Annotated in this window: 51 protein-coding genes, 7 tRNA genes, 3 pseudogenes and 1 riboswitch (2 of these 62 running past the window's edge); of the genes and pseudogenes, 29 read left to right on the top strand and 32 right to left on the bottom strand. The window is 37.2% G+C overall.

The annotated features are described in order from the left end of the window. The 4 genes from ACFX5U_RS05085 to ACFX5U_RS05070 all read right to left on the bottom strand — a co-directional run. A protein-coding gene (locus ACFX5U_RS05085) for a DUF1801 domain-containing protein (protein ID WP_280569746.1) crosses the window boundary here: on the bottom strand, positions 1 to 124 show its 5' end (the start). It extends 239 nt beyond the left edge of the window; the window shows 124 of its 363 coding nt (coding positions 1-124); it begins with the start codon at positions 122 to 124; the stop codon falls past the left edge of the window. Between the two features lie 97 nt (positions 125 to 221). Continuing rightward, the gene (locus ACFX5U_RS05080) at positions 222 to 818 is read right to left on the bottom strand and encodes a DUF502 domain-containing protein (RefSeq protein WP_038696768.1); all 597 of its coding nucleotides are present in this window, start codon (positions 816 to 818) and stop codon (positions 222 to 224) included. A 47-nt stretch (positions 819 to 865) separates the two neighbouring features. Continuing rightward, the gene (gene alr, locus ACFX5U_RS05075; RefSeq protein WP_400262676.1) at positions 866 to 2,293 is read right to left on the bottom strand and encodes an alanine racemase; all 1,428 of its coding nucleotides are present in this window, start codon (positions 2,291 to 2,293) and stop codon (positions 866 to 868) included. Between the two features lie 19 nt (positions 2,294 to 2,312). Further along, positions 2,313 to 3,308 carry a Mur ligase family protein gene (locus ACFX5U_RS05070; RefSeq protein WP_400262675.1) on the bottom strand — a complete coding sequence of 332 codons (996 nt, stop codon included), beginning with the start codon at positions 3,306 to 3,308 and terminating at the stop codon, positions 2,313 to 2,315. Between the two features lie 72 nt (positions 3,309 to 3,380). Between ACFX5U_RS05070 and ACFX5U_RS05065 the strand changes: the two genes are divergently transcribed. From ACFX5U_RS05065 to ACFX5U_RS05045, 5 genes are all read left to right on the top strand, one after another. Then, positions 3,381 to 3,869, top strand: coding sequence for a regulatory protein RecX (locus tag ACFX5U_RS05065; RefSeq protein WP_038696765.1), 489 nt, complete (start codon positions 3,381 to 3,383; stop codon positions 3,867 to 3,869). A 98-nt stretch (positions 3,870 to 3,967) separates the two neighbouring features. Then, positions 3,968 to 4,043 (top strand) — tRNA-Gly (locus tag ACFX5U_RS05060). Positions 4,044 to 4,057: 14 nt separating this feature from the next. Then, a tRNA-Leu gene (locus tag ACFX5U_RS05055) sits at positions 4,058 to 4,142 on the top strand. Between the two features lie 460 nt (positions 4,143 to 4,602). Next, positions 4,603 to 5,034: an NUDIX domain-containing protein gene (locus ACFX5U_RS05050; RefSeq protein WP_400262674.1), complete on the top strand. Its 432-nt coding sequence runs from the start codon at positions 4,603 to 4,605 to the stop codon at positions 5,032 to 5,034. After that, positions 5,021 to 5,182 (top strand): hypothetical protein, encoded by a 162-nt coding sequence (locus ACFX5U_RS05045; protein WP_400262673.1) that lies wholly within the window; start codon positions 5,021 to 5,023, stop codon positions 5,180 to 5,182. The genes ACFX5U_RS05050 and ACFX5U_RS05045 overlap by 14 nt, the downstream gene beginning before the upstream one ends. Positions 5,183 to 5,345: 163 nt before the next feature. Here ACFX5U_RS05045 and ACFX5U_RS05040 read toward each other — a convergent pair whose 3' ends face one another. The 11 genes from ACFX5U_RS05040 to ACFX5U_RS04990 form a co-directional block, all read right to left on the bottom strand. Then, positions 5,346 to 6,227 (bottom strand): phosphodiester glycosidase family protein, encoded by an 882-nt coding sequence (locus tag ACFX5U_RS05040; RefSeq protein WP_400262672.1) that lies wholly within the window; start codon positions 6,225 to 6,227, stop codon positions 5,346 to 5,348. A gap of 4 nt (positions 6,228 to 6,231) precedes the next feature. Beyond that, positions 6,232 to 7,386 (bottom strand): YdcF family protein, encoded by a 1,155-nt coding sequence (locus ACFX5U_RS05035; protein ID WP_400262671.1) that lies wholly within the window; start codon positions 7,384 to 7,386, stop codon positions 6,232 to 6,234. A gap of 1 nt (position 7,387) precedes the next feature. Further along, positions 7,388 to 9,082, bottom strand: coding sequence for a right-handed parallel beta-helix repeat-containing protein (locus ACFX5U_RS05030; protein ID WP_400262670.1), 1,695 nt, complete (start codon positions 9,080 to 9,082; stop codon positions 7,388 to 7,390). Positions 9,083 to 9,092: 10 nt separating this feature from the next. Then, positions 9,093 to 10,022, bottom strand: coding sequence for a sugar phosphate isomerase/epimerase family protein (locus ACFX5U_RS05025; RefSeq protein WP_400262669.1), 930 nt, complete (start codon positions 10,020 to 10,022; stop codon positions 9,093 to 9,095). Continuing rightward, positions 10,019 to 11,794 carry a RagB/SusD family nutrient uptake outer membrane protein gene (locus tag ACFX5U_RS05020; RefSeq protein WP_400262668.1) on the bottom strand — a complete coding sequence of 592 codons (1,776 nt, stop codon included), beginning with the start codon at positions 11,792 to 11,794 and terminating at the stop codon, positions 10,019 to 10,021. Before ACFX5U_RS05020 ends, ACFX5U_RS05025 begins: the two co-directional genes overlap by 4 nt. A gap of 14 nt (positions 11,795 to 11,808) precedes the next feature. Then, the gene (locus ACFX5U_RS05015) at positions 11,809 to 15,327 is read right to left on the bottom strand and encodes a SusC/RagA family TonB-linked outer membrane protein (RefSeq protein WP_400262667.1); all 3,519 of its coding nucleotides are present in this window, start codon (positions 15,325 to 15,327) and stop codon (positions 11,809 to 11,811) included. Positions 15,328 to 15,498: 171 nt separating this feature from the next. Further along, positions 15,499 to 16,668, bottom strand: coding sequence for a FecR family protein (locus ACFX5U_RS05010; RefSeq protein ID WP_400262666.1), 1,170 nt, complete (start codon positions 16,666 to 16,668; stop codon positions 15,499 to 15,501). 53 nt (positions 16,669 to 16,721) lie between these two features. Then, a complete protein-coding gene (locus ACFX5U_RS05005) occupies positions 16,722 to 17,291 on the bottom strand; it encodes an RNA polymerase sigma-70 factor (protein ID WP_400262665.1) in 570 nt (189 codons plus the stop codon). A 421-nt stretch (positions 17,292 to 17,712) separates the two neighbouring features. After that, the gene (locus tag ACFX5U_RS05000; protein WP_400262664.1) at positions 17,713 to 19,461 is read right to left on the bottom strand and encodes a RagB/SusD family nutrient uptake outer membrane protein; all 1,749 of its coding nucleotides are present in this window, start codon (positions 19,459 to 19,461) and stop codon (positions 17,713 to 17,715) included. Between the two features lie 12 nt (positions 19,462 to 19,473). Continuing rightward, positions 19,474 to 22,713: a SusC/RagA family TonB-linked outer membrane protein gene (locus ACFX5U_RS04995; RefSeq protein ID WP_400262663.1), complete on the bottom strand. Its 3,240-nt coding sequence runs from the start codon at positions 22,711 to 22,713 to the stop codon at positions 19,474 to 19,476. A gap of 16 nt (positions 22,714 to 22,729) precedes the next feature. Then, on the bottom strand, positions 22,730 to 23,872 hold the full coding sequence (locus tag ACFX5U_RS04990) for an Sb-PDE family phosphodiesterase (RefSeq protein WP_400262662.1): 1,143 nt from the start codon (positions 23,870 to 23,872) through the stop codon (positions 22,730 to 22,732). Between the two features lie 223 nt (positions 23,873 to 24,095). Next, a riboswitch (TPP riboswitch) is annotated at positions 24,096 to 24,194 on the top strand. Between the two features lie 65 nt (positions 24,195 to 24,259). Between ACFX5U_RS04990 and thiS the strand changes: the two genes are divergently transcribed. From thiS to ACFX5U_RS04895, 19 genes and pseudogenes are all read left to right on the top strand, one after another. Beyond that, complete coding sequence (gene thiS / locus ACFX5U_RS04985) at positions 24,260 to 24,466, top strand: sulfur carrier protein ThiS (protein WP_038696757.1); 207 nt, start codon at positions 24,260 to 24,262, stop codon at positions 24,464 to 24,466. A gap of 27 nt (positions 24,467 to 24,493) precedes the next feature. Continuing rightward, positions 24,494 to 24,694, top strand: a pseudogene (locus tag ACFX5U_RS04980) (phosphomethylpyrimidine synthase ThiC); the annotation flags it as partial. 162 nt (positions 24,695 to 24,856) lie between these two features. After that, positions 24,857 to 26,309: pseudogene (thiC, locus tag ACFX5U_RS04975) on the top strand (phosphomethylpyrimidine synthase ThiC). After that, on the top strand, positions 26,306 to 26,902 hold the full coding sequence (locus tag ACFX5U_RS04970; protein WP_400262661.1) for a thiamine phosphate synthase: 597 nt from the start codon (positions 26,306 to 26,308) through the stop codon (positions 26,900 to 26,902). The pseudogene thiC and the gene ACFX5U_RS04970 overlap by 4 nt, the downstream one beginning before the upstream one ends. Continuing rightward, on the top strand, positions 26,869 to 27,615 hold the full coding sequence (locus tag ACFX5U_RS04965; protein ID WP_038696751.1) for a bifunctional hydroxymethylpyrimidine kinase/phosphomethylpyrimidine kinase: 747 nt from the start codon (positions 26,869 to 26,871) through the stop codon (positions 27,613 to 27,615). Before ACFX5U_RS04970 ends, ACFX5U_RS04965 begins: the two co-directional genes overlap by 34 nt. After that, on the top strand, positions 27,605 to 28,231 hold the full coding sequence (gene thiE, locus ACFX5U_RS04960; protein WP_400262660.1) for a thiamine phosphate synthase: 627 nt from the start codon (positions 27,605 to 27,607) through the stop codon (positions 28,229 to 28,231). The genes ACFX5U_RS04965 and thiE overlap by 11 nt, the downstream gene beginning before the upstream one ends. Beyond that, a complete protein-coding gene (locus ACFX5U_RS04955) occupies positions 28,219 to 28,989 on the top strand; it encodes a thiazole synthase (RefSeq protein WP_400262659.1) in 771 nt (256 codons plus the stop codon). The genes thiE and ACFX5U_RS04955 overlap by 13 nt, the downstream gene beginning before the upstream one ends. Positions 28,990 to 28,998: 9 nt before the next feature. After that, positions 28,999 to 30,117, top strand: a complete 1,119-nt coding sequence (thiH, locus tag ACFX5U_RS04950; RefSeq protein WP_038696745.1) for a 2-iminoacetate synthase ThiH — start codon at positions 28,999 to 29,001, stop codon at positions 30,115 to 30,117. 30 nt (positions 30,118 to 30,147) lie between these two features. Then, positions 30,148 to 30,333 carry a ThiF family adenylyltransferase gene (locus tag ACFX5U_RS04945; RefSeq protein WP_400262658.1) on the top strand — a complete coding sequence of 62 codons (186 nt, stop codon included), beginning with the start codon at positions 30,148 to 30,150 and terminating at the stop codon, positions 30,331 to 30,333. Continuing rightward, on the top strand, positions 30,251 to 30,859 hold the full coding sequence (locus ACFX5U_RS04940) for a HesA/MoeB/ThiF family protein (protein ID WP_400262657.1): 609 nt from the start codon (positions 30,251 to 30,253) through the stop codon (positions 30,857 to 30,859). Before ACFX5U_RS04945 ends, ACFX5U_RS04940 begins: the two co-directional genes overlap by 83 nt. Positions 30,860 to 31,056: 197 nt before the next feature. Then, a tRNA-Gly gene (locus tag ACFX5U_RS04935) sits at positions 31,057 to 31,132 on the top strand. Positions 31,133 to 31,145: 13 nt separating this feature from the next. After that, positions 31,146 to 31,230 (top strand) — tRNA-Leu (locus ACFX5U_RS04930). Positions 31,231 to 31,608: 378 nt separating this feature from the next. Then, positions 31,609 to 31,684 (top strand) — tRNA-Gly (locus tag ACFX5U_RS04925). A 14-nt stretch (positions 31,685 to 31,698) separates the two neighbouring features. After that, a tRNA-Leu gene (locus tag ACFX5U_RS04920) sits at positions 31,699 to 31,783 on the top strand. Positions 31,784 to 31,917: 134 nt separating this feature from the next. Then, entirely contained in the window at positions 31,918 to 32,634 is a 717-nt protein-coding gene (locus ACFX5U_RS04915) for a sensor histidine kinase (RefSeq protein ID WP_038696742.1), read from the top strand. After that, on the top strand, positions 32,627 to 33,337 hold the full coding sequence (locus ACFX5U_RS04910) for a LytR/AlgR family response regulator transcription factor (RefSeq protein ID WP_400262656.1): 711 nt from the start codon (positions 32,627 to 32,629) through the stop codon (positions 33,335 to 33,337). The genes ACFX5U_RS04915 and ACFX5U_RS04910 overlap by 8 nt, the downstream gene beginning before the upstream one ends. A gap of 94 nt (positions 33,338 to 33,431) precedes the next feature. Next, on the top strand, positions 33,432 to 35,711 hold the full coding sequence (locus ACFX5U_RS04905; protein WP_400262655.1) for a cation:proton antiporter: 2,280 nt from the start codon (positions 33,432 to 33,434) through the stop codon (positions 35,709 to 35,711). An 11-nt stretch (positions 35,712 to 35,722) separates the two neighbouring features. After that, positions 35,723 to 35,941: a hypothetical protein gene (locus ACFX5U_RS04900; protein WP_144243266.1), complete on the top strand. Its 219-nt coding sequence runs from the start codon at positions 35,723 to 35,725 to the stop codon at positions 35,939 to 35,941. Between the two features lie 167 nt (positions 35,942 to 36,108). Beyond that, entirely contained in the window at positions 36,109 to 37,158 is a 1,050-nt protein-coding gene (locus ACFX5U_RS04895; protein ID WP_400262654.1) for an endonuclease/exonuclease/phosphatase family protein, read from the top strand. A gap of 38 nt (positions 37,159 to 37,196) precedes the next feature. Here ACFX5U_RS04895 and ACFX5U_RS04890 read toward each other — a convergent pair whose 3' ends face one another. Further along, entirely contained in the window at positions 37,197 to 37,463 is a 267-nt protein-coding gene (locus tag ACFX5U_RS04890) for a hypothetical protein (protein ID WP_038696732.1), read from the bottom strand. 206 nt (positions 37,464 to 37,669) lie between these two features. Here ACFX5U_RS04890 and ACFX5U_RS04885 point away from each other — a divergent pair, with 206 nt between their 5' ends. Then, complete coding sequence (locus tag ACFX5U_RS04885) at positions 37,670 to 38,395, top strand: acyl-[acyl-carrier-protein] thioesterase (RefSeq protein WP_400262653.1); 726 nt, start codon at positions 37,670 to 37,672, stop codon at positions 38,393 to 38,395. 134 nt (positions 38,396 to 38,529) lie between these two features. Here the strand turns inward: ACFX5U_RS04885 and ACFX5U_RS04880 are convergent, their stop codons facing one another. The 13 genes and pseudogenes from ACFX5U_RS04880 to ACFX5U_RS04820 form a co-directional block, all read right to left on the bottom strand. Next, entirely contained in the window at positions 38,530 to 39,162 is a 633-nt protein-coding gene (locus ACFX5U_RS04880; protein ID WP_038696728.1) for a gluconate 2-dehydrogenase subunit 3 family protein, read from the bottom strand. A 19-nt stretch (positions 39,163 to 39,181) separates the two neighbouring features. After that, positions 39,182 to 40,612, bottom strand: a complete 1,431-nt coding sequence (locus ACFX5U_RS04875; protein ID WP_038696725.1) for a Gfo/Idh/MocA family protein — start codon at positions 40,610 to 40,612, stop codon at positions 39,182 to 39,184. A 19-nt stretch (positions 40,613 to 40,631) separates the two neighbouring features. Continuing rightward, on the bottom strand, positions 40,632 to 42,320 hold the full coding sequence (locus tag ACFX5U_RS04870; protein WP_038696724.1) for a GMC oxidoreductase: 1,689 nt from the start codon (positions 42,318 to 42,320) through the stop codon (positions 40,632 to 40,634). A gap of 35 nt (positions 42,321 to 42,355) precedes the next feature. Beyond that, positions 42,356 to 43,607, bottom strand: a pseudogene (locus ACFX5U_RS04865) (nucleoside permease). 95 nt (positions 43,608 to 43,702) lie between these two features. Then, positions 43,703 to 44,482 carry a hydroxypyruvate isomerase family protein gene (locus ACFX5U_RS04860; protein WP_400262652.1) on the bottom strand — a complete coding sequence of 260 codons (780 nt, stop codon included), beginning with the start codon at positions 44,480 to 44,482 and terminating at the stop codon, positions 43,703 to 43,705. Positions 44,483 to 44,635: 153 nt separating this feature from the next. Beyond that, positions 44,636 to 45,682 (bottom strand): FAD:protein FMN transferase, encoded by a 1,047-nt coding sequence (locus ACFX5U_RS04855; protein ID WP_400262651.1) that lies wholly within the window; start codon positions 45,680 to 45,682, stop codon positions 44,636 to 44,638. Between the two features lie 15 nt (positions 45,683 to 45,697). Then, the gene (locus ACFX5U_RS04850; RefSeq protein WP_038696716.1) at positions 45,698 to 47,011 is read right to left on the bottom strand and encodes a Gfo/Idh/MocA family oxidoreductase; all 1,314 of its coding nucleotides are present in this window, start codon (positions 47,009 to 47,011) and stop codon (positions 45,698 to 45,700) included. A gap of 22 nt (positions 47,012 to 47,033) precedes the next feature. Further along, positions 47,034 to 47,996 (bottom strand): SUMF1/EgtB/PvdO family nonheme iron enzyme, encoded by a 963-nt coding sequence (locus tag ACFX5U_RS04845; RefSeq protein ID WP_280569822.1) that lies wholly within the window; start codon positions 47,994 to 47,996, stop codon positions 47,034 to 47,036. A gap of 205 nt (positions 47,997 to 48,201) precedes the next feature. Then, the gene (locus ACFX5U_RS04840) at positions 48,202 to 48,798 is read right to left on the bottom strand and encodes a hypothetical protein (RefSeq protein ID WP_280569825.1); all 597 of its coding nucleotides are present in this window, start codon (positions 48,796 to 48,798) and stop codon (positions 48,202 to 48,204) included. 3 nt (positions 48,799 to 48,801) lie between these two features. Continuing rightward, positions 48,802 to 49,545 (bottom strand): hypothetical protein, encoded by a 744-nt coding sequence (locus ACFX5U_RS04835; protein ID WP_400262650.1) that lies wholly within the window; start codon positions 49,543 to 49,545, stop codon positions 48,802 to 48,804. 170 nt (positions 49,546 to 49,715) lie between these two features. After that, complete coding sequence (gene rpmA / locus ACFX5U_RS04830) at positions 49,716 to 49,979, bottom strand: 50S ribosomal protein L27 (protein ID WP_038696711.1); 264 nt, start codon at positions 49,977 to 49,979, stop codon at positions 49,716 to 49,718. Positions 49,980 to 50,022: 43 nt separating this feature from the next. Then, positions 50,023 to 50,334: a 50S ribosomal protein L21 gene (gene rplU, locus ACFX5U_RS04825; protein ID WP_021189835.1), complete on the bottom strand. Its 312-nt coding sequence runs from the start codon at positions 50,332 to 50,334 to the stop codon at positions 50,023 to 50,025. Between the two features lie 96 nt (positions 50,335 to 50,430). Continuing rightward, on the bottom strand, positions 50,431 to 52,473 hold the full coding sequence (locus ACFX5U_RS04820; protein WP_400262649.1) for a M13 family metallopeptidase: 2,043 nt from the start codon (positions 52,471 to 52,473) through the stop codon (positions 50,431 to 50,433). A 121-nt stretch (positions 52,474 to 52,594) separates the two neighbouring features. Between ACFX5U_RS04820 and ACFX5U_RS04815 the strand changes: the two genes are divergently transcribed. Beyond that, positions 52,595 to 52,679 (top strand) — tRNA-Ser (locus ACFX5U_RS04815). Positions 52,680 to 52,931: 252 nt separating this feature from the next. Next, a complete protein-coding gene (locus ACFX5U_RS04810) occupies positions 52,932 to 53,111 on the top strand; it encodes an Arm DNA-binding domain-containing protein (protein ID WP_400262648.1) in 180 nt (59 codons plus the stop codon). A 63-nt stretch (positions 53,112 to 53,174) separates the two neighbouring features. Here ACFX5U_RS04810 and ACFX5U_RS04805 read toward each other — a convergent pair whose 3' ends face one another. Next, positions 53,175 to 53,693, bottom strand: a complete 519-nt coding sequence (locus ACFX5U_RS04805) for an N-acetyltransferase (protein WP_400262647.1) — start codon at positions 53,691 to 53,693, stop codon at positions 53,175 to 53,177. A 91-nt stretch (positions 53,694 to 53,784) separates the two neighbouring features. Then, positions 53,785 to 55,188, bottom strand: a complete 1,404-nt coding sequence (locus ACFX5U_RS04800; RefSeq protein WP_400262646.1) for a PLP-dependent aminotransferase family protein — start codon at positions 55,186 to 55,188, stop codon at positions 53,785 to 53,787. A 77-nt stretch (positions 55,189 to 55,265) separates the two neighbouring features. Between ACFX5U_RS04800 and dxs the strand changes: the two genes are divergently transcribed. Beyond that, positions 55,266 to 56,855, top strand: a complete 1,590-nt coding sequence (gene dxs, locus ACFX5U_RS04795; protein WP_400262645.1) for a 1-deoxy-D-xylulose-5-phosphate synthase — start codon at positions 55,266 to 55,268, stop codon at positions 56,853 to 56,855. Further along, positions 56,779 to 57,159: a transketolase C-terminal domain-containing protein gene (locus ACFX5U_RS04790; RefSeq protein WP_400263565.1), complete on the top strand. Its 381-nt coding sequence runs from the start codon at positions 56,779 to 56,781 to the stop codon at positions 57,157 to 57,159. Before dxs ends, ACFX5U_RS04790 begins: the two co-directional genes overlap by 77 nt. Before the next feature lie 215 nt (positions 57,160 to 57,374). Here ACFX5U_RS04790 and ACFX5U_RS04785 read toward each other — a convergent pair whose 3' ends face one another. Next, positions 57,375 to 57,671, bottom strand: the end of a protein-coding gene (locus ACFX5U_RS04785; RefSeq protein ID WP_400262644.1) for a porin family protein. The gene runs 474 nt beyond the window's last position; the window shows 297 of its 771 coding nt (coding positions 475-771); its start codon lies off the right edge, out of view — the gene reads right to left on this strand; the stop codon is at positions 57,375 to 57,377.

Here is a 57,671-nt window from a genome sequence, read left to right as displayed (position 1 = left end):
CAATTCCCTCTGTAGCCTCATGGGCGTGCTGTAAAATGGTTTTGCGCACCTGCAACAAGATAGGCTGCACTTCTATTGGGAAAGAAGCGATATACGCTTCCACTGTTTTAAATTCAACATTCATCACGGATTAAGATTTAAAATACAAGTTAAATGTAAACAAAAGGGAACCATTTTACCAATGATTCCCTTTTGTTTTTATAAAAATTTCTGTATGTATCTTATTCTAAACCACTGACACCACCAGATACGACCAGTTTCATCGCGTCTGTAGCGGACATATCTAATTTTGTTACTAAAGAAGATTTTACAACAACAACCTGCCCCGCAAATGAGTAAGAATATGGGAAATAAACGACCACTTCATCTGTCAGCTTAATTTTTGATAAATCGGACTGTGTCAAGAAGCCAATTTTACTCACCCCTATTTCATTCACTTTTACCAATACAGGTACATTGAATTTTTTGGCATCGCCAACAAATGCTTCGGTAAAATCTTTAATGGAAGAATACAGTGTATTCAATAACGGGATACGTTTGATCTGGTGATTTAACCACCCTTTAATGGGGTCTGTTACAAAGTTTGTAAAGACGATTCCTGCCAATACCAGAATCAATATGACAGTTAAGATACCGATCCCTGGAATATATACCGGATGTCCAGTTTCATCCTCCAGAAATAAACCGGTTAGGTTCAATGCCGAATCCACCGAAGCAACGATCCAAACAATTAGAAAAACAGCACCAGCTAAAGGAACGACCACCAAGGTTCCTTTTATGAGATAATTTAAAAAAGATCTTACTAATTTTGACAACATATTACTTGTTCCTATAGACCCTACAAATATGCAAAATATGCGTTGAATTACTCGTAAAAATAAACTCTTTTCACCCGTTGCGAGATATTGACCAACAATTCATACGGTATGGTCCCAATGGCCAAAGCTGCCTCTTTTATATCAGGATATACAATAACTTCATCTTCTTCATTGACTTCAATATCTGTGACATCCAACATGCACATATCCATACAGATATTGCCTACTGTAGCTACAATTTGTCCATTAATGGACATCTTCCCGACCCCATTTCCAAAACGACGATCATAACCATCGGCATAACCAATCTTAATCGTTGCAATACGACTAGGTCGATGTATTACTCCTGCTCGATTGTACCCTATGGTCTCCGTAGCCGACAATTGTTTTATCTGTGTAACGTTCGTTTTCAGCACACTCACTTCCTTCACGGGCAAGTCTTCTCTTTCCAAGTCTATTCCATAAAGACCAATTCCCAGGCGGACCATGTCAAAATAAGCCGAAGGCCATAAAGCAATTCCAGAAGTTGCCGCTATATGACGAATAAATGAATAGCCTAATTCCTGTTTTAACTGAGCCGTAAACTCGTCCAACAACTGAATCTGATTTTCAGTAAACTTATCATCGACAACATTTCCTGCAGAAGCAAGATGTGAGAATACGGACTGCACCCTAATCACTTCTTGATTTTTTAAAATAGCTAGCAATGCCTCTATTTCCTCGGGCATAAATCCCAATCGGTGCATTCCGGTATCTACTTTGATATGAACAGGAAATCCCTTCAAATCATGTTGCTTTAGATAACGAATAAAAGAGTTCAAAATTCTAAAACTATAGATTTCGGGTTCCAATCTGTGCTGCACTATCGCGTCAAAAGCATTCTCATCTGGGCTCATCACCACGATAGGCAAGGTAATGCCTCCATTCCTTAAATCCACCCCCTCATCCGTAAATGCAACTGTTAAGTAATCCACATGATTAAACTGCAATAAATTAGCGATTTCAAAACTTCCACTACCATAGGAAAAAGCCTTCACCATAGCCATTAATTTAACACCTGGAGGCAATAATCCGCGATATACATTGAGGTTATGCTCGAGCGCATTGAGATTAATTTCTAAGGTCGTATCGTGCGATTTTGCTACCAACCGCTTACTTATCTGCTCGAAGTGGTAATCCCGAGCGCCTTTAATCAGAATCGTAGCATCGCTATAATTGATATGCTTGAGGTCTTCAAGAAATGATTTTGTGTCTGCATAATTTGTTATCGGCAATGTAAACTGAGAAACCAATTGACCTAAGACCGGTCCTATAAAAATCAACTCGGTCAATCCACTCTCCGAAATCAAGCGTTTCAATTTACCAAATGTCTTTTCATCCTTTACCTGAACACCTGGAATATCCGATAGAATCAGGATCTTACGCAAGTGTTGCTTCTGTTGCTTTAAAAAATCCAATGCGATTTGCAACGCCACTAAATCATTACTATAAGAATCATCGATAATGGAAACTGTTCTGTTTCCCTTTCTTCAACTCCAAACGCATCTCCATTGGCTGTAAGGTTGCGATACGTTCAGCAATTACCTTTACATCATATCCAAAGGTAATCATCACCCCAATGCAAGAAATGGCATTTTCAATGGAAGCTTGATCGACAAAAGGGATTTTTACAGTAAAGATCTGACGTGAAAAACATAAACTGACCAAGGTCGATTGATTGTCTTCCTTTTTTAGGGAATACACTTCCAATTGGCAGGACTCCTCATCACCCCAAGCAAATTTATAAATCTGAGAAGGCATATAGACATGTTCCAAATATTTCTGCGGATAGACCAATACTTCCGCATCTGTAAAGAGTTTTAATTTTTCATCAATTTTTTCCTCTTTAGATTGGAAGCCCTCTCTATGCGCAACACCAATATTGGTCAATACACCATGCGTAGGTTTAATCATTTTTTCCAACCTAGCCATTTCGCCTACTTCACTAATACCCGCTTCTATGATGGCAAAGTTATACTGCTCATTTAACTCCCAAAGTGATAATGCAACCCCTAATTGTGAGTTGTAGCTTTTGGGACTACGGTAGATCTTGTATTCAGGAGACAACAATTGGAATAACCATTCTTTGACAATGGTTTTACCATTGCTCCCCGTTATTCCCAAGACTGGAGATTTGAATTTCTTTCTTTGAAAAGCAGCTATCGCTTGCAAGGCCAAAAATGTATCTGGCACCCATAAGATATTGGCATCAGTCAATACAAGCTCCTGTTGTAGATCATTTTGCAAGACAAAGTTTCGGACACCTTTGCTGTAAGCATCCATGATGAAATCATGCCCATCCCTACGGTTGACCAAAGCAAAAAACAAACCTGTTTCTGCATTCATGATCTTACGTGTATCATAAATCAAATTTTGAATGATGGATTCATGGGCTACAATAATCGATCTTTGAGGTGCTACAATCTCCGAAATATCCGCTATGGTATACATTATATAAAGTTTTATTCAATCAAAGCTCAACATTTTTTCAGTAAGTTCAATATATTTTTGAAATTTGTAAAGATGTTTGACGAAGAGAAAACGAGAAAGAAAAGCTATAGCCCTAAGCAGGCATTGCTAAAGGCTGAAAGTTATTGTGCCTATCAGGAAAGAGCACAACAGGAAGTAAGAGATAAATTGTACGACTGGGGTTTGCACCAAGAAGATGTAGAGCAGATCATCTCCCAATTGATAACGGAAAATTTCCTCAATGAGGAAAGGTTTGCCATTGCTTATACTTTAGGGAAATTGCGAATGAAGAGTTGGGGTAGAATCAAGATAAAACAATCCTTAAAATTCAAAAAGGTATCAGATCCCTTGATTAGACTTGCTTTTTCTAAGATAGATCTGGATGAATACGAAAGTAAACTAAGCGACCTGATTGATAAAAAGCAACTATCTTTGAAAGACAAAGATCCCTATATCCTAAAAAATAAGCTATTTCAATATGCATTGTCACGAGGTTTTGAGAGCGATATCATTTCTTCTCTCCTGAAAGAAAAGGGCTTATAAAAAAAAGACACTAAAGCTTGTATTAAAATTTGTTTTTATAATTATTAGCTCTATATTTGCATCACCAAAACAGAAAACAACAGTTGACTGTTAGTAATGCGAAAGTAGCTCAGTTGGTAGAGCACAACCTTGCCAAGGTTGGGGTCGCGAGTTCGAATCTCGTCTTTCGCTCCACATGAATATCACCTGCCTAGGTGGTGGAACTGGTAGACACGCAGGACTTAAAATCCTGTTTCCGTTAAGGAAGTGCGGGTTCGATTCCCGCCCTAGGTACAAGAAAGCTCATCCAAAAGATGAGCTTTTCTTGTTGATATCCTATATTTTTTAAAATCTAAAATATGCTATTCAACATCACACTTAAGTGTTACCAACTTATAACTTAACAGGTATATTATAGTGGTTTTATAAAGGGTTCATAGAGAGTTCATAGAGGTGAAATTCTAGATACCCTCTATTAATTCCCTGTTAAACTCATCTAATATCTATCTTAATTCCCAATTTGGTACTCAGTTGATTTTAATCATTCCTTAGCACCTTACAAAAGCCGCCCTCCATTTAAGAAAACTTCCTGTAAAAACTATTTTCGTAATCCTTTGGTTTTTAAAAGTAATATAAGTGATTTGTAAATTTTCATACCTTTATCAACTGATAACTTATTCAACAAATAAGGACAAAAACTACTTAGAAACAGATAGGATTATTGTCAATTACATCAGCACGAAACACCTAATACATGATAGATAATATCAAGATCACAGATACCAAAGTATTGTCAGATAATTGGTACGTCCTTAGAAAGATAACTTACGAATATTCAAAAAAAGACGGCACAATCATGAGCCAAAGCAGAGAGGCTTATGACAGAGGAAACGGCGCCACTATTTTACTGTACAATAAAGAACAGAAAACAGTTATCCTCACCCGTCAATTTCGACTCCCTACATTTGTCAATGGAAATGAGACAGGGATGTTAATCGAGGCCTGTGCGGGTTTATTGGATAAGGATAATGCCGAAGACTGCATCAGAAGAGAGACAGAAGAAGAAACTGGTTATAAAATTACAGACGTACGAAAGATATTTGAAGCTTATATGTCCCCAGGTTTCTGTTACGGAAATTTTGTATTTCTTTATAGCCGAATATGCAAAAGAAATGAAGGTGAGTGAAGGTGGTGGACTGGATCATGAGGAAGAAAATATTGAAGTTTTGGAATTAGATATTACCGAAGCGATGCAGCTGGTAGAAAGTGGAGGGATCAAGGACGCTAAAACAATTATGTTGCTTCAATACATTAAACTTCATAATATCTTATAGTCTAAAACATTGTAGGAGCAACTTTAATTGTCACAATAGATGGCTTTATAAAATAGTGTCGGCTTTGAAAGTGAGTACTATAACACCTTCCCCATATAAAAAACGTGTTACTCATTTATGAGCAACACGTTTAGTAAATTTCATCTACTTACACTACAGAGCATTATTTGAGTTTAACGGTAAAAACAGTTGCAACACCTCTTTCTCCGTCGTGATCAAATTTATCATTGTCAGAAGGGAAGTTAACAACTCCTTCACCTTTAACCCAAGCTGTAGATGAACCTCCTCCATCATAATTTAATGCCGAGGTACAACCGAGTGCTTCCATTAACTCAGATAATTGAGGAATAGTAAGCCCCTGTGATTGGGAAGATCGGCCATCTACAACAACAACCATCAACTTATTGTCGGGAGTTATGCCAACTGCTGTACGTGGATGTCTATTTCTATTGAAGTCCACATCTAATTGAGACAACGGTTTCCCATTCAAAATCAAAAGTGGCCCACCTGCTAAGGCAATCGGTTCGGTGACAGACAACCATCCTGTTCCTGGTTTTGCAACAATATGTGTAGCTCCTGCCGAATTTATTGTTATTGCTCCATTTTCACGATAAGGGTTAAAACCGCTTATCGTATTATTAATCACTTGTCCATCGTTCTTAAAAAATACCGTGGATCCGCCAGTTGTCGTATTAAAATAACTACCATTAAATGCCACCAGAGCATTATTTGCAATTGCAGCATCACTAGTTTTTAAAAATCTGGATTTTACATAAGGGATTTCCAGTTGTAGTCCTTTATTCAGATCAATCTCCAATATATTAACATATTGTCTAGAATCAAATATGTTAGAAAAATGGAAATACTTCCATGCTACTCCGTCTGCGACTTCTTTCTTTTTCCACGCTGTCTCTCCAATTAATTTCTTTAGATCAACAAGTTCTACTTGGGAATAATCGTAAGGTAGCTGTGTACCTTCTTCTTCTTTACTGCATGCAGTAAAGAGAAATAAGACGATTAAACTATATATAATATTATTTTTCATTTTTTTAATTAGTTTTTTGTTCTTCAATCCATTTAAGTTTTAATGGTTTTGGAGATTTCATAATCATTTTTTCAGGATCCAGGTTAAGGGTTTCCATATTTCTATATAAAACAATCTGTTTGTTTTTTATATCATTAAAAACACCTGATACATTGCCTTTTCCCCAAGAAAAAGGCCAGTTTCGAAACAATAAATTTCCAACATCTTCTTTTACATACACAAAACCATCACCTTTGCGTTCAGCAACTAAATGTATATCATCGGCAAATAAGATTAATTTATTACGATACATGAAACCTGCTGAAAAGGATTTATGATGCCAAGCGATAGGCATGTCTTTTATGAATTTATTCCACGATCTATTTTCTAAGACTTTCAGAGATAACTTATCTACTTTTAGAAGGGCGTCTTCTGCTTTGATCCACCAAAAATCACCTTCATCGATAAAAGCAACCTGACCATCTCTACTGATGGTATCTAAGTAAGGGAAAACATCTTTTCGTTCTTTTAAGGCAAAAGAACGATTTTGCTCATCGGTGACATATATTAATTGATCCATTAAATAATAGGTAGAGTCTTTTACTTTCCAAACTGCATCTGGTGTCAGCCATTTACCTCGAATAATGAACTTATTGTTGTCCACTTGACCATTAAAAATTGATGCATAATCAAGCTTATCTGTCGTTTTGGGCTGTAATGCACCTTCGATATAAAATCTACTTACAACCTGATCGTATTGTTGAAATCTTGCTGCAACAGCAATAGCATGCCAATGATTTGAAACCACAAAAACGGTATCTCCAGGTTGGATTATTTTATTTCCCTTTTCATCTCTTAGAATCCTACTGAAAATATAATTTTGTACTGTCGTTTTAGCATTTTCTTCTTTATATATTTTCAATTGAGGAACTCCTTTGAGCTGTAATCCTTCAGACATGGCTGTAGCCTCACATATGGTGGATCCATGTGCACCGCATCCACCACTAACAATAATCTGATCTATCTCTTGGGTTTTATACAATCGATAAGCAATTTCTATGCGTTCGCTTAGAATATCGGAATTTGCTGAACCCAAAACCAACATAACGTTTTTGGGCTTAGCAAATCCTAAGAAAGCAATAAATACAACATAAATTGTGGTAAAAATAAATTTTAACATATTATTTCACTTTAAAACCCATCACTTTTGAAGTTCTAGACTCCTCATTCTTATCAGACGCAATTGCTTTATCAAGTATAGGGTTATACATATTTGCTATTTCCAATAATTGTGTCGCTTCGATCCCATAAATTAATGCAGGGTTGTTTGTTCCGATAGGAAGATAACTCGGACTTAACATCGTCGAAGGAGAGAATATTTGCCCACTTAATATGGTACCGGCATCTCCATATACAGAACTGGTAATAACCGTATTTTTAATAACAGGTATCACAGCGACATTGTCACTATATGCATCGACATCAGTAGAGGTACTCATCTGCTTATTACCGGTGATAATCGAGTTGTATATCGTCAGATTGTTGGCTTTTGAGCGTCTATAAATACCTGCCCCAGGACCGACCACATTATTTCCTGTAATCGTACTGCTTATAATATGTGCATTGCTGGCATCATATAACATCACTCCTCCACCCCCATTGACAGAAGTACTCGTATTTCCGGACACTAAGGTATTGATCATGATCAAATCTGAATTGTCACGCATATAAACACCTGCACCATAAGAAGTATTACTATTATTCAATACCTCAGAATTGTATAATGTGATACTAGCATCTGGATATCCATGGATTCCGCCCGCGGTACCTTTAGCTGAGTTATTATTAAACTGGGATCTAAATGCGATCATAGATGCACCATTTATCCATATTCCGCCCCCATTATTAGCTGAATTAATATTATTGTTGATTTTGACATCTTCCATCAATAATTTCGCTCCGGAAAACGCATAAACACCCGCTCCAAATCCTGCAGTACCTTTATCTGCTGATGCCTTATTTGCTAATATTTCAACATTTTTTAAGTGAACGATGGCATTTGCGATCAACATCCCGCCTCCTTGACCTCTACTATATTTAATACCGTTAATAGTTGTATTGGTGCTTCTATCAGTAGCATGTCCACCTGTAATAATTAATCCCTCTAAATACACCTTGGATTCAGCATCAAATGGGGCTGTTATTGTGACGGTATGAAAAGCCTCTTTTCCGGATGACATTTTACCATCCAAAATTGTCTTGTAAATACGAGCGTCTGCTTTAGCTCCTGGTCGTGCATCTTTCTCAAAACCACCGATTAAAGATATGTTTTTTGAAATTTCAAAAGTTTTATCAGCTTCCTCTGATGCGTCTCCATTGCGAATAGTCTTGGATGGTTTGTATACGCCTTCTGTTAAATAAATAATACTATTTGTTGTTGATTGATCGATTGCTGTGTTTAAGTTCGTTGGCGAGCTCCAGGATTTACCATCACCTGTACCATCTACTGTGACAAAAAATACCGGAACTTTTCCCGATTCCTGAATAATAAGGACCTGCTTAGTCAATTCATCATTCACCTTAACAACTATAATTCCCGACCGTTCGTCATCCTCATTTTTCACAACTTTAAAACCAACTTTTCGTTTTCCTTTTTCATACGAAAGACTATCCAACTGGATCCAATCAACATCCGCCTCCATATGGATAGTCTGATTGGACAGTACTTCAAAACTATATACCTCAGATTTACTGCTCACTTCTATATATTCGGTACCCGTCAGCAACTTTTCTTCAAAAAGATCTTGCTCCTTTTTACAACTTGTCAATCCCAATATGAGGAGGATAGTTAAGTATAAATAATTTATATTTTTCATATTGTATCATCTAATTTTTTAGTAATGTATCGACATAGCGATCCTGTAGTAATTGATAGCAATCAACTAATTCGCGTTCGTCTTTAAACTTACATTCATACATAAATACTCCTTTATACCCGATATAATCCAAGGCTTTAAAAATTTCATTCCAATTATTTTTACCTAAACCATTGCAGGGTAAATAATGTGTTTCGGCAGTACCATCACCATCTGATACATGCAGGGTTTTCACACGTTTTCCAAATGCCAATAGCAGATTCTCAGACATTGCTATATGGCACATATCAACAGCTAATCCAACTTTCTTGGGAAAGCGCTTGAATAATTCTTGACATTCTTCGACTGTTCTTAATAAGGGACGTTCCCTATCACCGACCAATAGTGTGGGGCCTAACATATTTTCAACCACCATTTCTAAACGATGACGACGTATGACTTTGTACAACTCATTCACTGATTTTACTAACTGATCTTTCCGCTGCGAACGTCCCTGTTGATCTAGATAATAAGAGGGGTGAAACAAGATGATATTAGGTTCTGCTCGACGTAATATAGACAGTAAGTTGATCTGTGCATTGACGACATATTTTCGTTCGTCTTCATTAGCGAGGGAAAGATCAATTTGCTTTGAAAATGGCATATGAATAGACCACACTTTTATTCCTGTTTCATCCAGTATTCGTTTAATGCTGTCTATGCGAGCTGACCAATATTGTTCTGAAACTTTTATTGTCAAATCTTTATTCAAGAGGGCACCGATACCCGAAAGTTCGATATAATCAATCCCTAAAGATTTGGCATACTGCATTCGTTCCTTTGTGATTTTTTGAAAATCTAACGCATATCCGATTTTTCGGGGATGTCCTGTTAATTGACCAAATCCCAACTGAGGTAAGATCAACCAGAAGAAACAGATTTTTAAGATGATATTTCTCATTGCTCTGACCATTTTGGATTCTGTTTTAGATTCTTGTTTAAAAGTAGATCTTCAGTAGGAATCGGTGCAAAATAATCTTTGCTCTCATCAAATTGGCCTCCTTGCGGAAATGGATCAATATTACCTGAAGTAGCATTTTGTTGACCATTCAAGGGATTACGAAGGGTGCGCTGGGTGATATTGATCATAGAAGTAACCGACGAAGGTGCTGATGAAGTATTTCCGGTATGCACAAAAACATCTGCTATCGCATCGCCTGTAAAATCAAAAGATCCTGTTCCTGAAAAATAAATACCCACCATAGGTTGGGTAACCTTATTACCTTCTTTCCAACGCATAAGATCGTCCCACCGCAATCCCTCATTGAATAATTCGGCACGACGTTCTCTTCTGATTTCAAGAATCACTCCTTTAAATGCACTTTTAGAAACATTCGGATACATGCTTTCTAAAAAGGGATCGGGATCACCATTTGCCTGTATTAGATTTAAATTAGGCATCCCTACACGGGCTCTCAATTTATTAATAGAAAGATCTAAGTCTGTCTGACTAAGAGTTCCTAATTCGGCTTTAGCTTCAGCAAAAATTAATAGTGCCTCTGCATAACGAAACAAAATTATATCAAAAAATGCCCCAGAAGTCGTCCATTGACTGCGATCGGGTAAGGCCTTAATCAAGCGGTATCCCGTAGTCGTAATCGTCAGATTGACGGGTTCATTTTTTGCTTCTCCATTGACACGAAAATCAGGACCTGCGGTAGTTTGCACTAAACGAGGATCTCTATTTTGCATTTCTTGATAAAAGCCCATTGTTCTAAAATTGGTTTTATCCGTAAACCTTGAACCATCAGTCATTAAATAGCTTTCGACTAAATCTTTGGGCACACCATATGAACCTTGTGTCGCTGATGTAAAAGAAGATCCCAAAGAGTGCACTTTAATTCCTTGTTCATAGTCAACTGCTAATAGCGTTTCAATATTGTCTTGATGATTGCGAGCAAATAAATTACGGTAAGCTGCAGCAGCTCCTCCTTCAGTATATAAGGTATAAGCTCCCGAAGTGATCAACATTTGCGATGCTTCTGCTGCTAAGCTTAAATATACATCGGCACCTTCTAGACCATGGTATTTTCTAAATGTCCCCTCAAATAAAGCTACTCGCGCTTTCAGTAACATGGCTGTATAGCGTGTGATTAGATTCACTTGTTTCTCTGCTGGAATATTTTGAATCGCATAATCCAAATCAGCCATCACAGAATCCATAACGAGGGCTCTCGAATCACGCCCTTTATATAAATCTGGGTCAGCTGCTGTTAATACTTTACTATACCAAGGCACATCTCCAAATGTCTTTACCTTATCATAATAAAAATAAGCACGAAAGAAACGTGCTATTCCACTGAATTTGGCTTTAGCTTCTTCATCCTGAACTTTTTGATAATTGGCCAAGAAATAGTTGATCTTGCGAAGATTACTCCAGGACCACCCTCCTGTTCCACTACCTACTGGAACCAATCTATTGCCACGCACTCGCGCATGTGGATTCAAAGGAACTAAATTATCAGAAGCAGCATCTTCTGTATAATTATCAGTGCCGGGAAGCATGGAATAAAAATCATTTGTAGCCACTTCTAGATCCTTGGCTGTATTAAAGAAAAATGGCGCTTCGACTTGATCTTCAGAAGCCCGATTTAGAAAATCCTTGTTACAAGACATGAACAAGCCTGTAATAACAAGGGTATAAACATATATATTTTTTATAGATATTTTCATGATATGCTAATTTTTTATAGACTCAATATTACACCAAAGGAATACGTTTTACCCATCGGGTAAGCACGTTGATCTCCGCGATCATCAGCGGTAGCTGGTAAAGAATAATTGACCGCAGCACCTGCTTGTTCAGGATCAATATATTTTGTCAACTTACCAAAACTCCAGGTAAACATGTTCTCACCAGAGAAAAATAAACGTAATTTATCAATCTTAGCTTTCCGAGTCCATTCTTGTGGCAGCGTATAACCAAGGCTAAAATTTTTGACCCTTAGAAATCCGACATTCGTTAAATAATAATCATTTATTTCATACAAGGAACGACCACTTTGGAGTGATGAATACCCTCTGTAAATCTGTGGATAAGTGTTTTCTTTTTGATCTGGGGTCCAAGCGTTATCGATTAAATCTTTACGGATGAAAGAAAGATAAGGTCTTTGATAACTTCCCCAATAAAGTTCTCCTGTAGGGTACCAATCTTGTTTAGCAACTCCTGCTACTGCAATAGACATATCAATATTTCTCCATTTTGCATTCAAATTAAGGCCAAATGGAAATCTTGGCATCGCATTTCCGATACGCTCCAAATCTCCGTGATCATTCAACGTGTTGTTTCCATTATCAATTCTGCCATCCCCATTCACATCTAAATATTTGATATCTCCAGCACGTAAATGATTCCACTGACTATTCTGCATCACACTCAAAATATCGTTATAAACTTTAGCAAGGGATGTAGATGGAGTCGCAAATGAGTTTTGGTAAGCTAAGGCTTCATCATCCGATTGGAATTGTCCGTCAACACGATAACCCCATATCTCACCCAATTGCTGACCTTCATAATATGAGTTTAACAAGCCATTGGGATTATTAAATTTTGTAATTATAGCTTTGAAATTGGATACATTGGCAGTAACGTTAAAATTTAAAGGAGAGCCTGCTACATCAAATTTATGTTGATAACTAATACCTAGTTCAAACCCCTCATTGCGCAAAGCTGCATAGTTTTCTTTAGGCTCATTTGCTCCAAATACCGCTGGTAAGGGTTCTCCAGGTAAATACATACCTTCAACATTCTTGCGATACCAATCTACATTTACAAAAAGTTTATTTTTAATCAAACCCAGATCAACTCCTAAATTTACACTTTTGGTCGTTTCCCAAGTTACGACACTTGGTAATGGTGCTGGCATTTGTGCTACAGTCAACATATTACCTTGATTCAACCAACTATTATTCCTTTGCACATTCATCAATTCCTTGAATGTATTTACATCTACAGTTTGATTACCCAATTTCCCATAAGATCCTCTCAACTTTATTGATGGGACATACATTTTGATATTTTGCCAAAAGGTTTCTTTATCAACTTGCCATCCTGCAGACACTGAAGGGAAAAATCCCCAACGGCTATCTGTAGGAAAACGTGATGAACCATCATAACGTGAATTGATTTCAATCAAATATTTTTCATCATAATTATAATTAAGTCGACCAAAAAAACCACGTACTGCCCAATTGGTGGCTGAGCCGGAAATACTATTCATCGTCGTCGCTAAAGCAAGGTTGGATAAATCTTCGACTAATAAATCATCCGCAACAGCCGCAATTCGATCTCTATCAAATTCTTCTTGATTAAAACCTGCAAGCAATTTGAAATGATGTTTATCGGCTAAAGATTTGCTGTAGGTGGCAAATAAATTGAGCGCATTATATTTATCTTTCCATCGATATTCGGTTAATCTATTAATCCCAACCGTTTGGGGGGTTAATTTATTACCAGCTAAATAACTAAAAGGATTTAAGCGAAAATTTCTACTTGTATTTTCAATACGATTGCTGTAATCAAAATTAATTTGCAATCCTTTGAGCGGCTTGGCAACTACACGAAATGTGTTTGTAAATTCCTCATTATTAAACAAACGCCAAGATTTACCTGATTCTAAACCTGCATTACCACCTTGACCTCCAGAACCTGTACCGATATCAGTAGGTATACCATTGACAAAATTGGGGTAAAATGGCATTAAGTTATACCAGGTAGTAGTACTCCAAAGGCCACCAAAACCATTTGAAAACCCACCATAATCTTTGTCTTCTTCATTAATAAATTGGATATTGTTAGAAACTTCTAACCAATCATAGGGTTTAAAAACTAAGTTAGTCTTCAAATTTTGACGATCCATTCCCGCATCTTTATTGATATTATTGATACTTGCTCGATTATATATTCTTCCCGATACATAACCCCTAAGCTTATCTGTACCACCAGAAATTGAAATATTATGAAAATTGGACGTCTGGTATTTACGGAAAAGATAATCCCACCAATCTGTTTTATAAAAAAACTTGTTCGTTCCATCAGCCTGCAATTCATGAAAAGGTGCAATCTCACCTTTCGAAACCATTTTAATAGCTTCCCAATCCATGTCATTATACTGGCTATAACTTGTACCATTATAACCAAATAAAGCAGCATCTACGGTTTTAGCATAAACATAGGGATCAGTAACATAGTCCGTTCTTGCTGTTGGAGTAGTCCATCCATAATTGTTTGAATATGTAATAGAGGTAGTACCTGATTTGCCTGTCTTAGTTGTTATCAATATAACCCCAAAGGCACCACGTGCACCATAGATAGCTGATGAAGCTGCATCTTTCAATACAGTTACTGACTCAATATCATTGGGATTGACACGAGTAATATTTCCCTCAATACCATCTATCAAAACTAGAGGACTTCCACCATTTATAGAATTAAACCCACGAACATTGATATCTGGAGTTTCTGAAGGGTCTCCATTATTCATCTGGATATTAAGGCCTGGTAATAGTCCTTGAAGGGAATTGGCTATATTGGCGTCAGGTCTAAGGGCGATATCCTCTGCATTAATCTGGGCAACTGATCCAGTTAGATTCGCTTTTTTTTGAACCCCATAACCAACCACTACAACTTCATTAAGATTGCTGATTTTACTTTCTAAGCGAATAGTCAATTTCTCAGTAATGTTAAAATCAACTTCTTGCTCTTCGTGCCCCAAGGCGGAAATTAAAACCCTTCCTTCATTTTGTAAAACTGGAATAACGAATGTTCCGTCTGCTTTTGATGCTGTTGCGATATTACTATGTAATAGACGAATCGATGCCCCCACCAAAGGTACTCCGTCTCCGTTTAACACCAGCCCCTGCAATTGTTTCTGCATTTGCTTTGCACCTGATTCATTCGAAGATAATTCGCTCGCTTTTTTTATAAGTACGGTATTATTCTGCACGATATATAATAACCCTCGCGGATTAAGACAGGCATCTAATACTTTTTTAAGGTCTTCATTTTTAACATGAAGATCTATTTTGTCAACATGTTCTAACTGGCTGCTGTTATATAGAAAATCTAAATTGGTTTGTTCCTGAATTTTGGCAAGAACATCTGCAAGTTCTGCCTTCGAAACTGATAAAGTAACTTTCTGTGCATAGGTCGTGGCACCTGCTTGCAAGAAAACTCCAAGAAGCAAAAATGAAATAATTTTCATCATAAGGATACACTTAAGCAATCGTCGTCTCTTCCGCACGATTGCAGTAATATTTTTATACATTTGAATAGGTATTTGGTTTTAATAATTTTATATAAAACTGATTATAGCTCCAGGTACTATTAAAGAGGGAATGTTGGCGCATTCTCTCTTTTCCTGAATTGATATTCTGAATTACTTCATAACGATTACCCTCCCTTCTTGAATATCAAATCGTAAATCCGAAATTTGTTCTATTCCATCTAAAACATCTTTTAATTTTTTAGAGCGTTTTAGACTCCCTGTAAATTTATCACTTGAATGAAAACGTATATCCACATCTTCAATTGGATACCATTTAGCTAAATCAATCATAATTTTTTGGATGGATTCATTCTTAAATCTAAAATAGCCTTCTTTCCATGCTAGAACTGTTCGTATATCAACCGTTTTTTCTACCACAATACTATTTTTGCTATCAACTACTGCCTGCTGACCAGGGGTTATTTGCTTATGTTTGCTGTTAGCTGACACATCAACCATCCCCGAGATCAAAGTCGTTTTTACAGCATTATCTGTCACATATGCTGACAGGTTAAATTTGGTTCCCAATACAGCTACTTTCGTATTTTTTGCGCTTACAACAAAAGGTAAATCTTTATTATGGGCGACTTCAAAAAAAGCTTCACCATCAAGTTCTAATTGTCTCTCAGTACGACCAAATGAGGCATACAAATCCATACTTGAACTTGAATTAAGATAAACGATAGAGCTATCAGGAAGCAACAAACGCATTGTAGTACCTTTTGGAGCAGAAAAATGATGTTTATCTTGAGGTTTAAAGTGTGACTTGGAGATATCCTGATTCATAGCAATAGTACCATCCAAAAGACGCACAAATGCAAGACCTTTATAACGAATGGTATCTTTTAAATTTTCATCCAACAGCATTTGTTTTCCATCTGCAAGCGTAATCATGGCTTCTTGATAGGGCAATTGTATATCTGTTATTGTAATATTTTGAGCAGCTCCTATTTGTGTGATTTTCTTAGTTTGCGTATATCTGATAATAAAAAATGAGAACAAACTCACTAATACTACACTTGCAGCGACCTTACCTAAAAAGACATATCTCAACATATTAGGTTTTGCTTTAGCCTTAGCACTCACTTCAATAATATGATCAAAAATCCTATCTTTATCAAAATTATTGTCAATAACAGGCTTTATCTGGTCATCTACAATGTCTCCAAAATTATGTTCATCCATCTGCTGGAAATATCCATCCAGCTCTTGACTTTCTTGTTCATCAAGACTGTTTGCCAAATATTTGGCAAAGAGAAAACTAAATCTATTTTTATCCAATGTTGTACATCTATATACTATGTACACCAAACTAGCGAGATACGACTAGTTGACTAGCAAAAAAATATTAAAATAAATAAAATATAATCACAATTAGCTTGAACTAAGCTTTTCCTTAGACTTTTAAGTGCTTGACTTATATGATTTTTAACGGTATTTGGAGAAATACCCATCTCTTGTGCAATTTGATTATGACTGTACCCTTCTACTCTACTCAAATTTAAAGCTTTCTTTTGTTGTTCAGGAAGGTTATTTATTGATCGTTGAAGCTTGCGTTCAAGATCCTTGACATCGATTTTTTGTTCTATATCATTTATTGGTTCGAAATCGATTTGATTTAAATACCGGTCCGCAATCCGGAAATCTCTTAATCGATTAAAACATAATCGTTTCGCTGACAAATAAATAAGTGCCCAAATATTTTTTTCAAGATCAATCTGTTCACGATTAATCCAAACACGTAAAAAACAATCTTGAACAATCTCTTCTGCGGCTTCTTTATCCTTTAATATTTTGTAAGATATATCAAAAATTAATGGCGAAAAATTTTCATATAGCAATTTAAAAGCAAATTTATCACCCTGTTTAATATTAATTAATACTTCAATTGATATATTATCCATGATTCCCGCAAAAGCTATTGATTATTTAGATTTATAATTAAAGATACTGTACAAAAATCTAATTTTCAAATCCTTTCCAAAATTAGAAAATGTAATGTTAATAGAATATTAAATAATAATATTAGCTAAAGCATGTGAATAGAATTGAATGACCTCCTCCCAAAAAACTGGAGCATTTAAAAGTAGAGAATTCGGGATTGAATTACTAATTTTAAATAGGAGGAAAATATAATACCTTCAGACCCCATAACTGTTTAGGGGATTTAACACCTGAAATGTTTATTGAAAATCAGGTCAAAACAGCAAATTTTTCTACTTTAGAATACTCCTGAAATTGGGAGGACGTCACTCTTGTTAGCAAAGAGACATAAAGAAAACGAGAACTTAATTTCCCATTTTCTTTATGTTTCATTCCTATTTTTTATTTCCAACCAGGGTTTTGTACTAAATTATCATTTAACACGATATCATTATTCGATATCGGTTTATAATATTTTTTATCACTAAATTCCCGTTCTTCATCAGATCGCCAAATGATATGACCTTTGGTTCCTTCCGATAATTTTGCTGCAGAACCATCTACGACATAATAAACGACTCCTGCCGTTGTTTTTGCAGGAATAGTCTTTACAAAACACACATCAGGAGTTTTATTACCATCTAAATCCATTTCGAGATCAAGTGCTGGAACATAAATCCCTTTCCAATCCATCTCCAATAATTTACCCTTTTTCCAACGCAATAAATCATCATAACGTAAACCCTCATATACTAACTCAATACCACGTTCTCTACGTACTTCCAATAAGTATTTATCTGATATCTCTGGAAAATAAACCGTTTTCAGATACTGATCCGCTACAGCTGGTTCTTGTGCATTGATACCTGCACGTGTACGTAAAGCACCAATTGTCTGTTTCCATATCTCTGGATCCATCGGCCCTAACTCGGCTTTCGCCTCTGCATAATTCAATAAAATTTCAGCATAACGCATCATCGTAATGGAATTATACCCTTCTGCAACTCCATCAAGACGTTTATCATCTAAACTAAATTTATGGATATGATAACCCGTGAATGTATAACCAAAATTTGGTGGGGCAGCAGAACCATCAGAACGCTTATATCCTATTGAGCGGACAGTCTGTTCTAACCGTGGATCACGGTCTTTCATTTCATCTACAAATAGTATTTGATCATAATTGACCTTATCCGTAAAACGTGTTCCATCAGTATTTAAATAAGTATTTACAAATTGTTTATTTAAACCCCAGCGCGCTCCATAAGTTGCTGAATTAAACTTCCAGGTAATCTCATGCCATCTCTTTATCGAATTATTAAAGACATTGGCCCACATAACCTCTGTACTAACCGGATTTTCACTTGTAAACAGTGTTCTATAGTCACTAGATGGATTCCCCGTTGAATACAACGCATATTGGCTTCCCTTCATAATTTCCTCTGAAGCTGCAGCTGATGCTGTCAACCATTGGTTCGCTGTATTCCGTAGCTTTAAATCCTCATGGTATTTCCTAAAAGTTCCTTCAAAGAGGCAAATACGAGATTTCAAACCTAAGGCTACCCATTTGGTTATCATCGAAGCACTATTGTCCTTTGCAGGACGAATATTTGCAACTGCGAAATCCAGATCTGCTAATACCGAATCCATCACCATTGCTCTCGGATCACGCGGCTTATAGAGGTCTGCATCTGTAGTTGTCAAGGTTTTTGAATACCAAGGCACATCACCAAAATCTTTGACCATCTCATAATAAAAATAGGCTCTAAAAAAACGAGCTACACCAGCATAATGATTTCTAGCTTCTTCTGAAATATTAGGGTTATTATACTTTTCAAGAAAATAATTAACATTTCTAAGTTTTGTCCAACTCCAAGAGCCCTGATCTACTGACGAAAAATTCCCCGCAATAAAAGTCGGTGAATTATTCTTGGAGGTATAGTCACCCATTTCATCCGCTTGAACAATACTCAAGCCTGTAGGAATAAAGTCTTGATAGAAAGAATTAGAAAATAAAGCTAAATCAGCTTCCGTAGTAAAATATGAATTTGGAACAAGCTTATCAAAAGGCTCTTTATCTAAGAACTCTTTACTACAAGAAGTCGTAAATAAACCGACAAGTAATAATAAAATTATATTTTTAGTCTTCATGACAATCACGTATTAAAAAGTTAAGTTTAGACCAATAGTAGTCGTTTTTAACATTGGGTAAGCATACCCTTGTCCCGATCCATTCGTCAATTCGCCAATAGGGGTTTCCATTACTTCGGGATCGAAGTTCTCCGAATGTTTGAATAGTCCTGAAAAAGTAAATAAATTCTGCGCTGACATATAAATTTGAGCATTTGAAATCTTCAAACGATTGACCCAACTTTTCGGAAGGGTATAATCTACTGTCAATGTTTTCAATCGCAAGTAAGAAACATCTTGTAAGTAACGTGTCTGCGGAGCGCCTAAAGAACGGTCAGCCCCAAGAGCTGTATAGCCACGGTAGCGAGGGAAATAACCATCTGTATTTTCTTCAGTCCAGATATCATTCATCATTTTCTCTGGTTGATATCCATAAGGTCTATTATAAGGTCCCCAGAATAAACCTGCCTCAGAAGCAAAATACCAATCACGTTTTCCAATCCCTTGGAAAAATGCAGAAAGTCCAAAACCGTTCCAGTTTCCTGAAAGTGTAAATCCGTATTGATATCGGGGTTCATTATTTCCAATAATTTTACGGTCACCTGGGTTCTCCAAGGTTTTATCACCTTGATTAATGACACCATCACCATTCAAATCGGCAAATTTAAGATCGCCTGGTAACCAGATATTATTATTTGAGTTTTTAATAAAACTCTGATTTGCATGATTTTTAACATCATCTAGCGAAGTAAAGAATCCTTCTGTCTCATATCCCCAGATTTCCCCTACCTGCTGCCCTACATAATAAGTACTCAAGAGATTGTTCGGGTTATTAAATCGTTCAATTGTAGATTTACTATCCCAAAGTGAACCATTTATTCCCCAATTAAAAGGTTTTCCTCCCAACTCAAACTGGCTGTTAAAATTAGCGGTCAACTCCCATCCCTTTGTCGACATATCGGCATAATTTCCATAAGGAACTGTAGCACCAAAAACATTTGGTAATGGCTGCCCTACGGTAAACATATCGTAAGTATTCCGGTTGTACCAATCAAAAGTGAAGTTTAGACTATTGTTGAAAAATCCAACATCTGCTCCGATATTAAAAGTGGTCGAACGTTCCCATGTCAATCCATCTGGAATTACTCCTGGTAACCTCGTATAACTTGTCTGCACACCATTGAGGACCACAGAAGTTTTACTCACGTTCATCTGTTCTAAGTAACGATATGGATCAACATTTCCATTACCCAAAGAACCATAAGAAGCACGGAATTTTAAATTATTAACGACCGCTTTAACCGGTGCAAAGAACTTCTCCTGCGACAGCACCCAACCTGCTGATATGGAAGGAAAAAAACCAAAACGTTGATTTTCAGGAAATTTTGACGAACCGTCGTAACGACCATTCAACTCGATCAGATATTTATTATCATACGCATAGTTAAATCGGTAAAATAAACCCAAATATGCCCATTCTTTACCACCTCCTGTAATATTATAATTCAACCCATCCATCAAATTGAAGTCAGGTTTACTCTCCAAAAGAATACCGTCACGCTGAGCACGTAACGCCTTTGTGGTTGAAGATTCGACATTATAACCCACTAAGCCATTAAAATCATGCTTATCATTAAACGTCTTCACATAATTCGCTGTAATATTCCCAGCCAAATAGCGGGTGTTTTCATTCCATTCGCGCAACATGCTACGCCCAAATCGAGCCATTTCACCTGGAGCATTACTATAATTCAAATAATTATTCGTGCGCGTTTCATTTTCCCAAGTTCTTGAATAAGTAAAATCACCTTTCACAGTCAGATCCGCAATAGGTTTGATAATTACACCTGCAGTATTACGCAAATAGGTGTTATTTAAATCCGACTTATTGTTCCCTTCCATGTAAGAAGCAACCCCTGTATATACAGCTGTATGCGTATACGTTCCATCAGGATTTTTCATAACTGCCATGGGGTAACCTTGATGCTCAAATTGTCTCCAGATATTGCCATCACCATCAGCAAACATGGGGTAGCGATAATCATAGGTACTGATCTCTGTATTATTTTGAAAAGTTAACCAATCGTTGATCTTAACCTCTCCCTTCCCACGCATGTTATATTTATTAAACTTGTCTGGATTATATTTAAAAATACCATCCTGATGGTAATACCGACCAGACAATAAATATGAAGCCTTTTCACCTCCGCCAGAAATACTCAATGCTTGCTCAGTTGCTGGCATGACATCTTTATAGATTTCGTTATACCAATCTGTATTTCCGAAATATTCATATCTGTTTTTTGCTTCATTAAAAACCACATCCTCACCAGTTGGATTTTCATTATGTTGCTTTAAAGCCTCAAGGTATTCAAGGGAAAAAGGGTAAATATTATTAACCGAAATTGGTGTAGATTTATAATCATACCAAGCGTTGAAGCCATCATTAAAATTCTTAGCCCATTCATAGCCATTCGTAACCAATTTTGGTTCTACGGTACGTTTATTAAAAGAATAACTTGTATTAAAATCAATTTTTGTCTTTCCTTTAACTGGTGCTTTAGTCGTAATCAAAACCACCCCAAACGCCGCTCTAGAGCCATAAATAGCTGCCGAAGAGGCATCTTTCAGAACCGTTACAGATGCGATATCATTTGGGTTAACCATATTTGCATCACCTTCGACCCCATCAATAAGGACTAAAGCAGCACCACCAGCACCAATAGATGTGGTCCCACGAACATTAAAAGTTGCACCCCGTGTAGGGCTACCATCTACCATCTTAAGATTTAAGTTTGGAAGCGTACCTTGCAACATGCGTGAAAGATTTGGTGCAGGTCTATTTTCCAGCACTTCTGAAGTAATCTGAGAAACAGCTCCTGTTAAATTTGATTTTTTTTGTGTCCCGTAACCAACGACCACAACTTCTTCCAAATCGTTTTTATTATCTAAAGTGATTACAATTTGCTGATTAGGTTCAATCTGAAAATCCTTAGTAGAGAACCCTACACAGGAAACTGTCAACGTAAACGACTTTGTTTGCGATACGGAGAAATCAAACTCACCACGATCATTTGTTGCAATCACATTTGTCGTCCCTTTAATCGCCACAGTAGCGCCAGAAATAGCATTCCCACGTCCATCAACGACCTTTCCGGTCACTTTCCCTTGTTCTTGCAAGAGCACCGTTTCAATAGCAAAACTAGACCTCGCTTGCAAATTATTAGCAAAAGAAATCCCTGCCAATAGAAATATTGGTATAAATTTATTCATGATTTAATAGGGGAAATTACAGGCTTAATTTAATTTGAAGATGCTTATCACTTCGAACATATGTTGATACTACTTCATAAGTTAAAGCACTTTGACCAGCAGAAGCCGTCAAGACCTGTGTCGATTCAGGGTATAAAGTCAGTTTTTGCGTCGCATTACCATCCTTAAGCTCTAACTCAAAATATAAATCACTATTGTTTGTTAATTCATAATAATTTACATCACCTTTTTTCGCAGAAGCAGTCTTATGGTATGCAGGACTTAGAGAAACACATGCATGAAATAAATCGCGAACATGCTCTTCCTTACCAAAAAGATAATTGCTAGACCAAGCTATCGTACGACCTTGCTCCAAAGCCTCTCGGATAGATGCGGCAGAACGGTCTTTGGACATCACTAAAGTCATCGTACGGTGTACACCAGCTCGGGAGATATCATAATCATGCGCAATGAGATTGTGGACATCCGTATTTCCGATAACCGTAAGGTTACGGTCTAAAGCCCAGTCTAAAGCCTTTTTATGAAAACCAAAACCATTGACAACTTCAATACCATTTAACTTCTTTTCGGCATACATTTTCTCAACAAATGGAACCCAATCGTAAGAGCCTTTGATCGTAGTGGCCTTCCATCCTGGGTGATTCCAGAAAATAAATGCATTCTGATCTACAGCTGCCTGAATAGCCTTTTCATCCAAACTCGGCGAGTTGTCAACTACAAGGTTTTTATCATCTTGAATGAATAAAGCATTAAAATGTCCTGGAGGCGTACCTCGTGTGATTTCTGTACCCTTGATAAGTAAAATATTACTCTCGGCAGCTATATTTTTCGCCAATTCATAAGATCTCAAATTACCTGGTTTCACATCTTCTTTATGTGGTGTATACTCGACATGTTCGGTAAAAGAAATTGCATCCAGTCCTTCCTTCCAAGCTTCTTGCACACGAACATTAGGCCAAACATGTCCATCTGTAAAAACAGTATGCATATGAAAGTCACATTTTAACACTTGATAATTATTAACATTTGGAATATTAATAACTTCTCTTTTCTTAGGGTTTCTAAATTCATTTAACTGTACTACAGTATCGTCTTGTTGCGCGAATACCGACGAAGAAGCTACAGCTATCAAAGCAAATAAACTTGATTTCTTTTTCATTATAGGTAGATTTTAAAATTCCTCAAATGTAGACCTTCATTTTAACACACATATTAACAGGCTATTACTATTGTATTAACAAAGATTTGATTATCCCATTAATTGTTAATACAGATTTAATTTTCACTACATAATCAGGAACTCGGTTACTACCATATCCAAGATGAAAACGGTGATTACTTTTTCCTTCTTTTCGTTTATTAGAATATTTTCCCTAGTTTAGTGAAAACTTTAGGGGTGTCTGCAAGATTTGCAGGCTGAGATTTTACCCTTAGAACCTGATCCGGATCATACTGGCGTAGGGAAAAGTAAGATGTCTTCATTGTGCATATACCTGCATAACTGTGGCCATTCCTAAAGTTTTTTACATTAAAAAAATTAAAAGGAATGGAACTCACAATCAACCACCAACAACGTTTTTTCGCACAGCCTCCCTCCTCTTTGGAAGGATTGATGCTTTTGGAATTTCCAGAAAAAAGCAAGGGCATTGCTGTAGCCCTAAACAACCAAGTTATTCCTAAAAAAGCTTGGTCTACCACCCAACTAAAAAATCAAGACACAATTCTCATTATCACTGCAACACAAGGCGGATAAATACACTTATACCTAAAATATACCATTATGTTAGAACAGAACATTACCCAGACTCCTTTTCCAAATTCGAAAAAGGTCTATATCTCAGGACAACTTTTTCCAATTCGAGTTGCCATGCGTGAAATCACGTTAAGTCCAACCAAATTGAGCAAAGGTGGTGTAGAAATCAATCCACCAGTCACTATTTATGATACATCAGGTCCTTATACAGATGATCATGCACAAATCGATATTCGAAAAGGGTTACCTCGAACGCGGGAAAATTGGATATTGGATAGAAATGATGTTCAGATTTTACCCCAGATCAGTTCGGACTACGGTAAAGAAAGATTAGCAGATATCGAATTGGATCAACTTCGTTTTGAATACAGCCATAAACCTAAAAAAGCATTGGATGGCAAAAATGTTAGCCAATTGCATTATGCCAGAAAGGGAATCATAACGCCCGAAATGGAGTATGTAGCCATCCGTGAAAACCAGCGTATTGAACAGATACAGGCTGCAACAAAAGGTATGGAACATCAACATGCTGGACACAGTTTTGGAGCTCGTACACCAAAAAAATCTATTACACCAGAGTTTGTCCGTGAGGAAATTGCGGCTGGTAGAGCCATCATCCCAAATAACATCAACCACCCAGAAAGTGAACCGATGATCATCGGACGAAATTTCTTGGTTAAAATCAATGCCAATATTGGCAATAGCGCAGTTACTTCCAGTATTGAAGAAGAGGTAGACAAAGCGGTATGGGCTTGTCGTTGGGGTGCTGATACGATTATGGACCTTTCAACGGGTAAAAATATTCATGAAACACGTGAATGGATTATCCGCAATTCGCCAGTTCCAATCGGAACAGTTTCCCATCTATCAAGCTTTAGAAAAAGTAAAAGGTGTAGCGGAAGATCTTACTTGGGAAATATTTAGGGATACCTTAATCGAACAGGCCGAACAAGGAGTCTCCTACTTCACCATACATGCGGGTGTTCTTTTACGTTATATCCATTTAACAGCACAGCGTGTTACCGGCATTGTATCTCGTGGGGGTTCTATCATGGCAAAATGGTGTTTGTTTCATCATAAAGAAAATTTCCTATACACTCATTTTGAAGACATCTGTCAGATTATGAAACAGTACGATGTTGCTTTTTCGTTAGGTGATGGACTTCGCCCGGGCTCTATTGCCGATGCCAATGATGCTGCACAATTTGCTGAATTGGAGACTTTAGGTGAATTAACGAAAATTGCTTGGAAACATGATGTACAGGTCATGATTGAAGGACCTGGCCACGTACCGATGCATATGATCAAGGAGAATATGGACAAACAACTGGAAGTATGTGATGAGGCTCCATTCTATACATTAGGTCCATTGACGACAGATATTGCTCCTGGTTATGACCATATCACATCGGCTATAGGTGCTGCTATGATCGGTTGGTTTGGTTGTGCCATGTTATGTTATGTGACTCCCAAAGAACACCTGGGTCTACCCAATAGAAAAGATGTGAAAGATGGTGTGATCACCTATAAATTGGCCGCGCATGCTGCCGATCTTGCTAAAGGCCATCCTGGTGCTCAATATCGTGACAATGCCTTGAGCAAAGCAAGATTTGAATTCCGTTGGGAAGACCAGTTCAATCTTTCTTTAGACCCAGATACCGCACGAGAATTTCATGATGAGACACTACCTGCAGATGGCGCTAAAGTAGCACACTTCTGTTCCATGTGCGGTCCTAAATTCTGCTCTATGAAGATTACGCAAGAGATTCGTGATGCTGCCGAACAAGGAATGATGGACATGTCCAAAGAATTTATAGAACAAGGTAAAGAATTGTATTTATGATCATTGTGATCACTGCAGAACAGCATGTATATCATGAATCGTACTGGATAAATCTGATGTTTGAGGCCGGATTGAAATTATTGCACATCAGAAAATATGCCTTCTCGGATAAGGAAATGTCCCTATTTGTACAGGAAATTGCTCTTCCTTACCGAAATCGCCTTGTCTTGCATAGTCATCATCATCTTGCTGAAGACTTGGGGATAAACAGGCTACATTTCAACGAAAATGATCGAAAGTCAAATAAACAGGACCAATACGATCAGGATATCATCCGGTCGACATCTGTTCATAGCATCGACGATTTCAATACGCTGGATAGCCAGTGGTCTTATGCTCTGTTCAGTCCTATGTTTTCAAGTATTTCGAAGCCTAATCATGGAAAAACTGATTCAGTGAAGCACGAACTGGCGTCTCGAAACAACCTGCAAGTCCAATTAATTGGACTTGCAGGTATCCATGCCGAAAACATGGGGACACTATATGAGGCTGGCGTAGATGGTGTGGCGCTACTGGGTACAATCTGGAAAAATGAACAACCTTTAATCAGTTTAAAAAAATGCCTACAGAAAGACCTTACGTACTCAGCATAGCTGGATTTGATCCCTGCGGAGGTGCAGGGGTACTTGCAGATAGCAAAACAATGGAACAGCTACATGTTCAGGGTATGGCTGTATTAACTGCCAATACCTTACAATCTGCTGATAAACTTTTCCAATTGGAATGGTTTGCGCTGCATGATATATTATTTGCTATCGAAACACTTCTTGTCAAATATCCGATAACAGTAGTTAAGATCGGCATTATACCCAATCCATCATTTTTGGTAAAAATAGTATACGCCATCCGAAAGCATTGTAAAGATGCGTTTATCATTTGGGATCCTGTCATCAGCAGTACTTCTGGTTTTAATTTTTTCAATCTACAGCCCTGTACTGGTTTTCCAGCTATCCTGAATCAACTCCAATTGATAACGCCCAACCAGTTTGAATATGAATATTTTCAGGAAAATGGGCTACTCGACTTCATTCAAACGACGCAAGTTGCCATCTTGCAAAAAGGAGGACATCAACGCGAGTTTAAAGGAACAGATATCTTACATACACAAAACCAACAATTTCACTTGCCTCCATCGGGAACACAGGTTTGGGAGAAGCATGGTTCTGGATGTGTATTGTCGTCTGCAATCGCAGCTTATATAGCCTTAGGTCATGATTTAAGGACAGCGTGCCGCTTGGGGAAAATTTATGTCGAACAATTTTTAAATAGTCATGACAGCTTACTCGGTCAACACCATGTTCAGTAAAATTCAATATATATCGCAAGGGAAAACCGCCATAGAGCAGGAAAAAAACATTAACAACGTGCTCAAGTATGGTGCCGATTGGATTCAACTTCGTTGGAAACAAGGCGATGAAGTACAATTATTAGCCTTAGCAATTCGGGTGCAAAAAAAATGCATACAGTACGGTGCTACCCTAATCATCAATGATCATATTGGCATTGCCAAAACGATTGATGCTGACGGCGTCCATTTGGGGTTAACGGATACAAGCATACAGAAAGCTCGGGAATTGCTTGGCCCAGACAAAATTATCGGTGGTACAGCCAATAACTTGACTGACGTAAAACAACGCATCGTAGAAAATTGCGATTATATCGGTCTTGGGCCATTGCGCTTCACGACAACCAAAGAAAAACTAAGTCCAATTTTAGGCCTTAATGGATACCAACAGATCATGCAACAATTAAAAAATGAGGTCATTACCTACCCGCCTATTTATGCCATAGGTGGTATCTCGCAAGAGGATATTATACAACTACAGGAAGCTGGATTGTATGGGGTAGCTGTTTCTAGTCTACTATCCGAACAACCTGACCTCATTCAAGAACTCAAAAACAAACTACAATGGACAATTTAATAATAGCCGATCGTATATTCCAATCCAGACTTTTCTTAGGAACAGGGAAGTTTGGTCATCTCAACCAAATGCATGATGCTATTAAAGCGTCTGGATCTGAGTTGGTGACGATGGCTCTAAAACGTTTAGATCATCAATCTTCTTCGGACACATTTTTAGAGGCTTTACAAATTCCTCATGTACACTTATTACCCAATACTTCTGGTGTTCGTAATGCAAAAGAAGCCATTTTAGCGGCACAGCTTGCGCGTGAAGCCTTGGAAACAGATTGGATAAAACTGGAAATTCATCCAGATTCCCGTTACCTCATGCCTGATCCAATTGAAACGTTGCTCGCCACTGAACAACTCGCAAAACTGGGTTTTATCGTACTTCCATATATACATGCCGACCCCGTTCTATGTAAAAGACTCGAAGATGTCGGAACAGCTGCAGTGATGCCTTTAGCTGCGCCAATTGGGAGTAATAAAGGTTTGCGCACGTTGGATTTCTTAGAAATGATCATTGCCCAAAGTCATGTTCCGGTGATTATTGATGCCGGTATTGGTGCACCTTCGGATGCTGCGAAAGCGATGGAAATTGGTGCGGATGCGGTATTGGTCAACACCGCCATTGCGTCAGCGCAATATCCCATACAGATGGCCGAAGCATTTAAAGAAGCCGTAATAGCGGGTCGAAAAGCTTTTCAAGCGGGTCTGGGCGTATCGGAAAATCGGGCTATAGCATCCAGTCCTTTAACCTCATTTTTAATTGATTAAAATATAACTATGCAAGCTTTTCAGGAACTATTTGCGCAATATGAATGGCAAGATATCAAGCGAAAGATATATAACACAACAGTTGAGGATGTAAGAAGAAGCCTACATAAGGAAAAAAGAAACCTAAACGATTTCCTCACTTTCTTATCTCCTGCAGCAGCGACCGAATTGGAAAAAATGGCACAGATGACGCAGCGTATAACGCAGCAAAGATTTGGTAAAACCATTCAATTGTATGCACCATTATACCTGAGTAATGAATGTCAGAATATCTGTACTTATTGCGGGTTTAGTATGGACAATAAGATCAAGCGAAAGACACTTTCAAACGGCGAATTACTGCTGGAAGCCATGGCATTGAAAGCAATGGGTATCAGCCACGTTCTATTGGTCAGTGGCGAGGCCAATAAAACGGTAGATATCAATTACTTCAGAAATGCCATCACCTTATTGAAACCCCATTTTTCTCAAATATCAATTGAGGTACAACCTTTACAATTGGAAGAATATCACATCTTACAAGAAGAGGGTGTCCATGCTGTGTTAGTATATCAAGAAACCTACCATCAAGAAGTATATAAAACATACCATCCGAAAGGCAAGAAATCAAATTTTGAATATCGTTTGGATACACCCGACCGGATCGGTCAAGCGGGTATCCATAAAATCGGATTAGGGGTTCTTTTAGGCCTTGAAGACTGGCGGGTGGACAGCTTTTTCAATGCATTACATATTGATTACTTAGAAAAACACTATTGGCGCACAAAATATTCAGTTTCGTTTCCAAGATTACGTCCGGCTGAAGGAGTGTCAACACCAAATTTTATTATGGAAGACCGCGATCTACTCCAATTGATCTGCGCATATCGGCTATGGAATGAGCATTTGGAAATTTCCATATCAACACGTGAACGTGAAAAATTTAGAGACCATATTATTCCAATCGGTGTCACGAGTATGAGTGCCGCTTCCAAAACTAACCCAGGTGGTTATGTTGTGGACCCACAATCGCTCGAGCAATTTGAAATCAGCGATGAACGTAGTATGGAAACCATGCAGGATGTCATTAGACAAGCTGGGTATGACCCTATCATGAAAGATTGGGAGGTAAGTTATTCTGGAAATTAATATCAAATAAAACGAAAAATTCATTTATATATGCAACCACACGATGCTTTTGATCGGTATTCCCGTCAAATCTTCATTAACGAAATTGGCATTGAAGGGCAGCAAAAAATAATGGCTGCGAAAGTCTTGGTTATTGGGGCTGGAGGACTGGGTTTCACCAGTACTTCAGTATCTGGCAGCTGCAGGAGTTGGCAATTTAGGGATTATAGATTTTGATCATGTAGAAATCCATAATCTTAATCGACAGATTATCCACAATGAAAAACGGGTACAGCAGGAAAAAGTATATAGTGCATCGACATTTATCCAAGAGCTGAATTCATCTGTCAACATCGATTGCCTATTTATAAAAATAAACATTGAGAATGCAGAATCTATTATTCAAGATTATGACATCGTTGTAGATGGTTCCGATAATTTCAATACGCGGTACATCGTCAATGATGCCTGTGTTCGAACAAACAAAGTATTGGTTTATGGTAGTATTTTCGCCTTTGAAGGGCAAATGGCTGTTTTCAATTATAAGGGGAGTAAACAACTTCGGGATTTATATCCCGAGGCACCTCGTCCGGAAGATGCCCCTACTTGTGAACAATATGGGGTATTGGGTCCGCTCCCAGGTATCATCGGTAGTATGATGGCCATGCAGGTTCTGAAAATCATAACCGAACTTCCGGTCGATAGCAACAAGCTTACGCTTGTCGATGCGTACCACTGGCGGTTCAATACGATTAGTTTTTAGCTTTAATAAAGAAAAACTACCCTACGATAATCGTAGCTCTTACTTAGCTGTACCGCAAATTGAGCACAATTCACGTGTAATTGTACTAGATTTCTGATATCTTAAAAATTATCTCGCTTCATTTGAGGGAATTACGTTTTAACAGTAAAAAAACATTTTGTAGTATCTATAATCTGCCTATATTTGCAGTATCAAAAGCGAAAATAGCTCAGCTGGTAGAGCACAACCTTGCCAAGGTTGGGGTCGCGAGTTCGAATCTCGTTTTTCGCTCCACTAAATACACCTTGCCTAGGTGGTGGAACTGGTAGACACGCAGGACTTAAAATCCTGTTTCCGTTAAGGAAGTGCGGGTTCGATTCCCGCCCTAGGTACAAAAAAGCTCATCCAAAAGATGAGCTTTTTTGTTTTAATGCTGTTATCGATATTAATATTAATTTTTCTTTACTATTAATGAATAGCTATAGCGCATAACATAGCGAAATCAAAAGTATTCATGATCCCCTACTTCAATACTCCCTCTATACGCAACATGAGATAATAAAATGCACTATTTCGGTTATAAATGAATTCTTAATGGTAGAGAAACCAGTAATGTTGAAGCATTCATGAATATCCTACAAAACAAATATACTTAGTCTGAGGGGATTACATCGAATATATAAAAAAGTGCTTATTTAAATTTTGAATTTTGAAAAATCGCCGTATATTTGCATCACCAAAACAGAAAACAACTGTTGACTGTTAACAATGCGAAAGTAGCTCAGCTGGTAGAGCACAACCTTGCCAAGGTTGGGGTCGCGAGTTCGAATCTCGTCTTTCGCTCCACATTAATATCACCTGCCTAGGTGGTGGAACTGGTAGACACGCAGGACTTAAAATCCTGTTTCCGTTAAGGAAGTGCGGGTTCGATTCCCGCCCTAGGTACAAGAAAGCTCATCCAAAAGATGAGCTTTTCTTGTTTAAGAATAACTGATTAAATCTGCGTTTTCACAAAAGAGCAACCCTAAAAGCACCAAGTCTTTTTAGAAAATTGCTATATTAGAATAAAATAGAATAGTATGTCCCCTTTTTATTATTGTTTATTGATTATCGGAATTATAGCTGCTATCCTATTAATTGGCTATCTCTATTGGAAAACGCGTAACTTAAAACGTCAAAACGAGTTATTGATAAGACAGAGTCGTGAAATCAGCAGTGTCGCATTTCCAGATGAATCAATTGATTATAAATTAGATCCACATTTGCTAAAAAATGCATTAAATGCAATCCAATCACACGCTTACCAAAGTTATCATGCACTAGACAAACTATCCAATGTATTGGATTACATTCTTTACGAAACAGATGGAAAATTTGTCAAACTGAAAGATGAGATTGCATTCGCTCAGAACCTGATTGAGATCAATAAACTTAAAATAAGTCCACTATTTGACCTTCACATTCGTAAAAAAATCAGTCCTGAAGCCGGGGAATTGTTTATCGCTCCGTTTATGACCATCAATCCAATAGAAAATGCATTTAAACATGCTGATGTTCAAAATGAAAACAGCTTCATTTCAGTTGTATTTGAAGTGATGGATGATCAATTTATCCTCATCGTATCTAACCGAATTCAACCTAAACAGTTTACAACGTCAAACTTAGGGGGATTGGGTAATAAAACCTTTGCTCAGCGATTGAAAAAAATATATGGTTCTGATTATCATCTTAACACAGAGCAAAAAGAAGGTATCTATACGGTAACGGTAAAAATAAAATTATACAAAAATGATTAAATGTATCCTATTGGATGATGAACTTCCTTCCCTGAGCTACCTGCAAGCGGTATGTCAAGATTTTAAGGGTGTTGAAATCGTCAAAAGTTTCAATAATCCCTATAAATTTTTAGAACAGAGCAACAACCTAGATTTCAACACTTGTATTCTCGATATCCATATGCCTGGTATGAATGGTCTCGATATAGCAAAGCGATTACCCGATAAAGCGATTATATTTTCAACAGCTTACAAAGAGTATGCAGCTGATGCATTTGATTTACATGCTGTCGATTATTTACGTAAACCTTATCAAGCGGATAGATTACAGATTGCTTTCGATAAAGCCGTAAAATGGCTCCAATTTTTTGAAGAATCAAGCTTGGATATAATCGAGTTGAATAGTAACCAAGGTAAAACTAGGATTAACGCAGCTCTAATTTCTTATATTGAGGTTGCTGATCACGATAGAAGGGATAAATATATAAATATGACAGACGGACAGCATATTCTAGCAAAAAACATAAGTCTCGAAGAGCTTATAACGCTTCTTCCTACAGGAAAATTCTGTCAAATTAATCGGCGAAATGTCGTTTCATTAGCTGCGGTGACTTCCTATACCGCACAATATGTCATCTGTAAAATAAAGGGTGTACCTCCAGAGGTACAACTTATTCTCTCTTCACCATACAAAGCCCATTTTATGAGTAGCCTGACTGTTTAGTACATTTTTATCTTCGTTCGGTACAAAATTTACGAATTAAGTTTGTAGAGAATCTTTTAGCGGTTATACTTGTTGCTTACAAGCAGACAAAAATATGTTAAAAGGCAAGTATAGATCCACTTTTTTTTACCTGATAATTTTAATCTTAGGGATATCCTTAGGTTATTTTATTGTACAGCAAGGAACACTCTTCGAAATCCGAACTGATATCAATAATCAAACCCCTGCACATTCTGCTTGGTCTCATTTTATAAATCACCTAAAGGAAAATCTCTCCTACCCTTTAGCTATCCTGATGTTGCAGATAATAACCATCATATTTGTAGCCCGAATTTTTGGAATCTTATTAAAAAAAATAGGACAACCTTCGGTAATTGGGGAAATTGTAGCCGGTATTGCACTAGGTCCATCTCTCTTAGGAAATTATTTTCCAGAACTATCCTTATTCCTTTTTCCTGCGAGTTCACTAGGTAATTTGGGGGTGCTCAGCCAAATAGGACTTGTACTTTTTATGTTCGTGGTAGGCATGGAGTTAGATCTAAAAATCTTAAAAAACAAAGCGCAAGATGCCATTGTTATCAGTCATGTTAGTATTATTTTTCCCTTTCTACTTGGAATGGGTTTAGCGTATGTTATCTTTCAGTCCACCGCGCCGGAAGGTATTTCATTTTTATCTTATGCCTTATTTATCGGGATATCCATGAGTATCACTGCTTTTCCTGTATTGGCAAGAATAGTACAGGAAAGAGGTATGAGCAAGACTCGTTTAGGATCAATCGCCATCACATGTGCAGCCGCTGACGACATCACAGCATGGTGTCTTTTGGCAGCTGTGATTGCGGTAGTAAAAGCGGGATCTGTTGTGAGTGCAATTTATACGATTGCTTTTGCTGTAGCTTATGTGCTAGTGATGGTTCGACTTGTGAAACCATTTCTACAACGTATCGGCGATCTTCATACTACTAAAGAACGATTGGGAAAATCTATTGTAGGCGTATTTTTTCTCACATTACTCATCTCTTCATGGACCTCGGAAGTCATTGGCATACATGCTCTATTCGGAGCTTTTATGGCTGGTGTGATCATGCCTACTAACACGAGTTTTAGAAGCATCTTCATTGAAAAAGTTGAAGACGTTGCACAGGTGCTTCTTCTGCCATTGTTTTTTGTATACACAGGCCTTCGTACACAGATTGGATTACTTAATGAAGCTGAACATTGGCAAACCTGTTTCTGGGTAGTTACCATTGCCGTAGTCGGTAAATTTATTGGAAGTGCTTTATCAGCGAGATTTGTCGGCCAAAATTGGCACAGTAGTCTAACCATCGGAGCTTTAATGAATACAAGGGGATTAATGGAATTGATTGCTCTGAATATTGGATATGACCTTGGAGTGCTTACCGATGAAATGTTCGCGATATTAGTATTGATGGCCCTGATCACAACATTTATGACAGGCCCTGCATTGGACCTCATCAATAAGTTTTTTAAACCCGAAATTGAAAATAATGCAGACCTTATTTCTAAAAAGAATAAATACAACATTTTGATTTCATTTGGTAATCCAAATTCTGGGAAAACTCTTTTACGTATAGCAAATATGCTAACAAAAAAATCGCAGGAAAACAGTACGGTAACAGCTTTACACCTCTCCATTGGAAATGAATTGAACACTTATAACTCGATAGAATACGAAAGGGATAATTTCTCCTTATTAAATGATGAAAGTGAAAAATTAGATCAGCCCTATACCGCAATTTTTAGAGGAACTGACAACATCAACGAAGATATAGCTAAAATGGCTAACGAAGAAGATTTCGACCTATTGTTAACGGGTATTGGTCAATCGGTCTATGAGGGATCAGTACTTGGTAGTATTATTGGTTTTACAAGTAAAGTCGTAAATCCAGAAAGATTATTAGGTTCTTTAACTGGTAAAGAAAACTTATTTAATCACAGTGGTTTTGAAGATAATACCACTGCACTTTTAAAATCGATTGAAATTCCATGTGGGATTTTGGTAGATAAAGGTCTCCCCAAAATAGTTAAAAATATACTTGTACCCATCAAATCGGTTAGTGACAGCTTTATTTTAATTTACGTACATAAATTAGTCCAAAACAGTGCCGTAAATATCACCTTCTTAGACGATGATCATATTATTAAAAATTCGGTAGAGCTTAAAGAGGCAATTCGTTCGCTAGACTATGCCGCACCGAATCATATTACTGTAATTGATGAAGTTAACACGCATACTATAGACTACGCACAATTCGACATCATGCTCATCAGTTTCGTGGCGTGGAAACAAATTTCTTTTGAAAAAGAACAATGGACAAAGATAATACCCAGTACTTTGATTTTAAAACCTTAATATTTAATGTTATGGAAAAATACATTTTTGAAACTATGCTAATTAATGATGACAAAATCATTCAATTAGAGGAGACTTTAAAGAAAATCCCCAATATCGTTACTATTAAAATTAACCGTTTAAGTAACGGACTGATTCTAAAACTAGAAGCGCTAAATATCCAAGCTTTTGAAATAGCGTTAAACCTAAAGCAAAACGGTTTTTCGGTGGAACGTTTATACGAAGAGTAACTATAGTTATTTAAATCATTTAGGAGTCTTCATCACATCGTTCTCCTAAATGATTTATTACTTCTTATTACCAACATACTTAAGAAATAAAATCAATTTTTGTTTTAGCAATTTTTCCATCTATTTTCAATTATTTTTCTATTTTTAACGGAATAAAAAAATAGAATATGGATACAGCTATTTACATTTTCTCCTCCTTACTTATTGTTATAAGCTTTATTCCTTTGATTAGGAATGATTATTGGACCTTCCGTGTCTTTGAATACCCCAGATTACAAAAGCTCGTATTAACCTCATTGGCACTTTTTTTACTGGTGGTTTATTGCTCCAGAACAACGGCATTCTATATCTACATCAGTCTACTATCTGGGACAATCGTGTATCTCCTGAGACAGATTCTGCCATTTACAGCACTTGGGAAAAAACAGGTTCTACGAACTAAAAAAGATATACCTGATCAAAAAATAAGTATCATGATATCGAATGTATTTGAAGATAACGACAACTATTCAGGATGTATTGAGGAAATAAAGAAAGCCAACCCAGATCTCCTCCTGTTATTGGAAACTAGTCATGAGTGGATGCATAAAATAAAAGAGGCTACGAATGCTTTTCCTTATCGCGTAGAGCAACCAATTGACAATACTTACGGTATGCTGCTTTATTCTAAATATGAGTTAAAAGATAGTGAAATCAAGTTTTTAGTAGAGCATGATATCCCTTCAATCCATACAAAAGTTATATTACCCAGTGGTCAGGTCATTCAAGTATACGCCGTTCACCCTACTCCCCCTGTACCTGGAGAAAATCCAAGGTCTACGGAACGTGATAAAGAACTATTAATAATCGCTGATAAAGCAAGTAAGTCAAAAATTCCTGTAATCGTATGTGGCGATTTAAATGATGTGGCTTGGAGTTACACTACCGATTTATTTTTAAAAACAAGCCAATTGCTGGACCCTAGAAGAGGACGCTTTTTTCTAAACACTTTCCATGCCCATCATTTTTTTATGCGATTTCCGTTAGATCATATTTTTTGTAGTACTGACTTCAAATTGAAAAAAATGAAAAGATTGCATCATTACAATTCCGATCATTTTCCAATCCTCATTCAACTTCAATACGAAAAATCCGCAAATTTAGAGCAAATAGATCATACTCTTGAACTAAATCAAGAAGATATAGATCTTGCCAAAGAGAAAAAAGAAAGGTGCTGAAAATTCAGCACCTTTCTTTTTTAAGTAATTATTTGCATTTAATATTCTATTGCCAATATGGACCTCAGAGGAATCAATACCCCGCTTTTAATCTGAAGATACTTATCTGTTAACGACCAAACCGTTGTTTCAACTTTTTTTGGACCAGCCTCTGTCTGAAAGGCTATCGTCGTCTTGGATTTAAATTCATTACCTAATCTTAAAGCTCCTTTTAATGTTTCTAAAAACGTTAGACTTCTATCTTCATTCGCCGCGACAATTTTGAATGAAGAGATTTGCTCTTTTTCTATCAATTCTCCGATCATACTACTAATAATTTATAATTGACAATTCTGATTAAATAAGACATTTTATTTATAACGTTTCTACCTGCTATAACGTATGCTTAACCTTATTTAAATATAGGCATTACTCGATATAATAGCAATACTATTTAGATTTTAACATATATTTTACAAATCAGAACAGGCGACTTCATAATATTAAGTATTTTTGTTAAAACTTATCAAAAATGGACATTTCAACATTTGAAAAAAACTGGGAAATCAATTTTACGCAATGCTATTCAAATGCCAGAATCCGCTATTCTGATCTTTCTAATTTACTACAGCTCACTGCTGGGGAACATGCGACTATTGCTGGTTTTGGTTTTAAGGAAATGGCTAAAAACAACCAATCTTGGGTTTTAAGTCGTATCCGATTCGAGATTAATCGTTTGCCCAAATGGATGGATGTTGTCAGGATCAAAACATGGATACAAAACTTGGAGGGTTCTAAATCGACTCGTAATTTTGAAATCTATGTCAATGATCAATTGTATGTAACAGCGACAAGCTATTGGGCAGTAATCAACACTGTCAAGAGGGCTCCTGGAGAATTGGCCGTTCCAATTGGTGATTTTAAAACATTTTCAGACCGCTCCAGTACGCAAAAACCTTTTTCAAGATTAAACCTAACACAGGTTGTTAAACCAATAGGGAATTATACTGTTAAAATATCTGATTTAGATATTGTCAACCATGCCAATAATGTCAAATATCTCGACTGGTGCATGGATCTATTGCCGATGGAACTGGTATTAACCAACCAAATCGTGTCAATAGAAATGAATTATTTGAAAGAACTACGTTACAATGATACCGTCGAAATCAGCGGAAACTCAACAGAAAAAGGTTATTTTATGACAGTCACTAAACAAGAACGAATTTCATTCGCTTTAGAAATAGAAACAAGGTAAAGCCAGCTTAGAACGGTTTTTTATTTTCTATATAGTGTTCACTATTGGAGTAATATTGTTAATAATACCTAACAAAAAAAAGGAGTATTTCAGCTGAAATACTCCTTTTTTTATCGTTAACCAACAAGGTTTTATTAACCAGCAAAAGCTTTATCCCCTTTTTTATAAGGATAATTACCGTCAAACTTTCCAGGAATCTTCACGTAACGTAATGCTTTTGTCAAGCCCAGTTCTGAGTTGAAATATCCTGTTAAAGTCAATTGCTTAAACATCGTGAACCAATGAGGTGGTTTGCTTTCAACTTCCCTATATAATTCATTTTGTTTAACAGCATTCTTTTCACGTTCCTCTTTCGTTTCCTCATTTTGCTTGTTATTAAACTCATTAGCTTCTTTGTCTAATAGATTCACAAAATTTGTACGTTCTTCAGCAGATAGATCCAAGAAATTTTTCTTCGTTAACTCTTGTGCTTTTTTATCTAAATTATTGATACCATCCATGAACACTTTTTGTTGTTCATTGGTATAACAATCTCTTACCATTACTGGGATAAAGCTTCCTACACCTGCTTCCTTAGCTCCTGGCGTAGAAGTTTGAGGTAAAATAGCCTCTGCTAAATCACCTAATAAATCTGTTGTCTTAGGCTCAAATAAGGATTCAATCTGTTTAGTAGCAGAACGTGAACACCCTTCAAGAAAAAGGCTTGAACCAATGACCACCCCTCCCATCAACATGGCAGCACGTCGAATTGCTTCTCTTCTATTCATAATCAATCTCTTTTAATACTTAAAATGTATAATTTACTTCCCAGCCTGGACGATAATTTCGTTTTACGAACTGGTTTACTTCATCAAAATTAGTGACACGCATATTATCATTATCCCATAATAGACGTAAATTTCTTCCAGGATAATCATTATTCACTTTTAAATCCGATCCACGGATTGCCAAGTTAGCCATCAATAAAGCCTCAGTTAAAGGTCCTGCAATTTCAAATGGAGAAGACATTTCCATCTTACCGTATCCGGCAATACAGCCCTCTACCCATTGTGCCCAGTGACCATCTGCACCACCTTTAACGCGGGCATAGGTTTGTTTTGGTGTTGGATAGTTAGTGGAAGTAGGTAATAATCTAGGATTAGCTGCATAAGTATCTGCTAATATTTTACCTTTGGTTCCAATAAATAAAATACCGTTACCACCGTCGCCAAACGCTTCATTTGCGCCTAATTCCTCTGGTCTCGGCGGTTGGATTCCACCATCCATCCAGTGCAATTTAACATCTCCGGTCGTCTTATCTGTTTTCGGAAATGTCATCACCGCATAACTTGACGGTGGGCAACTTTCTGGGAAGTATCCTCTTTTAAATTCATCTACATATACCGAACCTACAGTAGCTTGTACGTCTTTCACATATTGAAGTCCGTAGATACTGAACGGAGCTTCCATATTATGGCAACCCATATCACCTAGTGCTCCCGTTCCATAATCCCACCAACCTCTCCAGTTGAAGGGAATCAATTTTTCAACATAATCCTTTTTCGGAGCAGTACCCAACCAAAGATCCCAGTCCAACTCTTTTGGCACTTCTGCTTTTTGAGTAGGCCATTGGATGCCTTGAGGCCATACTGGACGATCCGTCCAACAGTAGATTTCTTTAAGGTCACCTATCATGCCGGCATCAACCCATTCTCTCATCTGTCTTACACCATCACCTGATGAGCCTTGGTTCCCCATTTGCGTAACAACTTTGTATTTCTTAGCCGCATGTGTCAAAGCACGAGCTTCCCAAACATCATGAGCCAATGGTTTTTGTACGTAAACATGTTTCCCCAATTGCATGGCTGCTAACGCAACAATGGCATGTTGGTGATCTGGTGTTGATACGGAAACAGCATCAATATGTTTATGCTCTTTATCGAGCATTTCACGGTAGTCTTTATAAAATTTTGCTTTAGGGAACTTCTTCACTGTATCCGCTGCACGACGGGTATCCACATCACATAGAAAAGCAATATTTGCTTTTCCACTCGATGCAAATCTCGATATATCTCCTGCTCCCATACCACCGACTCCTACCGATGCTACGTTCAGCATATCACTAGGTGCGGTAAACCCAGCACCACCTAAAACATGGCGAGGTAAAATGGTTACTCCAGCACCAAATAAGGCTGCTTTTTTTAGAAAGTCTCTTCTTGACGAATTGTTCTTTTCCATAATTTAGATTTATTGATGATTATAGGTTACCTTTTTTCAGTTCGCTTACTGCAAAATCAACCGCCCTAGCAGTTAATGCCATGTAGGTCAATGAAGGGTTTACGCAACCTCCAGAAGCCATCGCTGCTCCATCCGTTACAAAAACATTGAGTGCATCCCATACTTGGTTATTACCATTTAATACAGATGATTTTGGATCTCTACCCATACGAGCAGTTCCCATCTCATGAATACCTTGGCCAAAACCATATACATTATCATAAGTATACGCGTCTTTAACACCAATTTTCTCCAACATTTCCTTCATCTCGTTCTGCATGTCGCCACGCATCTTCAATTCATTGTCTTTGATTTCAACGTCCATGGCTAAAACAGGAAGGCCCCATTTATCCTTTTTCGTTTTATCTAAGCTAATTTTATTTTCATGATATGGTAGAATCTCCCCGAAGGCTGTAAAACCTACTCCCCAATCACCTGCCTCAGTAATCGCATCTTTCCATGCGCCACCTACGCTCATTTCTGCTACTTCACCTGACCAACGTCCACGACTTGCGGCACCTTGATAACCAAAACCACGTACGTAATCACGTTTTTTATCATCACCAGCAACGTTAACAAAGCGAGGTACATATAATCCTGTTGGTCTACGACCAAATACATAGCTGTCTAGGTAACCTTCAACTCGTCCACCTGCACCACAACGGAAGTGATGGTCCATTGCATTATGACCTAATTCGCCGCTGCTACTTCCAAGTCCACCTTCCCATACATCAGTAGCTGAATTCATCAATACCCAAGTAGAGTTAAATGCCGAAGCATTCACAAAGATAACTTTAGCATAAAACTCATATGTTTGATTCGTTTCAGCATCGATAATCTCAACCCCTGTAGCTTTCTTTGTATTCTTATCATAGATGATCTTCGTTACGATTGAGAAAGGACGTAATGTCAAATTACCTGTTGCTACTGCTGCTGGCAACGTTGCCGATTGTGTGCTGAAATAAGCACCAAAATTACAACCTAACCAACATTGATTTTGATATTGACAGTTAACACGATTGTGATGAGGAACAGTGATATTAGCTGTTCTTCCCATAATAAAATGGCGATTCCCGCTATATTCTTTCTTCAAACGAGCTGCTAAATCTTTCTCTACGATATTCATCGCCATAGCCGGCATAAAATCACCATCTGGCAATACATCTAAACCATCACGATTACCACTGATACCTGCAAATTTCTCTGCATAACTATACCAAGGAGCGATATCTTTATAACGAATCGGCCAATCTGCGCCGTGTCCATCTTTTAAATTTGCTTCAAAGTCTAAATCGCCAAGACGATAAGACTGTCTGCCCCACATCAATGAACGACCACCTACGTGGTAACCTCTATACCAATCAAAACGTTTTGTTTCGGTATAAGGACTCTCTTCTTCGTTAACCCAAAAGTCCAAGTTTTTTTCATTGAGTGGATAATCTCTACTTAAAACTGGACGTTCTTTAATCATCTCTTGCGTTCGGCCCCCAGCATGTGGAAAATCCCAAGGATTTTTATTTGCTGCAGGATAATCTTTCACGTGTTCAATATTACGACCACGTTCTAACATAAGGGTTTTTAAACCCTTTTCTGTTAATTCCTTTGCTGCCCATCCACCACTGATTCCTGAACCAATGACAATAGCATCATAAGTGTTATTTTCAGCCATTTTAAATTTATGTTTAGTTTTAGTTTTTTTAATTATTACTCGGAAACAACTTTATTTTCTACTTTCTCATCTTTAAAAGCAACTAAGAAAATAACAAATACTACGCATGCAATTCCTGCTGGAATAATCCATGTTTGTTTCCAGAAATCTGCCACATTAGATTCTTGTAAATAGGCATATTTCTCTCCGATAAAACCTGCAACCCAGAATCCAATTAACTGACCAACTCCATATGTCGCCAATGTAATCAAACCTTGTGCAGCACTTTTATATTTAATTCCAGCTTTACTGTCTGTATAAATCTGTCCCGAAACGAAAAAGAAATCATAACAGATACCGTGTAATGCAATACCTAGAATCAACATGAATGAAAGATCTCCAGCGTTACCATATGCGAATAAGACATATCTCAACGCCCAAGCAAGCATACCCACCAATATCGTTTTCTTGAAACCAAATTTGCTAAAGAAAACTGGCAATGCTAATAAAAATAACACTTCTGAAATCTGACCAATAGTCATTTTACCGGTTGGGTTTCTCCATCCCTATTTGATCTAAAAACGGATTCGCATTTTGATAATAAAATGCCAAAGGAATACAGATTAAAATAGAAGAAATAAAGAAAATCAAGAAGTTGCGATCTTTCAGCAATTTGATGGCATCCAAACCGATAATGGATGCAAAAGAAGGCTTCTGATCAGATTCGATTTTAATTGGAGGAGTTTTAGGTAAAGTAAATGAGAATAGACCCAAAACTAATGAAGCTACAGCTCCCATTAAAAACGTGTTTTTCAAGGCTCCTGCAGAAGATGCTTCCGCAGCGTCCCATTTGAATAGGTAACTGATCGAAAGACCTGCTATAATCCAACCAATAGTTCCCCAGATACGGATATTTGAGAATTGCTTTTCTGGATTGCTTAATTGTCTAAAAGAAACTGAATTCACTAAAGATAACGTCGGCATGTAAAGTACCATGTAAGCCAATACATATGGATAAAATGTAGATATCTCTGTCGCGGTATACATTTGATACATCAAAACAGCACCAATAATATGTAAGACTCCCAATATACGCTCGGCATTGAAGTAACGATCGGCAATCATACCAATGATAAAAGGTGCGATAATCGCTCCTAAAGATTGTGTAGAAAAGACATTCGCGATTTCGAGCGGTTGTGCTTGTAAATTTTTACTTAGGTATGTACCTAATGTAACGAACCATGCGCCCCAGATAAAAAACTCTAGGAACATCATGAACGACAATTTAAATCTAATAGATGTAGACATTATAAGTTTGGATTATTTTAATTTTTTTTAAGAGAATTCTATCAATAATTGGATTATATAATGACAATTTAGGATAAAAAAAACAAATGTACAAGTTACACTAAGAAATTATCTACTTCTCGGTATGCATTCACTAACGCTTCTTCACCTACCTTGCCGCCTTTGGACATACCATGCTCCATACCTACTACGCCTTTAAATCCCTTCTCATGAAGCCATTTAAAAACATTTTTGTAATTTATTTCACCAGTTGTGGGTTCTCTTCTACCGGGATTATCTCCAACTTGGACATAGGCAATTTCATTCCAACATTCATTCATTTTATGAATCAGATTACCTTCGTTCTTTTGCATATGATAAGCATCATACAATAATTTACAAGAAGGACTCCCCACTCCTTTACAGATTTCATACGTCTGGTCGGAATATCTCAAAAACAGGTCAGGGCTATCACTTAAGGGTTCCAAGACCATTGTTATACCATGTGGTTCAAATATCTCAGCGCCTCTTTTCAAGGCTTCAATTACATTCCCAGTTTGCACACCAATGGATAAATTACGTTCGTAATCACCAGGAACAACTGTTACCCATTTAGCATTTACACGTTTAGCAACTTCCACAGATTCTTTACATCCTTTTAAAAAGATATCTACAAAATCTTGCTTTCCTGCAGCTAATGTATTTGCACCATTACCACCTTTTGGTACAACAAATACTCCCATTCGCATTCCAAGAGCTGCTAACGTTTCGCCAATTTTCTTTTGTTCATCAATGCTTCGACCTGGCATTCCATTGTCCTCTATGCTTCTGAAGCCCAATTCATGCATGTATTTGATTTCATCTACGAAACTTTTGCCAGCACTAGCACTGAACATCCCTTGATGTGGGGCATAGTCTAAATTAAATAATGCACCTGCTTTATTTTTTTGAGTTTGTGAAGCTTCACCACCTAAAGCAGTTAAGCTAACGGCAGAAACCCGCTACTAATAATGTATTTTTTAAAAACTCTGACCTTTTCATAATGTCTATTATCTTGTTTTATTGAGAAAAAAAGCGGAAAATCCTTTCGAATACCTTTCTTCTATTTCTCCTTTATCATTTTTAAATATAATATAAACTTCTAAATTCTTCTTCTTTTCCACAAAATGAATAATCTCATCTGCTGTCAAAGCCATAAAATAATTATCAAGTGCATCAGCTTCCATTGCGGTTTTAGCATAAACAGTGACACTGACTATTGGGCTTGAAAACATATATCCTGTCAACGGATTAACATGGTGACTGATTTTCTGTTGTCCATTCATCATGAACTTCTCAAAATTTCCTGCTGTGGTCAATGCCCCAGATTTAATCGATACCACCTCAGTTTTCAAATGTTGATTATCATCTGAAGTCGGTCTTTCAATACCGATTTTAAAATAATCACCCTCTAAATTCTTTCCTTTTATGCGCATTTCCCCTCCCAACTCAACGATGTAATTTTTAATATCCTTACGTTCTAAAAATTCGGCTAAAACATCTACCGAATATCCTTGTGCGATGCCATTGACATCAATACTGACAGTTGAGTTATTTTTGTCTAGGTAAGGAGCCTTCCATATCAATTTATCCATCCCGACGGACAGCAAAGTCGTCGCTATTTCAGTAGAATCGGGGAACTTTTTTATTTGCTTAGGGCCAAACCCCCACAATTGAACAAGAGGAGCAACAGTAATGTCGAAAATACCATTCGTAATCCGGTTATAATAAACAGATGCCTGCATTACTTTTTGAAAATGAGGATCAAGTTTTATAGGGCCGCCATTGTGATTATTGAATTTATTGATTGTCGACTCTCTATGGTAAATCGACATCGATAAATCAATAGATTTCAAGATACTATCAATATCACTTTTCGAAACTGTTTCGCTGTATTCAAAGTAAGTAATATGATAAGATGTCCCCTGTGCAGGTCCTGATAAGATAATTTTTTGGAGAGATTTTGGAGAATAAGAAGTTTGTTCAGTTCGTGCAGCAGTTAAGCTGCACAAACCAAAAAAACTAATTGAGAGCAGTATCCATGATTTGAAATACATGAATGTATCCTCTTATTAAATGTATAAATTTGTATTCTGACCTGGTATAGCTACTGGGTAGAAACCTTCTTCATTTGGTAATATCTTCGGTAAAGCATCCCATGCATAATTTGTCGGCATCAAATCTATTTCAGATTTGATTGCAGCATCCCATTTGACAACTTTACCTGTATAACAGGCAATACGTCCTAGAATACCCGTCAAAGAACTATAAGCACCATATTCTGCATTAGCAAATTTGTATTCACCTTTTGATACTGCTTCAAATAATTCTTTATGCTCTTGTTGGTAAGGATTTGGATTTCCTTTAGGATCATGTCTATAAACTTCATTACCTTTTGCATCCCATAATACCGCTTGACCATTTGCTGAAAAATATGCTCTGCCTTTAGTTGCCTGAAACTGCTCGTCAACACGATTTGTTACTCCTTCAAAATGGGCACACTGACTATAGACCACCGAGTTGTCTGCATAAGTAAGCTCCAATGCAAAATTATCGTAGATTTCACCATATTCTTTACCTGTTCTATGCGCACGGCTTCCTGTACCTTGGATACGGATGGGATATGCACCTTTCACCCAATTGGCAATATCAATATTATGAACGTGTTGCTCTACGATATGGTCACCACATAACCAATTAAAATAATACCAGTTACGCATCTGATATTCCATTTCGGTTTGCCCTGGTTTACGTGGTCTCACCCATACGCCACCACTATTCCAGTAAACTTGTCCTGCGACTACATCACCGATAGCACCATCATGGATGCGTTGAATCCCTTCTTTATAATTGAATTGGTACCTTCTTTGAAGTCCAACGACAACATTTAACTTTTTTTGCTTTGCGATTTCTGCTGCCGCTAATATACGACGAACACCCGGTACGTCTACTGCAACTGCTTTTTCCATAAAAACATGCTTTCCTTGACGTACAGCTTCTTCAAAATGAATAGGACGGAAACCTGGAGGCGTTGTTAAAATAACGACATCGGCCAATTTAATTGCTTCTTTATAAGCATCAAATCCAACGAACTTATGTTGTTCAGGCACATCGATCTTATCCTGCCATTTATCTTTTAATGTTTTATAAGTGCTATCCAAATTATCTTTGAAAGCATCGGCTAATGCCACTACTTTAATATTGAAACCCGAATTTAAGGCATCAAATGTAGCCCCTGTACCACGACCACCACAACCGATCAATGCGACTTTGATCACATCACTTCCTGCTGCGAATGCTCCTGCTAAAGGCATTGAACTTAAAACTGTTCCGCCTGCAATAGCTGCTGTCGTTTTTAAAAAATCACGACGTTCAAATTTTTCCATATTTTAGGTATTAAGGTTATAATTAGTAATCTTTAATTGGGGCCTTATCATAATAGGCCATAATTTCCTCATGCGAAGGAGGGGTAACAGGTCTTACTAAACGCATACCCACGAATGGTGCTTCAGGAAACCACCAGTTGCTTTTAGGGATTTGCGGATCTAACTGTTTCCAATACGGATCTGAAGCCAATCGTGCAGCACTTCGTAAATCTACAGCTTCACTGTCAAAAGAACCTCCTCTTACACTGTTTGGATATAATGTCGTAGGTACTGCAACAGGATTATCCGCCACTTTGCCATCAAACTGTTTGTAATAATCTTCTATATATTGATCGAATGTCCATTCAGATACATTTCCATGCATATCAAACAATCCCCATGCATTGGGTTTCTTGGTACCAACTAAGTGTGTAGCCCCCTCACTATTTCCTTTATGCCATGCATATTGGTCCAGTTGTGCAGCATCATCTCCAAAACTATAAGCCTTATCGCTACCAGCACGACAAGCATATTCCCACTCAGCTTCTGTTGGAAGTCTATAAAACTCACCGGTACGAACGTACAACCATTTGCAAAACTGAATCGCATTATAATGTGTCATCGCCAAAGCAGGGTGCCCCTCTTTACCCATGCCAAATGTCATGTCCAAATATGGTTTTGTAGGACGCGTGACTGCATCTACTTCAGGTGTGATCTTCCCATCTAAACTTTGCGTAACCTCATAATCTTTATATAGGAATGGTTCAAACAAATTCCAGGTAACTTCATATTTACCCATCCAAAAGGGAGCTATTTTAACATCATGAATGGGTTCTTCATCCGCTTTAACAGTACCGCCTTGCTTATACACGCCTGCTGGAATTGCAATCATGTCAAATTTCAATTTTGTACCCTTTATTTCTTGTACATAGCTTTCCACTTTTTGCTGTGCAAACGACGTGCTAGAGAATCCTAACAAGATAAGAGCAAGTAAACTTTTACGCATTTCTATTTTTTCTATAAATAATTGGTCTTCCCACCATCACTAATCCAGTCATATTATTTGTCTAAGATATTAATTTGATTGTGTATTTTAAACAATAAGTATCATAACTTTTTTATTACAAAAGATGAATATTACCGTTTTACAAAAAAAATAAGGCTTGTAAAACAAAGTTTTACAAGCCTTATTTATATAATGCTTTTGTTGGTTACAGTAAAATATTGCGACTCACTTCTTTATCAATAGTAATATAACCCGGATAAAAAATCGACTTACCGGCAATATTAATAGATGGTTTTATCTTTATCGTGAATAATCCCTTTTTAGTGTTTGAACTGGAACCAATAAAACCTGCTAAATCACCATTATTGATTAATTCATATATATTGGTATTCAATCGTACCGAAGCTATTGTAGATTCTCCCGGCTCTAATGAAATCGACTGATTGACAATCCCTTCTGCCAATTGTTTTTTCTCAAAAAGGATAATATATTGAAATTGATTAATAGCAGCTTTTTTTAACGTTGGATTCTCGATTTTCAAACGAATGACCGCATCTAAAGGGATGTTTTTGCGTAACATACCTAAAGCGACACTTGGCAATGCTGACAAGTCAATACCATCGGCCTTAACTATTTTTTGAATAGAGGTACCCGCCACACGAATACTATCAACAGATTGTATATCGAATTTACATTTACCAAGATTTTCAATTTGAGCTTTTTGCCGACTAATGCCACAACTGCTCAATAATGCTATACTCATCAATGCGTATAGCCAATTCTTTTTCAATACGTTTATCATGATTTAATTTTTCCCTCCAAATTTATAAAGAATCCCCAAACTATTGATGGGATGCCCTGCCTTTAAATAATCATTACTCATCAAGCCAAAGTTCATACCTGTCATGTATTGGATCTGCCAGCCACGTCCAACTTCCATACGTGTATAAAAAACAGGCTCTATCAAGACATTACGTTCTCTATGAGCATCTAGTTGATCAATTTTAAAATCGGTCATATTTACATGCGACAATCTTAAAATAGTACCATAATTCAGCGCACGATCTCCGCCAAATAAACGAATTTTCTCTCGTTTTGTAGAAGAGTAATTGACTTGGACGAATATTTTATCAAAATCCATATCGCGCCTTTCAATTACTGTAGGCCCTGCAGTTGAGGTTCGCGTGTCCACTTCATTGGCAACACCTAAACCATAACCAGCATATACTTCAAAAACACGATTGCGGTGTTGTCCAAAACTCTTGAAATAACCAATCCCAAACTCTCCCATTTTTTGAGAAAAATCTGTTGGACTATCTTTCCTATCAATGTAAGAACCATTTGCAATAATCCCAATATGATCGGAAAGGGCCACACCTCCACTGGCCGAGACATTACCTTTCAAATTGATATTCCCAGAAACATATACTTCACCCGCATCTTTAAACATTGGCGCTGCTGGTACATTAGGCATATACATAGAACTACAAGATGATAATAGCAAGAGTACAACTGCTGGAATACTATAGGATAGACTTTTCGATATCATGAACGTTTAATATAATCTATAAACTGTTATTAGCGTATAAAATTGTACCAAACTCGTATTCTCGCACAAATAATTACGATAAAGAATAATAATGAGCTTATACTTAAGGTTTAAAACAAAAAAAGGCGTTAAGTAAACTTAACGCCTTTACAAATATTGTGTAGCAAAACTTACGCTTGCTCTGCAGGAACTACAGAAACATAAGATTTGTTGTTTGCTTTTTTACGGAAAACTACTTTACCATCAATTAAAGCGAACAACGTATGATCTTTACCAATACCAACATTTAAGTCAGGATTGTGTTTAGTACCACGCTGGCGAACAATGATGTTACCTGCGATAGCAGCTTGACCACCGAAGATTTTGATACCCAAACGTTTCGAATGTGACTCACGGCCGTTCTTGGAACTACCCGCACCTTTTTTATGTGCCATTTTTTTATCTCAATTTAAGACTAATGTCTGATTAAAAATTCAATTATAATGTAATACCAGTAATCTGGATTTTAGTGAATTGTTGACGGTGACCGTTTTTCTTTTTGTAGCCTTTACGACGTTTTTTCTTGAAAACGATAACTTTATCACCTTTTAAATGAGACAAAATTTTAGCCGAAATTTTAGCACCAGCCACGTTCGGAGTACCGATTGTGAACTTACCACCATCTTCTGCTAACAATACATTGTCAAATTCAATACTAGCGCCTTCTTCTCCTTGTAAGCGGTGCACAAAAAGAAATTGGTCTTTTGCAACCTTGAATTGCTGTCCTGCTATATTTACTATTGCGTACATTGTTAATAAATTAATTAAATGTGTTTATTGTTAATGAACGGCAAAAATAGCAATTATTATTCACTTTTTAAAATATATTACACTTTTATTTTACCACTACCAAACTGAAACGCGTTTCTCAGGTGCTACATACATTTTAGCTGTATTAGGAATATTAAATGCTTGATAAAAAGCATCCATATTATACACCGGCCCGTTCACACGAAACTCTTCGGGACTATGTGGATCGACCTTCAAGCGCATTTGCATTCTTTCATCACTATTTTTAATCCGCCAAACTTGTGCAAAACTCAAAAAGAAACGCTGATCAGGTGTAAAACCATCTATTTTATTTAACTCCTGCCCTTGCTTTGTCTTTTTAAAAGCATCGAATGCGATACTCAAACCACCAATATCAGCTAAATTTTCACCTAGAGTCAGTTGCCCATTGACATGTTGATTATCAAGCAAAGTAAAACTATTATATAACGCTGCAACTTGATTAGCTTTTGTTGTGAACTTTGTCGCATCTTCTGGTGTCCACCAATCTTTAAGATTTCCCTCTTTATCGTATTGACGACCTTGATCATCAAAACCGTGCGTCATTTCATGCCCTATCACTGCCCCAATAGCGCCATAATTAATGGCATCGTCTGCATTGGCATCGAAGAATGGGAACTGAAGTATTCCGGCAGGAAATACGATTTCATTATATGGCGGATTATAGTAGGCATTGACAGTCGGTGTTGTCATCAACCACTCTGTCTTATCTACAGGTTTACCCATTTTGTCAATCATCTCCTTATATGCATGACGGGAAGCTGATTGTAAGTTAGCATAGTAGGTATCTTTATTGACCTCTACATCAGAATAATCTTTCCACTTATCGGGATATCCAATTTTTTTCGTGAAAGCTTGCAGTTTTTCTATCGCCTTTTTCTTTGTTTCTGCAGTCATCCAATCTAACTTTTCAATACGGTCACGATAGGAGATTTCAAGATTATTGACCAACTCAAGCATTCTTTTCTTAGCCTCGGGTTTAAAATATTCCTCAGTAAATAATTTCCCGATTACTTCACCTAAGTTATTATCCACCGTACTCACCATGAGTTTCCACCGTTCTTTTTGCTCCTTTTGTCCCTGTAAAGTTTTACCATACAGTTCAAATCGAGCATCACGGAAATCTTTTGTCAATGCTGATGCAGAAGAATTCAGTAAATCAGCCTTCAACTTAAGCTTCCAAGTATCCAATGGTTCGGATTTCAATAAATTATTAAGGGCTACATAAAATTTAGGTTGTTGCACCAGTAAGGTATCTGTTTTAATAGATAATCTTTCTAGAATATCGCTCCAATTGAGATTTGGAGTTTCTTTTTGAAAAGTCGTTACTGCAACTTTATTGTAGTTCTTAATAGGATCACGTAACTCCACTGGGCTCAAATGAGATTTAGCAATTGCAGTTTCTATCTTCAAGACAGACTCAGCATCAGCTTTGGCAGTAGCCTGTTTACCTGCCAAAGTAAATAATTTACTCAGGTAATTCGTATATGCTTCGCGTATTTTCTTTGCTTTATCATCCTGATCTAGATAATAGCTTGCTTCAGGAAGATTAAGCCCCCCCTGCACAAAAGTCGCAGCATTCTTATTACTCATCCGCTCATCTGCAGCGATATAAAAAGAGAATAAATCCCCGTCTCCATCTCTAAACCCATCAGCACTATAAGCAATCAGCTCCTCGATTGATTTTAATCCATCAATCTTTTCCAATAACGCTGCAATAGGTGAAACACCTAATTTTTCTATTGTAAGCGTATCCATTCCACTGGTATAGAAATCACCTACTTTTTGTTGATCTGTACCTTTCTTACTATTGGATTGCGCAGCCTTTTCTAAAATACCATGAAGTTTTTGTAAATTCTCATCATTCAAAGTATAAAATGACCCCCAACCAGACTCCGAAGGAGGAATGACTGTTTTATTCAACCATTGTCCATTAGCATACATAAAGAAGTTATCTCCAGGATGTACAGTCGTATCCATACCAGATACATCTAAGAATACTGTTCGATCTGTTTTATGTTGAACCGAACTATTATTGGATTGACAACCAAACACTAGACTGGCAATCGGCAATATTGACCATAATTTTTTGTTGACCATAATTTTCTAATTTCAAACACCTTGAGTAAAGGTAGTTTTTTTATTAATGCGGAAATAACACATTTTAATGAAAATTGTTTTGGAAAATAGAATTATACTTCTATTTTTGCCAACAGACTACGGAGAGATGTCAGAGTGGTCGATCGAGCACGCTTGGAAAGCGTGTGTACTTAACGGTACCGAGGGTTCGAATCCCTCTCTCTCCGCATCCTAACAAGGTAAATGTATCAAAACCCTACAAATTCAACGATTTGTAGGGTTTTCTGTTTATAGACCAATCCCGTATTTTTCAATACCTCTCATTTCCAGCGAGACCCTAATAAATGGTTAGCTAGGGTCTCGCTGAAATGAACTATTCGATGAGCAATAAACAAGGTCATTACGTGACTAGCCTTTAAACATCTTGACAGTTCATACCCAAAAGAATAAATTGAATATTGAAATAAAACACCACCACAATGAGTAATCAAGTTACAGCCTACGTATATGCACGTGGAGCAAAAGCTTATCAAGCAGGTCTACATCCTATTTATATCAGTATTACAATTCTCGGGAAGCGAACTGAGTTCTCTACTAAGAAATTCATCACTCCATCAAAATGGGATCAAAAAACGATGAAAATGAAAGGTAACACTTAAATTAATCCCCTCCTCAACATCCTATCAAGGAAAATGTATTACCCCCCGTTGTCACTAACTTCTCTACGAAACCTTTAGCGCAATCAAATAAAGCGAATTCAAAGGCAATTCATCGAGTTCATATATCTCCTTCTGTCTAACAAATCCTCGACTTTCAAAAAGTCCAATTAGTGGATTTTGAATATACTCATTAATCCAGATAGCTTCATATGGCTTACAAACAATTAAGCTTTTTTCCAATAATACTTTTTCTATTCCCGAATCTACATATTTTTTTAATACTCCAAAATTAGCAATACGGATAGCCCGTTTACGTTCCAAACTCGAAGGTCTAACACCCTTAGAAGTAATTTGTACGAATCCTGCAGGTATATTATCTACATATGCAATAAGCCACTGATTTGACATGCTGTTCAGTTCTACCACCAAAGCTTTATCATTAAAATTGGTCTGTATATATTCCTCCATCAATTGAGGTTCTAGATACTTTGAAAACTTTTCTATCGCTATCGCACGCGTTAACTTTAAAAGAGCTTCCAGCCCCTCCTCTGTAGCTACAGTGAATTTTATTGTTATTTTCATACTAACGTAATTAATGTGTACAGACAAATGTATTGGTCTTTCAAAAAAATAAGGAGGACAGCTTATGAAACAAAGACCAGTACAGTTGTAATCAAGATAGTTGACCGGCAAGCTTAATCGCTTCCATCTTTTTATTCGAAAATTTATCCGCAAACACCAATCGAAAATAATTTCCGAAAGCACCAGAAAATGAAAAAGTATAACCAGGAGTAAACCTGACTCCAATTCGTTCGCATTGTTTATAAAATTTGTCCATATCCGTCTCATCAGGCATCTTTACCCAAATATTATAACCACCTTCAGGCATTAAAATAGACGTTTTACTTGGGAAAGTATCAGAAAGCAAATTAACGGCACAATAAGCATTCTTAGCCAATTGCATTCTAAAGGAACGGATATGACGGTCGTAACTGCTCCCTTTCAACAGTTTGTTTACTGTTTCCTGATATACTGGAGAGATTGTACTTCCAAGGGAGAATTTAATCTGTTCTGCACGCTGCATAAATTTTCCAGCGGCAAGCCAACCAAGCCTTATACCCGGAGCTAACGTTTTTGAATATGAAGAATACGTAAGTACAAGACCGCTTACATCGAAAGTTCTTAATGTAGAGGGTCGCTGTCCATGAAAATTTAAATCACCATAAATATCATTTTCTATAAGTGCAACGTCGTATTGTTGCGCTATAGTCACCAAGGCAAGCTTTTGCTCATCTGGCATTAATATCCCTGTCGGGTTATGAAAATTGGGTGTTACGATTGCTGCCTTAACCTTATTGTCACGACAAGCCCTTACAAAAAAATCAACATCAAACCCAGTAATTGGAATTATAGGGATTTCAATAACTTTAAGATTTAACACACGGATTACTTCGAGTATTGAAAAAACACAAGGGCTTTCGACTGCTACTATATCTCCTGCAACACAAACAGCAGCCAAAGCAATATACAACGCTTGAAGTGCACCATCCGTAATTAGCAATTCGTCCATATGAATAACAGTACGGTAGGCAGCGGCCCGGGTAATGATGTGCTCCTTCAATTCTATGGAACCATTTGACGGATAATACCTAAGCAGACCTGCCCCCTGTTCTCTGATTACCTGTTGCATGGTGCGTAGCAATAATTTCTGAGGTACCAGCAGATCTCCAGGTGCAGCTACATTGAATTCAGAAAACTTACTTCCTGGTCTTGCAGAAGTTGTCAGTGCAAGATGATTCTTAAATACAGCATCTCTAACTACCGGAATGTATATGGTTTTAGATTCAATTTTGGACTCCCTTGTTCGCTGACTTACATAATAACCCGATTTAGGAATACTTTCCACCAAACCATGAATCATAAGATACTCGTATCCACTCTGTATTGTACTGACACTTATCTGAAACTGCTCCTTCAATTCTCTAATAGAGGGCAATTTATGACCGGCTTTGAAAATACCATTTTTGATATTTTTCTCTATGGTACTTGTAAATAGTTCGAATTTATATGACTTCATATCTGTACTGGTAATTTTTACAAAATCTACACCTGTATCGCAAATCTAAGTAATTTACCTTTGAAAAAAAAAGTACCATGCAACAGAATAATTTCATCAATAGTCCAAGCGATTTACGTAATCTAACCGTTTCATCTTTAAAACAGGTCTGTCAAGACCTACGATCCTTTCTCATCGACCATGTGGCGGCTAACGGAGGTCATTTCAGTTCTAGTTTAGGTGTTATTGAACTTACTGTTGCATTACATTATGTATTTAATACCCCTTTGGATAAACTCATCTGGGATGTAGGACATCAGGCATATCCCCATAAATTACTAACTGGAAGAATGAAACAATTCTATTCTAATCGTCTACTAGGAGGAATAAGTGGTTTCCCAAGTATGGACGAGAGTGAATACGATGCATTCGGAACGGGACATTCCTCGACTTCCATTTCAGCCATCGTGGGTATGGCTATTGCTGCAAGATATCGTGGCGAATACAGCCGTCAACATATTGCCGTTATTGGTGATGGCGCTATGACTGCCGGACTTGCTTTTGAAGCGTTGAACAATGCAGGTTATGAACAACCAAACATGTTGATTATTCTCAACGACAACAACATGTCCATAGACAGCAATACTGGTGCTCTTCAGAATTATTTAATCGATCTCACTACTGACAAACACTACAATATTTTAAAATCATACCTAAAAAACCTCCTTTCATCAGAAAACCCATCGAAAAAATGGGCAGCAGATACCCTACGAAAACTTGAAAAAATCATCAAAGGGGGTTTAATGAAATACAGCAATTTTTTTGAAGCTCTGAACATTCGCTATTTTGGCCCTGTTGATGGACATGATTTAAAAAAATTGATTAGTTTGTTCGAAAAACTAAAGCATATATCAGGTCCAAAATTGCTCCATTGCATTACGGTTAAGGGAAAAGGTTTTGCCCCCGCTCTAATTGATCCCGAAAAATGGCATGCTCCAGGTATTTTTGACAAATCTACTGGAGTTAAAATGAGTACAAATAGCAACATTAACCATGCTATCACATACCAAGATGTGTTTGGAGACACATTAATCAAACTAGCAAAAGATAATGCCCGCATTATAGCGGTCTGCCCAGCCATGTTATCGGGTAGCGCTTTATCCAAAATGAAATTAGAAATGCCAGATCGAGTTTTTGATGTAGGCATCACCGAACAGCATGCCGTTACATTTTCAGCAGGACTTGCTGCAGATGGCCTGCTTCCGTTTTGCACGATTTATTCTACATTTTTACAGCGTGCCTACGATCAACTTATACATGATGTAGCTTTACAAAAGCTACAAGTTATCTTCTGTATAGACCGCGCTGGAGTTGTAGGGGCGGACGGTCCCACTCATCATGGTGCATTTGACATTTCTTTCCTCAGATGTATTCCGAACTTAATAGGTGCCTCACCCATGAACCTTGAAGACTTTAAGAATCTTCTTTTCACTGCCCAATGTGGAACAGTAAAAGGACCAATTGCCATCCGATATCCAAAAAACTCAGGTACAGATATCCCAACCGATAACTTTAAGAAACTGACAATAGGAAAAGGACGAAAAATCAAATCTGGCAAGAAACATCGCTTTATTATCGCTTGGTCCAATTGGTCAATACGCAATAGAAGCATGCAAAGAACTAATTAAAGAACACATTGATGTAGCCCATTATGACTTAAGATTCTTTAAACCGCTTGATGAGGCCTTATTAAACGAAGTTTTTAGTCAATTTTCAATTGTAATTACCATCGAAGATGGTTGCATCTCAGGGGGAGTAGGTAGCGCTGTAATGGAATTTATGGTAGACAATGATTATCATTCCATTTTAAAGCGCCTTGGCTTACCTGATGAGTTTGCAACACAAGGAACACAAGAGCAACTCCATGCATTGTATGGATATGATAAAAAGGGCATTATTTCAATTATCAAATCACTATACCCTAAGGTCTAAAGAGATAGCAACACAATAACTATCCATTAATTAATAAAAAAAATAAAGTCACTATACATCTTATTTTCAATGGGTTTAAAAAAATAAGCCACTTGTCAGCGGCTTATTTTTTTTATAAAAAGCACTTTTTCTGGTGTATATATTCCCTCAATACATATAATCAAGAGGTAAGAGATATGCTAGTTGTCATAAATATCAGAAAATACCAAACCCATTTACCAAATTTGATAGGCTACCCCAAGCGTTAAGTACATATTATGTAAATTATAACCTACTCCTCGAAAAGATGAAGGAAAAACAGGATTGAAACCTAGCTGTCCAGTCAAATCAGCCTCCCAACGTTTGCCAAAATGTCTCGAAACACCAACATGAGCACCAAGATCAAATGACCTTACCTCACGCGAAAAATCAAAGTCTGCACGCTCAATCAAAACTTTTTCACCTAATGAGTTTCCTTTCCTAATATAACCTTCAGAGACCGTTCCTTTAAATTCAGCAGACAATAAGTAAGC

The organism is Sphingobacterium sp. SG20118, from assembly GCF_044740685.1.
In the GTDB taxonomy this organism is placed as follows: Bacteria; Bacteroidota; Bacteroidia; order Sphingobacteriales; family Sphingobacteriaceae; genus Sphingobacterium.
The sequence above is the reverse complement of the archived record's forward strand: the minus strand, read 5'-3'. Positions and strand labels throughout refer to the sequence as shown.

What these genes read in the sequence shown, in the direction of transcription:
- ACFX5U_RS04905 (WP_400262655.1), top strand. Translation starts at nt 33,432, where the DNA reads ATGTTAAAAGGCAAGTATAGATCCACTTTTTTTTACCTGATAATTTTA.
- ACFX5U_RS04995 (WP_400262663.1), bottom strand. Translation starts at nt 22,713, where the DNA reads ATGAATAAATTTATACCAATATTTCTATTGGCAGGGATTTCTTTTGCT.
- ACFX5U_RS05065 (WP_038696765.1), top strand. Translation starts at nt 3,381, where the DNA reads ATGTTTGACGAAGAGAAAACGAGAAAGAAAAGCTATAGCCCTAAGCAG.
- ACFX5U_RS04955 (WP_400262659.1), top strand. Translation starts at nt 28,219, where the DNA reads ATGGACAATTTAATAATAGCCGATCGTATATTCCAATCCAGACTTTTC.
- ACFX5U_RS05015 (WP_400262667.1), bottom strand. Translation starts at nt 15,327, where the DNA reads ATGATGAAAATTATTTCATTTTTGCTTCTTGGAGTTTTCTTGCAAGCA.
- ACFX5U_RS05040 (WP_400262672.1), bottom strand. Translation starts at nt 6,227, where the DNA reads ATGAAAAATAATATTATATATAGTTTAATCGTCTTATTTCTCTTTACT.
- rplU (WP_021189835.1), bottom strand. Translation starts at nt 50,334, where the DNA reads ATGTACGCAATAGTAAATATAGCAGGACAGCAATTCAAGGTTGCAAAA.
- ACFX5U_RS04870 (WP_038696724.1), bottom strand. Translation starts at nt 42,320, where the DNA reads ATGGCTGAAAATAACACTTATGATGCTATTGTCATTGGTTCAGGAATC.
- ACFX5U_RS04805 (WP_400262647.1), bottom strand. Translation starts at nt 53,693, where the DNA reads ATGAAAATAACAATAAAATTCACTGTAGCTACAGAGGAGGGGCTGGAA.
- ACFX5U_RS05025 (WP_400262669.1), bottom strand. Translation starts at nt 10,022, where the DNA reads ATGAGAAATATCATCTTAAAAATCTGTTTCTTCTGGTTGATCTTACCT.
- thiE (WP_400262660.1), top strand. Translation starts at nt 27,605, where the DNA reads ATGTTCAGTAAAATTCAATATATATCGCAAGGGAAAACCGCCATAGAG.
- ACFX5U_RS04875 (WP_038696725.1), bottom strand. Translation starts at nt 40,612, where the DNA reads ATGGAAAAGAACAATTCGTCAAGAAGAGACTTTCTAAAAAAAGCAGCC.
- ACFX5U_RS04990 (WP_400262662.1), bottom strand. Translation starts at nt 23,872, where the DNA reads ATGAAAAAGAAATCAAGTTTATTTGCTTTGATAGCTGTAGCTTCTTCG.
- ACFX5U_RS04890 (WP_038696732.1), bottom strand. Translation starts at nt 37,463, where the DNA reads ATGATCGGAGAATTGATAGAAAAAGAGCAAATCTCTTCATTCAAAATT.
- ACFX5U_RS04885 (WP_400262653.1), top strand. Translation starts at nt 37,670, where the DNA reads ATGGACATTTCAACATTTGAAAAAAACTGGGAAATCAATTTTACGCAA.
- ACFX5U_RS04835 (WP_400262650.1), bottom strand. Translation starts at nt 49,545, where the DNA reads ATGATATCGAAAAGTCTATCCTATAGTATTCCAGCAGTTGTACTCTTG.
- rpmA (WP_038696711.1), bottom strand. Translation starts at nt 49,979, where the DNA reads ATGGCACATAAAAAAGGTGCGGGTAGTTCCAAGAACGGCCGTGAGTCA.
- dxs (WP_400262645.1), top strand. Translation starts at nt 55,266, where the DNA reads ATGCAACAGAATAATTTCATCAATAGTCCAAGCGATTTACGTAATCTA.
- ACFX5U_RS05050 (WP_400262674.1), top strand. Translation starts at nt 4,603, where the DNA reads ATGATAGATAATATCAAGATCACAGATACCAAAGTATTGTCAGATAAT.
- ACFX5U_RS04800 (WP_400262646.1), bottom strand. Translation starts at nt 55,188, where the DNA reads ATGAAGTCATATAAATTCGAACTATTTACAAGTACCATAGAGAAAAAT.
- ACFX5U_RS05070 (WP_400262675.1), bottom strand. Translation starts at nt 3,308, where the DNA reads ATGTATACCATAGCGGATATTTCGGAGATTGTAGCACCTCAAAGATCG.
- ACFX5U_RS04820 (WP_400262649.1), bottom strand. Translation starts at nt 52,473, where the DNA reads ATGGTCAACAAAAAATTATGGTCAATATTGCCGATTGCCAGTCTAGTG.
- ACFX5U_RS04970 (WP_400262661.1), top strand. Translation starts at nt 26,306, where the DNA reads ATGATCATTGTGATCACTGCAGAACAGCATGTATATCATGAATCGTAC.
- ACFX5U_RS04855 (WP_400262651.1), bottom strand. Translation starts at nt 45,682, where the DNA reads ATGTATTTCAAATCATGGATACTGCTCTCAATTAGTTTTTTTGGTTTG.
- ACFX5U_RS04880 (WP_038696728.1), bottom strand. Translation starts at nt 39,162, where the DNA reads ATGAATAGAAGAGAAGCAATTCGACGTGCTGCCATGTTGATGGGAGGG.
- ACFX5U_RS04860 (WP_400262652.1), bottom strand. Translation starts at nt 44,482, where the DNA reads ATGTTCAGTGCTAGTGCTGGCAAAAGTTTCGTAGATGAAATCAAATAC.
- ACFX5U_RS04810 (WP_400262648.1), top strand. Translation starts at nt 52,932, where the DNA reads ATGAGTAATCAAGTTACAGCCTACGTATATGCACGTGGAGCAAAAGCT.
- ACFX5U_RS04900 (WP_144243266.1), top strand. Translation starts at nt 35,723, where the DNA reads ATGGAAAAATACATTTTTGAAACTATGCTAATTAATGATGACAAAATC.
- ACFX5U_RS05035 (WP_400262671.1), bottom strand. Translation starts at nt 7,386, where the DNA reads ATGTTAAAATTTATTTTTACCACAATTTATGTTGTATTTATTGCTTTC.
- ACFX5U_RS05045 (WP_400262673.1), top strand. Translation starts at nt 5,021, where the DNA reads ATGAAGGTGAGTGAAGGTGGTGGACTGGATCATGAGGAAGAAAATATT.
- ACFX5U_RS04965 (WP_038696751.1), top strand. Translation starts at nt 26,869, where the DNA reads ATGCCTACAGAAAGACCTTACGTACTCAGCATAGCTGGATTTGATCCC.
- ACFX5U_RS04915 (WP_038696742.1), top strand. Translation starts at nt 31,918, where the DNA reads ATGTCCCCTTTTTATTATTGTTTATTGATTATCGGAATTATAGCTGCT.
- ACFX5U_RS05000 (WP_400262664.1), bottom strand. Translation starts at nt 19,461, where the DNA reads ATGAAGACTAAAAATATAATTTTATTATTACTTGTCGGTTTATTTACG.
- ACFX5U_RS05080 (WP_038696768.1), bottom strand. Translation starts at nt 818, where the DNA reads ATGTTGTCAAAATTAGTAAGATCTTTTTTAAATTATCTCATAAAAGGA.
- ACFX5U_RS04895 (WP_400262654.1), top strand. Translation starts at nt 36,109, where the DNA reads ATGGATACAGCTATTTACATTTTCTCCTCCTTACTTATTGTTATAAGC.
- ACFX5U_RS05005 (WP_400262665.1), bottom strand. Translation starts at nt 17,291, where the DNA reads ATGGATAATATATCAATTGAAGTATTAATTAATATTAAACAGGGTGAT.
- ACFX5U_RS04850 (WP_038696716.1), bottom strand. Translation starts at nt 47,011, where the DNA reads ATGGAAAAATTTGAACGTCGTGATTTTTTAAAAACGACAGCAGCTATT.
- ACFX5U_RS04840 (WP_280569825.1), bottom strand. Translation starts at nt 48,798, where the DNA reads ATGATAAACGTATTGAAAAAGAATTGGCTATACGCATTGATGAGTATA.
- ACFX5U_RS05020 (WP_400262668.1), bottom strand. Translation starts at nt 11,794, where the DNA reads ATGAAAATATCTATAAAAAATATATATGTTTATACCCTTGTTATTACA.
- ACFX5U_RS04845 (WP_280569822.1), bottom strand. Translation starts at nt 47,996, where the DNA reads ATGCGTAAAAGTTTACTTGCTCTTATCTTGTTAGGATTCTCTAGCACG.
- ACFX5U_RS04910 (WP_400262656.1), top strand. Translation starts at nt 32,627, where the DNA reads ATGATTAAATGTATCCTATTGGATGATGAACTTCCTTCCCTGAGCTAC.
- ACFX5U_RS04945 (WP_400262658.1), top strand. Translation starts at nt 30,148, where the DNA reads ATGCAACCACACGATGCTTTTGATCGGTATTCCCGTCAAATCTTCATT.
- ACFX5U_RS05030 (WP_400262670.1), bottom strand. Translation starts at nt 9,082, where the DNA reads ATGAAAAATATAAATTATTTATACTTAACTATCCTCCTCATATTGGGA.
- thiS (WP_038696757.1), top strand. Translation starts at nt 24,260, where the DNA reads ATGGAACTCACAATCAACCACCAACAACGTTTTTTCGCACAGCCTCCC.
- thiH (WP_038696745.1), top strand. Translation starts at nt 28,999, where the DNA reads ATGCAAGCTTTTCAGGAACTATTTGCGCAATATGAATGGCAAGATATC.